Genomic DNA, 43827 nt, shown 5'->3' with positions numbered 1-43827 from the left:
GCTGACAAGCGCTAATTTAAAAAAAATTATCGTTCGCATTAATTTTCGTCAAATCGCTGTTATTCACGCCGATTTGGTGGGTAACTGAGCAAATTCCTGCGCAAAACGCGCCACCTGATGCCAGTCGGTGTACTCCACCTCTTTCGTCTTATCTGTTTCCCCGCCCGTCATGCGCATAATCAACTGAATCATTACCCGATCAAACCAGCGATAGCGTGGATAGCGCAGCGCGCCAGCGAACACGGCGCAGCAATCGGGCTGCCAGGGCGACTGCTGTAAGAACTTACGCGTATAGGCATTGGTTTGCGGAGAACGTTTCTCTGGCTTACGCGCGGTCAGGTTCACGCAGAAGAAGCCGCTCGCACGCTGCTGCAGCTCACGCAGATGCGCCTTAACGAATTTCGCGACCGCCGGATGGAAATTGCCATAGCGGATCGAGGCACCAATCAGCACGCGGTCGTATTGCAGCCAGTCAACGGAGCCGGCATGCAGAATATTGATAACGTCGCACGCCTGCTGCGCCTTTATCTCACTGGCAATATAAGAGGCGATTTCGCGCGCTTGCCCGTCGCGGCTGGAAAAGAGAATCAAGGCTTTCATCGTTACATCCTGTTTTGCTTATTCACGCCAGAAGGTCGGCGTGAAGAGGACTAATAAGGTAAACACTTCAAGACGCCCAAACAGCATGGTCGAGATCAGGATCCATTTCGCCACGTCATTCATCGACGTAAAGTTGTCCGCAACTACGCCGAGTCCAGGCCCCAGGTTATTCAGGGTCGCCGCAACGGCTGCAAACGCAGAAAAGTCATCGACGCCGGTCGCGATAATCGCCAGCATGCTGATCAGAAACACCAGCGCATAGGCGGAGAAGAATCCCCATACCGCTTCCAGAATACGTTCCGGCAGCGCGCGGTTGCCGAGCTTGATGGTGTAGACCGCATTTGGATGCACCAGACGCTTCAGCTCGCGCGAACCCTGCTTGCACAGCAGCAGGATACGGATCACCTTCAGACCGCCGCCGGTAGAACCCGCCATTCCGCCAATAAAAGCGGAGCAGAGCAACAGCACCGGTAAAAACAACGGCCAGCGCGCAATGCTGTCGGTAGTAAATCCTGCCGTGGTCGCCATCGATACCACCTGGAAAAAGGCCTGATTCAGGGTTTGCCAGCCGCTGGAATAAACGTGGTGGAACCAGAGCACCAGCGTGCAGATAATGACCAGCGTAAGCTGCACGCCAATAAAGGTGCGGAACTCTGGGTCGCGCCAGTAGACGCGCAGGTTGCGATTGCTGAGCAGCGAAAAGTGCAGGCCGTAATTACAGCCTGAAATCAGCAGAAAGATACCGATGATGGTGTTGATGGTGCCGCTATTGAAATAGCCGATACTGGCGTCGTGCGTAGAAAAGCCGCCGATGGCGATGGTCGAAAAGCTGTGCCCTATCGCGTCGAACAGCGGCATGCCCGCCAGCCAGAGCGCCACGGCGCAGGCTATCGTCAGCAATACGTAGATAAGCCACAGCGTTTTAGCGGTTTCGGCAATACGCGGCCGCATCTTATTGTCCTTCAGCGGCCCCGGCATTTCCGCGCGGTAAAGCTGCATGCCGCCTACGCCCAGAATAGGGAGAATTGCCACTGCCAGCACAATGATCCCCATTCCCCCCAGCCATTGCAGCATCTGCCGATAAAACAGAATGGCTTTAGGCATCGTATCGAGTCCTACAAGGGTGGTTGCGCCGGTTGTCGTCAGACCGGAAAAGGACTCAAAGAAAGCATCGGTCACGGAGAGATGCGGCTGCTCGGCGAAGATAAAAGGCATCGCCCCCACGCTACCCAGCACCGTCCAGAAGAGCACGACGATTAAGAAGCCTTCGCGCGGCTTCAGCTCGGTACGCTGTTTGCGGTTCGGCCACCACAGCAGCGAGCCGATCGCCAGCGCCATCAAAAAAGTCTGGCTAAACGCGCGCCCGGCGCCATCGCGATAAATTAAAGCCACCAGCCCCGGCACAATCATAGTTACGGAAAAGAGAATGACCAGCAGACCGACAATGCGAGTAATGGCGCGAAAATGCATTCAGCCGTTCCTTAGAAAAGAGTTTTCATGGTGTTAAAGGGTCGAGGCTCAGCGCGCCTCGGCTAAAGTCAGAAAGCGCCTGTTTGAAAGCGTCAATGTGCGCATAAGGCAGCGCCAGCGTCAGAGCGATACGGTCCAGGTAGACAACCTCATCAATGCGTCCGTCGAACCTGGCCAGCAGACGTTCGATATCGCCTAGCTGGGCATAATCGCACTTTAGCTCATAGCGTTTCACCGGCACTTTACGCATGCGCGCCAGCTGCTTAAGCCCTTGCTGGACGCCGCCGCCGTAGGCTTTTACCAGCCCGCCGGTGCCCAGCATAATGCCGCCATAGTAGCGCACCACCACGGCGGTGATCTCACCGATATCCGCGCCCATCAGCTGCGCCAGCATCGGTTTACCCGCCGTACCGGAGGGTTCGCCGTCATCTGAAAAGCCCAGCTGCTGCGAATCCTGCGGCGCGCCCGCAACCCAGGCCCAGCAGTGATGACGCGCGTCGGGATGTTCGCCTTTCACCTGCTGAACAAAGGCGCGCGCCGCCTCCACGCCGTCGGTATGGGCCAGCAGCGTGATAAAGCGGCTTTTCTTAATCGTCTCCTCGCTGATGCTGACGGCATCAGCGGGAATATCGTAAGCGTCCATCAGGCAAGGTGCAGATCGCGCGTCATGTTCTCAATACGGTTCGCATGGATCACGACGTTGTCTTCAATACGAATGCCGCCGTAGGGCTTCAGCGCATCGATCGCCTGCCAGTTAAGATATTGACTGAACGGGCCTTCCCGCAGCGGCGCCAGCAGCGACTCGATAATATAGAAGCCCGGTTCGATGGTCAGCACCATGCCTGGCTCCAGCACGCGCGTGCAGCGCAGATAAGGATACTGCGCCGGGGCCGCCAGATGCGTGCCCGCCTCATCCTGCATAAAGCCTGCGACATCATGCACCTGCAAACCGAGCGGATGCCCCAACCCGTGTGGCATAAAGGGGCCGGTGATGTTTTCCGCCACCAGCGCCTCTTCGCTTATCCCTTGCGCCAGCTCGAACTTCAGCAGCAGCTTAGCGATGCGCTGATGCATCTGCAGATGATAGTCGGTGTAGCGGACGCCCGCTTTCAGCGTGCCAATCAGCGCCAGCTCCTCGCTGTTCATCGCCGTGACCAGGCTGGCGTAAAGCGAGTTCTTTTGCGCCGCATAGCTGCGCGTTAAATCGGCGGCATAGCCGAGATATTCCGCGCCCGCGTCAATCAGAAAGCTGTGGCGTTTCGACGGTGGCTGGTGATCGAGGCGAGTGTAGTGCAGTACAGCGGCGTGCTCGTTAAGCGCAATAATATTGCCGTAGGGCACATCAATATCGCGATGGCCAGTCGCCGTCAGGTAAGCCTGGTTGATATCGAACTCGCTCAGACCAGAGAAAAACGCCTCTTTTGCGGCGCGATGTCCGGCGACAGCCAGCTTTTGCGCCTCGCGCATGCAGGCCAGCTCATAATCGGTTTTGATGCTGCGATGGTAGTGCAGAAAATCGATCACCGCTTTTGGGTTAATGTTGTCAGCGCTGATGCCCAGCTGCGCGGCGCGCTGCACAACTGGACCGATATAGGCAACCTTATCGCGCTGGGTGGGCAGCAGTTGAGCAATCTCATCGGCGCTTTTCAGACCGATTACCTCAACGGCCTCAGTCCAGAAGCTGTTCGGCAACGGCTCAACGTTATGCCAGTAATCGACCGGCGAGTAGAACCAGAGTTTGGGCTTATTGACCCCGTCGATCCAGAGCCAGCAGTTCGGCACCTGCGTGACCGGCACCCAGGCTTTGAACTGAGGATTCACCTTAAAGGGATAGTCATGATCGTCGAGAAAAACCGTCAGTAATTCGCCGGAGTGAATCAACATCGCATCCAGTTTGTTACGTGCCAGCACCTGCTGCGCCCGCTGTTGCAGCGTAGCGATATGCGTCTGATACAGCGTTTTCATTGAATCCATTGCTCGCTCTCCCGTGTCGCGAAAATCGCCGCAGTGTAGCACAGCCGCAGCCTGAACGCCGCGTTGCAGAGGCTGTGATCCTGTTAGCAAATAAGCAAACTTTGGTTTGCAAAAAATTAACACGAATCCCACACTCCTGATCATCTGGTACGACCAGATCCCCTTTCGCGATCAGGAGACGCACATGCTCTACCAAGGCGATACCCTTTCACTGCGCTGGCTTGAAGACGGCGTCGCTGAGCTGCAATTCAACGCCCCCGGCTCAGTCAATAAACTCGACACCAGAACCGTCGCCAGTTTTGGCGAAGCGATTAGCGTACTGGAGCAACAGACCGCGCTGCGCGGCGTGCTGCTGAGTTCGGCTAAACCTGCCTTTATCGTCGGGGCCGATATTACTGAATTTCTCTCGCTGTTCGACGCGCCGACGGAAAAGCTCAGCCAGTGGCTGGCCTTCGCTAACAGCATTTTTAACCGGCTGGAAGATCTGCCGGTGCCGACTATCGCCGCTATAGATGGCTACGCGCTGGGCGGCGGGTGTGAATGCATCCTGGCGACCGATCTCCGCGTCGCCACTCCCGGCGCGCGTATCGGGCTGCCGGAAACCCGACTGGGCATCATGCCTGGCTTCGGCGGCAGCGTACGGCTGCCGCGCCTGCTGGGCGCGGATGCCGCGCTGGAGATCATCGCCGCCGGAAAAGAGGTCGACGGCGTTAGCGCGCTGAAGCTCGGACTGGTCGATGCGGTGGTAAGCAGCGACAAGCTGCATGACGCCGCGCTCGCCATGCTGAAAGACGCCATCGAACAGGGCGGCTGGCAGATGCGCCGTGCGCCAAAACTGGCGCCGCTGCGTCTGAGCCCCATCGAGGCGGCCATGAGCTTTACCGTTGCCAAAAGCGTCGTGCTGCAGACCGCAGGCAAACACTACCCTGCGCCGCTCGCCGCGGTAAAAACCATTGAGGCCGCCGCCGCGCTGGGACGAGACGATGCGCTGAAGCTGGAAACCGCCGCTTTCGTGCCGCTGGCGCAGAGCGATGAGGCACGCGCGCTGGTCGGCATTTTCCTTAACGATCAGTACGTCAAAGGGCTGGCGAAAAAATACGCCAGCGCCAGCAGCGCGCCTGAGCAGGCGGCGGTACTGGGCGCGGGCATTATGGGCGGCGGCATCAGCTATCAGTCGGCGTGGAAAGGCGTTCCGGTGAAGATGAAAGATATTCAACCGCAGGCGCTGGCGCTGGGCATGAGCGAAGCGGGCAAGCTGCTGAATAAACAGCTGGAACGCGGCAAGATCGACGGCGCCAGGCTGGCCAGCACCATTGCGATGATTCAGCCCACGCTCGATTATGCCGGTTTTGAACGCGCCGATATCGTGGTCGAAGCGGTGGTGGAAAATCCGCAGATCAAAGCAAAAGTGCTGGCAGAAACCGAGCAGCATCTGCGCGCGGATGCGGTACTCGCTTCTAATACCTCCACGATTCCCATCAGCCAGCTGGCGCAGGCGCTAACACGCCCTGAGAATTTCTGCGGCATGCACTTCTTCAACCCGGTGCCGCGTATGCCGCTGGTGGAGGTGGTGCGCGGCGAGAAGAGCAGCGACGCCACCATCGGCAAAGTGGTGGCCTGGGCGAGCAAAATGGGCAAAACGCCGATCGTCGTCAATGACTGTCCCGGCTTCTTCGTCAACCGCGTGCTCTTCCCCTATTTCGCCGCGTTCGGCCTGCTGCTGCGCGACGGCGCCGACTTCCGCCAGATCGACAAAGTGATGGAGAAGCAGTTCGGCTGGCCGATGGGCCCGGCCTGGCTGCTGGACGTGGTCGGCATCGATACCGCGCATCACGCGCAGCGCGTGATGGCGGAGGGTTTTCCGACCCGCATGCAGAAAGAGTACCGCGACGCTATCGACGTGCTGTTCGACGCCGAACGCTATGGACAGAAGAACGGCAAAGGCTTCTACCGCTGGGAGACGGATCGCAAAGGCAAAGCGAAAAAAACGAACGATGCCGAGGTGGACGCGCTGCTTAATCCGGTATGCGCCGCTACGCGCGTCTTCAGCGACGAAGAGATCCTCAACCGCATGATGATTCCGATGCTTAATGAAGTCGTACGCTGCCTGGAAGAGAGCATCATTGCCTCGCCTGCCGAAGCCGATATGGCGCTGGTCTACGGACTCGGCTTCCCGCCCTTACGCGGCGGCGCGCTGCGCTATCTCGACACGCTCGGCAACAGCAACGTCGTAGATCAGGCGAGACGCTACAGCGATCTGGGCGCGCTTTATCAGCTGCCCGAACTGCTGCTGCAGAAAGCGCATCGACGCGAAAACTGGTATCCGGCGGTTAAACCCATCGACGAAGCGGCGCTGCAAAGCGCCTGAGGAAAGAGAATGGAAAATGTGGTGATTATTGATGCGCTCCGCACGCCGATGGGCCGCTCCAAAGGCGGTGCCTTCCGTCAGGTACGGGCGGAAGACCTCTCCGCGCACCTGATGCGCGAACTGTTAAACCGCTATCCGGCACTCAATCCCGCCAGCCTGGATGATGTGGTATGGGGCTGCGTGCAGCAGACGCTGGAACAGGGGTTTAATATTGCGCGCAACGCCGCGCTGCTGGCGGAAATTCCCCATCGCGTTCCGGCGACTACCGTCAATCGCCTGTGCGGCTCGTCAATGCAGGCGCTGCATGATGCGGCGCGTGCCATCATGGTAGGCGACGCGCACGCCTGCTTAGTCGGCGGCGTCGAACATATGGGACATGTGCCAATGAGCCACGGCGTCGATTTTCATCCCGGACTGGGCCGGACGGTGGCTAAAGCGGCGGGCATGATGGGTCTGACCGCGGAAATGCTGGCGCATATGCATCATATCAGCCGCGAGCAGCAGGACGCCTTCGCGCTGCGCTCTCACCAGCGCGCCTGGGCCGCAACGCAGCGCGGCGACTTTCTGCGGGAGATTGTGCCAACCTACGGACACGACGCCGACGGCGTGCTGAAACGCTACGACTATGACGAAGTGATCCGCGAGGAGACCAGCCTCGAAGGGCTGGCGGCGCTGAAGCCGGCGTTCGACCCGGTCAACGGCACAGTCACAGCGGGCAGCTCATCGGCGCTCTCCGACGGGGCATCCGCGATGCTGGTAATGAGCGAGAGCCGCGCGCGCGAACTGGGCCTGACGCCGCGCGCGCGCATTAAAAGCATGGCGGTCATCGGCTGCGACCCGTCAATTATGGGCTACGGCCCGGTGCCCGCCAGCAAGCTGGCGCTGAAGCGCGCCGGACTGAGCGTGGAGGATATTGAGGTATTCGAGTTGAATGAAGCCTTCGCCGCGCAGACGCTGCCCTGCATTAAAGATCTCGGTTTGCTGGAAAGGCTGGACGACAAGGTAAACCTGAACGGCGGCGCGATTGCGCTCGGGCATCCGCTCGGCTGCTCCGGCACGCGCATCAGCACCACGCTGCTGAACATTATGGAACGACGCGATGCCCAGTTCGGCCTTGCCAGCATGTGCATTGGCTTAGGTCAGGGCATCGCAACCGTATTTGAACGTCTGTAATACGTTGATCGCACTGGAAGTCTGTTCCCGCCTGTCAGGGGCGGGTTTTTTCTGCCTGTGGCGCCTTAAATAAAGGCAAACGCGTCACCAAACATTTGCGTCTCTTTTGCGCCGCGCTCGGCGCAGAAGCGGTCGCGCGCGATCTTCGCCATCTCAAAGCGTCCGGCGATATAGATATCATGCTCCGCCAGGGTGGCGTAATCCTGCATAACAGCAGTCAGCACCGTACCAGAACGTCCCTGCCACTCCTCTGCCGGCTGCTCGACTACCGGCACCACGCGTAAATTAGGGTGCTTCACCGCCAGCGCGTTGAGCTCATCCAGATCGTAAAGGTGGTGCAGTTCGCGGCCGCCCCAGTAAATGGCGATATCGCGATCCGGCTGCTGCGCCAGCGCGGTCAGCAGGATTGAGCGCGCATAGGAAAAACCGGTGCCGCCAGCGATCAGGACAATCGGGCGCGAGCTATCTTCCCGCAGCCAGGCGTCGCCGTGTGGAATATCCACGGTGATCTGGCGATCGTCGCGGATGCGATCCATTACCGCCATGGCGTAGAGATTAAGATCGGATGCACCGATATGCAGCTCGATAATATCCTTTTCCATCGGCGTCGAGGCGAGCGAGAACGGGCGCTTGTCGCGTTCGTCCATTACCACCATCAAATACTGCCCGGCGCGAAAGGTAAAATCCGCTTCGGGGATCAGGCGAACGCGATATACGGTATCGGTAATCGCTTCAACCGAGGTTACTTTACAGCTTAAGGTTGTCATGCGTTCCCTCTGTCGGGTCGTCATTAGGGTTATGCTCGCCGTCAGCGCTGCGGCGGCGGGTTAAAGATGCCTAAGTCATCCCAGATCGCGTCGATGCGCGCCGTCACGGCGGGATCTTTCACGATCGGACGTCCCCACTCGCGCTGGGTCTCACCCGGCCATTTATTGGTCGCGTCCAGGCCCATCTTGGAACCCAGACCGGAAACCGGCGAGGCGAAATCCAGATAGTCGATAGGCGTGTTCTCTACCAGTACCGTATCGCGTGCCGGATCCATACGCGTGGTAATGGCCCAGATCACGTCGTTCCAGTCGCGTGCGTTAACATCGTCATCACACACAATAACAAATTTGGTGTACATGAACTGCCGCAGGAATGACCAGACGCCGAACATGACGCGTTTGGCATGACCTGCATACTGTTTCTTCATCGTCACTACGGCCAGGCGGTAAGAGCACCCCTCCGGCGGCAGATAGAAATCCACGATCTCCGGAAACTGCTTAATCAGGATCGGCACCAGCACTTCGTTCAGCGCGACGCCCAGCACCGCCGGTTCATCTGGCGGACGGCCGGTATAGGTAGAGTGATAGATGGCGTTCTGCCGCTGCGTGACGTGCGTGACGGTGAAAACGGGAAAGTTATCAACTTCATTGTAGTAGCCAGTATGATCGCCATACGGCCCTTCCGGCGCCATATCGCCCGGCTCAATATAGCCTTCCAGCACGATCTCCGCGCTGGCGGGCACTTCCAGATCGTTGGAGAGACACTTCACCACTTCGGTTTTGTTGCCGCGCAGCAGGCCGGCGAAAGCATACTCCGACAGCGTGTCCGGCACCGGCGTCACCGCGCCGAGAATAGTGGCGGGATCGGCGCCGAGCGCCACCGACACCGGGAAGCGTTCGCCCGGATGCGTCTGGCACCACTCCTGAAAGTCGAGCGCGCCGCCGCGGTGGGAAAGCCAGCGCATAATCAGGCGGTTTTTGCCAATCACCTGCTGACGATAGATGCCCAGATTTTGCCGCTCCTTGTGCGGGCCACGCGTGACGGTCAGCCCCCAGGTAATCAGCGGCGCGGCGTCGTCCGGCCAGCACTTCATAACCGGAATGCGTGACAGATCAACCTCATCGCCGCTGAACACCACTTCCTGACAGGGCGCGTTGCGCAGCCGTTTGGTCGGCATGTTCAGCACCTGTTTAAACTGCGGCATCTTGTCGAACAGATCGCGAAAGCCCTTCGGCGGCTCCGGCTCTTTCAGAAACGCCAGCAGCTTGCCAACTTCGCGCAGGGCGCTGACCTCTTCCTGGCCCATGCCCATCGCCACGCGTTTCGGCGTGCCGAACAGGTTGCATAGCACCGGCATGTCATAGCCTTTAGGATTTTCAAACAACAGCGCCGGTCCGCCAGCGCGCAGCGTGCGGTCGGCGATTTCCGTCATTTCCAGTTCAGGATCGATAGACTGGCTAATACGCTTCAACTCGCCGCGCTGTTCCAGCAGGGTGAGGAAGTCTCGTAAATCGTGATATTTCATGCGGCCTTCGCTTCCAGCCAAAGTGAATCGGCCATTATAGGGCCGATTCTTAAGCCGTGTTGGATTTTATGCGGCAACCTCAGTCGCAGCGAAAAGGAACCAGCGCCTGTAGCGCCGAGACGTCGCGATAAGCCTGGATCGGCTGCCCGTGGCGAAACACTTTAAAGTCTTCGTCGCGCACGCTGAAGTAAGAGAGCTGGTTTTCATGCACATGCAGAAAACTCCCTTCGCGCAGCGCAATGACCGACTCCTCAGGATTGACGGCGCAAAACTCCGCCAGACGTTCGTCGCGCGTTTCGCCCATATGCCCGCTGGCATGCGCATCAAGATAGTGTGGATTGATCTGGATCGGAAACAGGCCCAGCGCAGGCAAGACCACGCTACTGCGCACCGGCATATCATTGGTGGTGCGAATCGACGGCGTCGCCACGTTGCAGCCGGCGCTCCAGCCGACATAAGGCACCGCCCGCTCGCGCACAGCACGCTGGATCGCTACGATCAGGCCGGTCTCGTGCAGCATCTGATTGAGCAGCCAGGTATTGCCGCCGCTGACCAGAATCAGTTCAGCCTGCTCAATGGCCGCTACCGGCGTAGCGAAATCCTGCACGCAGCGAACCGTCACGCCCAGCGACGCGCTCAGCTCGGCGGCGCGCTGTTGATGGTCGCCGCGAATAATGGCGTACGGCACTAACACCGCAGAACGGATGCCGCGCTGGGCGATCATCGCATGCAGCTGCGGCTGCGCATAACCAAGCAAAGGCGCATCGTCAGCCAGTTTGCCGTTGCTCAATAAAAACAGTTCCATCAGCATATCCTTTTCGCAAACGTGATAAGCACCGAGTCTGACCCAGCGCACCGCCGCTCGTCAATTCTCCTTCTTGCGCCGGGCAGTTTGCGGAAACCTCAGCCAGTTTGTCCGCCCCGACATCTTTCCACGCTGCGATGCGCTATAACTCTGGCAGCAGGTTTGCTATTCTTAGCGTCCATTCAATGGGAGCATTTATGGAATCCTGGTACTTACTCTATTGCAAACGTGGACAGCTGTTGCGCGCGAAAGAGCATCTTGAGCGGCAAGAGGTGCATTGCCTCAGCCCAATGATCGCTCTGGAAAAAGTGGTGCGCGGCAAACGGACCACCGTGAGTGAGCCCCTGTTTCCTAACTACCTGTTTATCGAATTCGATCCGGAAGCGATTCATACCACCACCATCAGCAGCACGCGCGGCGTCAGCCACTTCGTGCGCTTTGGCACGCTGCCCGCGACGGTGCCTTCAGCAGTTATCGAAGCGCTGCAAACCGACGCGCCGCAAACGCTGATCGATGCGGAAACGCCGCAGGTCGGCGATGAGGTCATCATCACCGAAGGAACCTTTGAAGGCCTGCGCGCCATCTTCGCCGAACCAGACGGCGAAACCCGCTCTATGCTGCTGCTTAACCTGCTGAATAAACAGGTGATGCGCAGCGTAGACAACAAGCAGTTCCGCAAACTTTAAGCCAGGCGGAACAGCGCACGCGCGTTGCGATCGACCTGCGCCGCCAGCGCATCCTGCTCTTCCCCGCGCCACTTCGCCACCTGCTGCACGATATGCGGCAGAAAACAGGGCTCATTACGACGTGACGCAGGCCGTGGATGCATATCGCGCGGCAGCAGATAAGGCGCGTCCGTCTCCAGCAGCAGACGATCCGCTGGAATCAGCGGCAGCATTTCGCGCAGCGCCATGCCGCGGCGTTCATCGCACACCCAGCCGGTAATGCCCACCGACAGCCCCATTGCCAGACAGGCCTCCAGCTCCTCGCACGTGCCGGTAAAACAGTGCACCACCGCACCCGGCAGCTTCGGCAGCCAGGGTGCCAGCACCGCGGCAAAGCGATCGTGCGCCTCGCGGCAGTGGAGAAACACCGGCATATTCAGTTCGGCGGCCAGCGCCAGCTGCGCGTCAAAAGCGTACTCCTGCTGATCGTGCGCGGCGAGGTTGCGGTTGAAATCGAGCCCGCATTCGCCAATCGCCACCACCTGCGGCCGCTCCGCCAGACGACGCAGCGTATTGGCCGTCTCATTCGACCACTCGCTGGCGTGATGCGGGTGCACGCCCGCCGTAGACCAGCAAAAGTCGGGCTGGCGCTCCGCCAGCCGCTGCGCCTGCTGGCTCTCCAGCGCATTGGTCCCGGTTATTAATATGCCGGTGACGCCCGCTTCGCGCGCGCGCTTTACCACCTTGTCGCGGTCGGCGGCGAATTGCGTGCTGGTCAGGTTTACACCGATATCAAACATAATTTTTCCCATAGCTTATTAAACAAAAACCGCCCAGATGGGCGGTTCGGTAACAGGGTCTACCCGCCAGGCGCGGGAACCATAATCAGAACGGATCAGGAATCGGTATGCTGTTCCTCTTCTTCCTGCGACCGCCGTCCCTTCCCGACGTAGTAACGGGAAAAGAATACGCCGACTTCAAACAGGCAGTACATCGGAATAGCGAGCAAAGTTTGCGAGAAAACGTCCGGCGGTGTGAGCAGCATCCCAACAACGAACGCGCCGACCAGGATGTAAGGACGTTTCTTTTTCAAATCTTCCGGCGTGGTAATGCCGGTCCAGCAGAGCAGCACAATCGCCACCGGCACTTCAAACGCAACGCCGAACGCCATAAACAGCGTCATCACGAAGTCGAGGTAGTTGGTGATATCGGTTGCGATAGTCACGCCCTGCGGCGCGGTTTTAGCAAAGAAGCCAAACGCCAGCGGGAAGACGATAAAGTAGGCAAAGGCCACGCCGACGTAAAACAGCAGGGTGCTGGAGAAGAGCAGCGGCATCACCAGCTTACGTTCGTGACGATAGAGCGCCGGGGCGACGAAAGCCCACACCTGATAGAGAATGACCGGCACCGCAAGAAAAACCGACACGATGATGGTGAGCTTAATCGGTGTAAAAAAGGGCGACGCAACATCGGTAGCGATCATGCTGGCGCCTGCCGGCATCTGGCTGATCAGCGGCGAGGCGACCAGATGATAGATGTCATTGGCGAAAGAGATCAGCGCCAGGAAAATCACAAACACCGCGATAATGCAGTACAGCAGACGCTTACGCAGCTCAATCAGATGGCTGATAAGCGGTTGGGTATCTTCAACGGCCATGGTTATCGTTCATCATTTGCAGAAGAGGTTGTTGCCGGACTGCGCGACGCGGCCGGTTGCGGATTAACAACCGGCGCTTGCGGGTTCGCATCAGTTTTAGCGGTGTCAGCGACATCCGGCGTCTGCGCCGGGGCGCTGGCCTGCGTTTGGGCCGTCGCTGGCGTCACGGATTCAGCCGCGCGCTGCTGCGGCGCATGAATGGTATTGGCTTCGTCCTCGGCTTTCTCGATGTCGATGCTCTGCTGAACCGAACGCTTCATTGAATCGGCGGTTTTACGCAGCTCTTCCATTGACTCTTTCAGCTCCGGCGACATGGTGCCGCGGCTCGCCTCTTCCACTTTTTTCAGGCTGTCCTGCAGCTCCTGCAGTTTCAGCTCCTGCGCCAGCTCGTGCTGCACGTTGGCGGCCAGCGAGCGCATCGCCCGAATCCAGCCGACTACGGTTTTTACCGCAACCGGTAATCGTTGCGGGCCAAGCACAATCAGCCCGATCACGAACACCAATACCAGTTCACTAAAACCAATGTCGAACACGGTTTATACCTGCTTGTCGTTTTTGGCTTCTTCTTTGTTAGCCGGAGTTTGCTGTTTGTCCGCCAGCGTTTTAGCGCTAAAGTCAGCGTCCTGCGGCGGGTTTGGTTCGTTCTTTTTCTCGTCTTCATCACTCATGGCCTTTTTAAAGCCCTTGATAGAAGAACCAAGATCGGAACCCAGGTTTTTTAACTTATTGGTTCCAAACAGAAGAACAACGATGACGGCAATGATTAACAATTGCCAGATACTGATACCGCCCATGAGATATAGCCTCTGATGTTGCGAGATATTGAGAAGAATAATGTCAGCCAAAAGCCCTGATGACGCCGGGCTTAAGGCTGCGACATTACCGCGATTCAGGCGTGGCTGACAATTAGTTTGTCTTACGCCAGCCAATGAGCCAGGTGACGAAACCCGCCGCCATTAACAGGGCCGGGAAGAAATCCCAGTCCGGGCGGCTCAGCAATACGGCAGTGCCGCTTAACAGCAAGGTTGCGCCGACGCCGAACAGATAGCGCGCTTTATGATGGCGCGTCCGCTGGGCGTGCATATCGTGGGTCAGCTTATCGACGCTGTGCTGCAAAAGTTTATGGTGACGCATGCTTTCATAGAAAAGCTCCGGCAGCTCCGGCAGCTTCTCCGCCCAGAATGGCGCCTTCTCTTTTACGGCGCGCAGTATCGCAGGCAGACCAATCTGATCTTTAATCCAGTCCTCAAGGAATGGCTTTGCGGTTTTCCACAAATCGAGCTGCGGATAGAGCTGACGACCGATGCCTTCAATATAGAGCAGCGTTTTTTGCAGCAGCACCAGCTGCGGCTGGACTTCCATATTGAAACGGCGCGCGGTGCTGAACAGGTTCAACAGCACATGGCCGAAAGAGATCTCCGCCAGCGGCTTTTCAAAGATAGGTTCGCAGACGGTACGAATAGCGAACTCAAAATCTTCTACGTTGGTGTCGGGCGGTACCCAACCTGAATCAACGTGCAGCTCTGCCACTTTGCGGTAGTCGCGGTTAAAGAAGGCGATAAAGTTTTCCGCCAGGTAGCGCTTATCCTCTTTATTCAGCGAACCGACAATGCCGCAGTCGATGCCGATATATTGCGGATCTTCCGGATGGTCATAGCTGACGAAAATATTGCCGGGGTGCATATCAGCGTGGAAGAAGCTGTCCCGGAAAACCTGGGTAAAGAAGACCTGCACGCCGCGCTCGGCCAGCAGCTTCATATTGACGCCGTGCTGCTCCAGCGTCGCCACGTCGGAGATGGGAATGCCGTAGATGCGCTCCATTACCAGCATCGTCTCGCTGCAGTAGTCCGAATAGACCTCCGGCACGTAGAGCATGCGGCTGTCTTCGAAATTACGGCGCAGCTGAATGGCGTTGGCCGCTTCGCGCAGCAGGTTCAGCTCGTCAATTAACGTCTTCTCATAGTCGCGCACCACTTCCATCGGACGCAGACGACGCCCATCTGGCAGCAGACGCGGTACCCAGCGCGCCAGGCGGTAGATCAGCTTCATATCCGCCTTGATCACCGGCAGGATGTCCGGGCGAATCACCTTGATCACCACTTTTTTGCCGGTGGCTTTCAGGGTAGCGGTATGCACCTGAGCGATTGAAGCCGACGCCAGCGGTTTGATATCGAAATCGTCAAACCAGGTTTCAACCGGACCGCCGATCGACTTTTCAATTTGCTCTTTGGCTTTCACGCCGTCAAAAGGCGCGACGCGATCCTGCAGGATGGCGAGCTGATCGGCGATAACGGGCGGAAAAAGGTCGCGACGCGTTGAAAGCATCTGACCGAATTTAATCCAGACCGGGCCCAGCTGCTCCATTGCCAGTCGCATACGAACGCCAATCTCTTCATCTTTATGACGATTGGGGATCCAGAAAATAGTGCGACGCCAGAGGCGCAGCGGGATGGTAAGGCGCATGCGGGGGATCAGTTCATCAAGACCGTAGGTCAAAAAGATCCTGATGATGAAATACAAACGGCGAATCTCTCCAAATGTCATTTCGCCTCCAGCTGCGCTAAACGCGCATTCAGCGCATCAAGCGAACGTTCCATCGCGTCTACCTCCTCAGAAAACCACGCCAGTTCCAGCGCGCCCGGCGCGACGCGCCACTCTTCGGTTAATGCCTGCCCCAGATAATCCTGACGACGTGAGACCTCGCCGCGTAGCCGCCGCACAACGCGCTGCGCCGCCTGGCTGACGCCCTGCGCGGCGATATCGCCGATCCAGGGCGCGAGATATTCGGCCGGATCCAGCTCTGCCAGATCGATCAGCGCGGAAAAGCGCTGCACAACCTGCAGATCGCCTTCGACCTGCAGCTCGCCGCTGCGGATCAGGCTGGTCAGCTGCTGGCGGTCGCGCAGCTTTGGCAGGGTCTTCAGCTGCGTAATCACGGTGCAATCGCTGCTGTCCTGCCAGTCGCTCAACACATCGAGCTGCTGTTCGCTAAAGACCAGCACCAGCGGATGGGAAAGCTCCTCAAGACGCAGCGTCAGCACCTGTCCCACCAGTCGCTGGCGAGCGGCTTTCAGGCTGCGATCGCGATAGAGCATGCGGTTTAGCGCGGTCTCAAGACCGGCGGTAATCAAGGGCGTCAAGCGCATCACCATATCCGGTTAAAACTTAAATCCACGATGCAACGCGACGATGCCGCCGGTCATGTTGTAATACGTGGTGTTCTCGAATCCGGCGTCGTTCATCATCGCCTTCAGGGTTTCCTGATCGGGATGCATGCGGATCGACTCCGCCAGATAGCGGTAGCTTTCCGCGTCCTGCGCCACCAGCTGACCGACGCGCGGCAGAATATGGAACGAGTAGGCGTCGTACGCCTTGCTGAGCGGATCGAGCACCGGTTTGGAGAACTCCAGCACCAGCAGACGTCCGCCTGGCTTGAGCACGCGGAACATCGACGCCAGCGCCTTCTCTTTGTCGGTCACGTTACGCAGCCCGAAAGAGATGGTGATGCAGTCGAAATAGTTATCCGGGAAGGGCAGCGCTTCGGCGTTGGCCTGCACATAGCTGACGTTGCCGACTACGCCGAGATTGCGCAGCTTGTCGCGGCCCATTTTCAGCATCGAGCTGTTGATGTCCGCCAGCACGACCTGGCCGTTATCGCCGACCAGACGGGAAAACTTCGCCGTCAAATCGCCGGTGCCGCCCGCCAGATCCAGCACGCGCTGTCCGCGGCGCACGCCGCTGCTGTCGATGGTAAAACGCTTCCAGATGCGATGGATGCCAAACGACATCAGATCGTTCATCAGGTCATATTTCGCCGCTACGGAGTGAAACACGTCCGCGACTTTGTCAGCTTTTTCGCTTTTGGCGACCGTCTGAAAGCCAAAATGGGTAGTTTCCTGCTGTGATTCATCTGCCATCGGTTTTACCTGTTCCACAAACAATACTTCCCGAAGTGTATCAGAGTCAGGGTAGTCAGGCACGCGACGACCCGCTTATTCGTGGAGCCGCCTTACGCGCGCCTCCATTGTTGCGACGTCGTCGTCGGGCGTCTCCTCGTCGTCCCATGCCTTTTCCGGCATAGCCTGCTCGACTAACTGCGGATTAATTGAACGTTTAACTTCAACGCCCAGGGATTTAAACGCCTCGCTCTGCGCGATCAGGTTGCCGCGCCCTTCCGCCAGCTTTTTCATCGCCTCGCGGTAGCTGTTGTGCGCCTTGTCCAGATTATGGCCGATGCCGGTCATATCATCGACGAATAGCCGCATTTTGTCGTACAGGCGCGCCGCGCGTTCGGCGATACGCTGAGCGTTGCGGCTCTGATGCTCGTAGCGCCAGAGGTTATTAATAGTACGCAGCGCTACCAGCAGCGTAGTCGGACTGACCAGCATTATGTTCTGCTGCAGCGCCTCGCTGATCAGCTCCGGCTGACGGTCGATCGCCAGCAAAAACGCCGGCTCTACCGGGATAAACATCAACACATAATCGAGGGAGCGTAAACCGGCAAGTTGTTGATAATCTTTACGACTCAGCAGGCGAATATGACTGCGTACCGCGGCGACGTGCTCCTGCAGCGCCTGTTCGCGCGTCACCTCATCTTCCGCGTTGAAGTAGCGCTCATAGGCCACCAGGGTCATTTTGGCGTCGACCACTACATCTTTGCCCTGCGGCAAACGCACGATCACATCCGGTTGCATTCTCCCCTGCTGTTCCGACTGTAAACTCACCTGCGTCTGATATTCATGACCTTCGCGCAGTCCTGAAGCCTCCAGTACGCGGCTCAGTACTACCTCGCCCCAGTTGCCCTGAATTTTGTTGTCGCCCTTCAGCGCCTTGGTCAGGTTGATCGCCTCCTGCGCCATCTGCGCGTTCAGCTGCTGCAGTTGACGGATCTCATGCGCCAGCGTGTGACGCTCGCGCGCTTCCTGACCAAAGCTGTCGTGTACCTGACGACGAAAGCCGTCCAGCTGTTCACGCAGCGGGCCGATCAGGCTGTTCAGGCTCTGGCGGTTCTGTTCGTCGACGCGGCGACCGCTGTTTTCAAAGATGCGGTTGGCGAGATTCTCAAACTGCGCGCTGAGGCGCTGTTCGCTGTTGGTGAGCAAACGCTGCTTCTCCTCGGCGGCGAAGCGCGTCTCTTCAAGGCGGATGGTTACTTCGCGCAGTTCAGCTTCCTGCGCGCTGTTGACCTCCAGCTGGTTGCGCAGCTCGCGGTTAAGCTGTTCGCATTCGCCGCGCCAGTAATCAAGCTGTTGCAGCCGCTCCTGCGCGCCGCTCAGGGAACCGTGTAGCTGGCGCAGCTCTTGTTCGCGCTGCTGAAGCTGCTGCTGGAGCTGTTCAAACTGCTGCTGTTGACGCTGCTGCGCCTCCTGCTGCAGGCGACGCTCGGTGGCGAAGCTGGCCGCCTGATGGCTGGCGCGCAGCTGCGCCAGCATCCAGCCGATACCCAGTCCGGCGAGCGCCAGACAGGCGCTGATAATAATCTGCTGATCCATAATTCCCTCGCGACGCGCGTTGCTGGGAAGAAAGTAGAGTCGCACTGTATGAATGTCCAGACTATTTTCAGTCCGGAAAAGGAATTACAGCGCTTTTACCTGCAGGTCGCCCGCTTTCCAGGCGTCAGTTAAAAAGAACGGCATCGCCATTATCCATTCATCGCCTTTAACCCGCGCCGGATAAACAAAGGCGCTGCCGCCGTAGGTCAGTTCTACAGGCTGCGTCTCGCCCTCTTTCACCGTCGCCTTGCCCGCCATGCTGGCGAAACCGGCGTTGCTGCCGACGTGGAAGTTGTCCATTCGCCAGCGCACCGGCGCGTGCGGCGGCCAGGGCTGCGCCTGATGAAAATGAAAAATCTCGTCGTGGCTGAGCAGGCTCTCCCGCACCGTCGGCCACAGCGCCACCTTCAGAAAATATTGATCGGTAAAGCGCTCGCTGCCGCTATAGCGGGAGATAAAGTCGCGCATCGCCTGCGCCATATTGCTGAAGACGCCGTTGCAGCCGCCCCACATGCCCGCCAGCAGCAGCTCGGTATGAGAAAAATAGTCGCGCATATGGTGGAACCAGTATGGCGAAGCGAGCCAGGCGTTTACCGCCGCTGCTTCACGCTCCGACAGCAGCGAGTCGGCATCACGAATAATAAAGCGTCTGACGCCAGGGTCGTCCATTACCAGAAAACGCCACAGCGTTGGGTAAATTGCCTTTTCCTGCGACATATCGATCAGCGTGACGTGCGGCTGCCTGAGACGCTGCCACACATGCTGCGGCACGCTCTCATCCAGATAGATGCGACAGGTCCAGCCGGGATAAAGCGCCTGCGCGACCTCAACGTTTTTAATCAGGGTTTCGCAATAGCGCGGGTGGCTGCCATAAAGGCTGAAGGCGATTACGTTCTGTTCGGGCCGGGTGAGATCGACAGGTTCAGGCCGCGCCGCCGGAAAGGCGAAACGCTGGCCCTGGCGGAAACGGGCGTCTGCGCCATTGAGCGATTCCAGGCCATATTTTGCCAGCTCATCCTTTTTACCCATCCAGCCGCACAGCTCCGCCAGACCATCCAGCCAGGTTTCCGATGCGGTTGCGCGCACCGCGGGCGGTGCCTGATATATTTTCTGATAGATCTTGTAAGACTTGTTGTACTGGCCAAGCCGCAGCAGGCAGAGCGCATAGTCGCTCAGCACCTGCATCTGGCTGGGCATCGCGCGCAGCACCTCTTCACAGCACCGGGCGGCGGCGGCGTAATCCTGCTGTGCCATATGCTGGCGGAAGCGCGCGGCAGCATGTTCAAGACGCGCCTGCATGGCGGCGGGGGAAGCGGTTAAGGCCGGTTTTTGTCGGGGCGGAGTCTGGCGCATCGGGCGGTCCTCGCTTTTGCTGTAAAGAGCAGAGGCAGCGCGCGCGGGCGCGCTGCCTGAAAAGCGTTATAACAAACGGCGCGCCGCTTCGACCACTATTTTTACCGCATCGCTCTCGGTCTGCTTCATGGTGGCCGCATCCGGGATCTCTTTCTGGGTACGGTTGACGATAACGCCCGCCACCATGCCCGCGCGCAGTCCCTGGCTGGCGCACATCGTCAGCAGCGTAGCGGACTCCATCTCATAATTGAGCACGCCCATCTGCTGCCACTCTTTCATTGAGCCCTGAAAGCGGCTGACTACGCGGCCAGAGAAGGTATCGTAACGTTCCTGGCCCGGATAGAAGGTATCGGACGACGCGGTGACGCCAATATGGGTCGTGGCGCCGCTCGCCTCCGCCGCCGCGACCAGCGCGGTAGTACAGGCGAAATCGGCTACAGCTGGAAACTCCAGCGGCGCGAAGTGCTGGCTGGCACCGTCGAGACGCACCGCGCCGGTGGTGACCAGCACGTCGCCGACGTTAATGTGCGGCTGAATCGCGCCGGTGGTGCCGACACGCAGGAAAGTGCGTACGCCAAGCTGCGCCAGTTCTTCCACTGCAATAGAGGTCGAAGGCCCGCCGATGCCGGTCGAGCAGACGACAACGGGTTTGCCGTCCAGCTTCGCCAGCCAGGAGGTGAATTCACGGTGCGAAGCCAGCGGCTGGGCATCCGCCATCAGTCCGGCAATTTTTTTTACGCGCTCCGGATCGCCGGGAACGATAGCCAGGGTCGCGCCCTGCAGATCGGCTTTGGTCAGGCCAAGATGGAAAACGTCAGACATAGCAAACTCCTGAACAGGGAAGTGAAGCGCGCCACTCTACGTGAGCGCAGCGCAAATTTATGTGATAACAATCACTATCAAAAATGAATGTTACATTTTATCAGCCTACAAACGAGACCTTTGTCACATAACCAATCCATTCAGAGCGCCATTGCTACAAGCTGTATGCGTCAGGGTTGGCAGCAATGTTAAAGAGAAGAGTGTTTTTACTCGCTTCCTGCTCTGTTCCCAACCTCTGGCTCAGACGTAATCTGGCCAGGCTATAGTTACGTGATTGCGCTACTGCCAGTACGGAGAGAAAAATGAAAACCGAAGACAATATGGCACAAAAATCATCGACGGGCGGTTTTGCACCCGCAGTACAGCCGACCGCCTCAACCACTATTCACACCGACAGCCCCACTATTCAGTCTGGCGAAACCTCGGTGCCGAGCCAGGGCGAAAATATGCCTGCCTGGTACGCCATGCCCAAAGAGGCCAGCGGGCCGCTGCCGGTAGTGCTGGTGGTGCAGGAGATCTTTGGCGTACACGAGCATATTCGCGATATCTGTCGCCGACTGGCGCTGGAAGGCTATCTGGCTGTTGCGCCGGAGCTTTACTTCCGTGAAGGCGATCCGAATGATTATCACGATATTCCGACGCTGTTCAGTGAGCTGGTAAGCAAAGTGCCGGATACGCAGGTGCTCTCCGATCTCGACCATGCCGCTAACTGGGCGGCGCGCAACGGCGGCGATATTCGCCGCATGGGCATTACCGGCTTCTGCTGGGGTGGCCGCATCAGCTGGCTTTACGCCGCGCACAATCCGCAGCTGCGCGCCGCCGTCGCCTGGTATGGGCGCCTGATCGGCGAAAAGACCATGAAGCAGCAGAAGCATCCGATTGATATCGCGGTAGATTTAGGCGCGCCGGTGCTGGGCCTCTACGGCGGCCAGGATGAGGGCATTCCGCTGGAGAGCGTAGAGCAGATGCGCCAGGCGCTGCATGCCGCTAACGCTAAAGCGGAGATTGTCGTTTATCCCGACGCGGGCCATGCGTTCAACGCCGACTACCGTCCGAGTTATCACGCCGAGTCGGCGCAGGATGGCTGGGCGCGTATGCTGACGTGGTTTAAGCAGTTCGGCGTTGTCTGATTTCGCCATACAAAAAGGGGGCGCACAGCGCCCCAATATCAACAACACACAGCAAAATCAGGCGGTTTCGCCGCGCAGTTTCCTCGCCGCTTCCACCATGTTCGCCAGCGCCTGACGGGTTTCCGTCCAGCCGCGCGTTTTCAACCCGCAGTCCGGATTAACCCACAGACGCTCACGCGGAATGCTCTGCGCCGCTTTACGCAGCAGGTTTTCCATCCACTCAACGCTCGGCACGTTGGGCGAATGAATATCGTAAACGCCGGGGCCGATTTCGTTCGGATACTCAAAGGCTTTAAAGGACTCCAGCAAATCCATATCGGAGCGCGAGGTTTCGATGGTGATAACGTCCGCATCCAGCGCCGCGATAGCATCCATGATGTCGTTAAACTCGCAGTAGCACATATGGGTGTGGATCTGCGTGTCATCTTTCGCCACGGCGGCGTTAAGACGGAAGGCGTCTACCGCCCACTTCAGATAGGCGGCCCAGTCAGACTGGTGCAGCGGCAGACCCTCGCGCAGCGCCGGTTCATCAATCTGGATAATGCCGATGCCCGCCGCTTCGAGATCTGCCACCTCGTCGCGCAGCGCCAGTGCGATCTGCTTCGCAATGGTTTCTCGCGATACGTCTTCGCGCGGGAAAGACCAGCAGAGAATAGTCACCGGGCCAGTCAGCATCCCTTTTACCGGCTTGTCAGTAAGCGACTGCGCGTACTTCGCCCACTCCACGGTAATCGGCTGCGGACGGCTAACGTCGCCGATAATGACCGGCGGCTTGACGCAGCGCGAGCCGTAGCTCTGTACCCAGCCGTTTTGCGTGAACACAAAGCCGTCGAGGTTTTCGCCGAAGTACTCCACCATGTCGTTACGCTCGGCTTCGCCGTGAACCAGCACGTCAAGACCCAGACGCTCCTGCTCGAGGATCGCCTGCCTGATATGTTCCGCGATGCCGGTGCGGTAGTTGCCGCCGTCGATGTTGCCTTTCTTGAAGTCGAGACGCAGACCGCGAATTTCAGGAGTCTGCGGGAAGGAGCCGATGGTGGTGGTCGGCCAGGCGGGCAGATTAAAGCGGTTGCGCTGCTTGCTGGCGCGTTCGGCATAGGGGCTTTGACGCTCGGTATCCTGTGCGGAGATCGCCGCCAGACGCTTACCGACCGCGGCATTGTGCACGCGGCTGGAGTGAGCGCGGTTGCGGATCGGCGCGCTCCAGGACTCCAGCGAGGCCGCATCGTTGTGGTTGAGCGCATCGCTCAGCAGCTTCAGCTCGCCGCATTTTTGCAGCGCGAAGGCGAACCAGCTTTTCACTTCGTCATCAAGGCGCGTCTCAACGCTCAGATCGATTGGACTGTGCAGCAGCGAACAAGAGGAGCCGATCCACAACCGGTTGCGCTTGCCGACCAGCGGCTGCAGACGCTCGAACCAGCGGCTCAGATCGGCGCGCCATACGTTGCGGCCGTTGATGACGCCAAGCGACAGCAGCCACTCCGCGGGCAGCTGCTGATTGAGCTGGTCGATATCGTCGTGACCATGCACCAGATCTACATGCAGCCCCTGCACCGGCAGGTCGCGGATCACGTCAAGATTCTGGCCGATGCTGTCGAAATAGGTGGTCAGCAGCAGCTTCACGTTGCCCTGCAGCGCGTTATAAGCGGGTTTGAACGCGTCGCGCCACGCCTGCGGCAGTTCCAGCGCCAGCGCAGGCTCATCAATCTGTACCCACTCAATATCGCGTTTTTTCAGCTCGGCCAGTACCTGCTGATAAACCGGCAGAACGGCATTCAGCAGCGACAGACGATCGAACGGCTCGCCTTTGACTTTGCCTAACCAGAGCCAGGTCACCGGGCCGAGCAGGACGGGTTTCACCTTATGGCCCAGCGCCAGCGCTTCGTCCACTTCGTCCAGCAGCTGCGTCCAGGTCAGTTTGAACTGCTGGCCTTTAGTGAACTCCGGCACGATGTAGTGATAGTTGGTGTTGAACCATTTGGTCATCTCGCCGGCGGCGGCCGGTTCGCCGGTTGGCGCGCGGCCGCGCCCAATGCGGAACAGGGTATCGAGATCGACGGAGCCGTCTCTATTCTGATGGCGCGCCGGTACGTTGCCCAGCATCAGGCTGGTGGTCAGCACATGATCGTACCAGGCGAAATCGCCGACCGGCACCAGGTCAACGCCCGCCTCCTTCTGCTGCTGCCAGTGACGGGCGCGCAGCTCGCGGCCCACGGCCAGCAGCTCTTGCTGAGTGGCGTTGCCCGCCCAGTAGCTCTCCTGCGCTTTTTTCAGTTCACGACGCAGACCGACGCGGGGAAAGCCAAGGGTATGGTTCAGAATAGTCATTTGCTCTTCTCCAGTAGTCTCTCTCTTAGGCTTCGCCTGGAAGCCAAAGGATGTTTAGCCGTCCAGATGTTTACACCGCTATATTCTGCGGGTAGTGTATGTTCCTCAAGCGCAAATTGTTCAATCTCGATGTGAAGGACTCTCATGATCGAACTCAAGCACCTGCGGACGCTTCAGGCTCTGCGTAATACTGGCTCGCTGGCCGCCGCCGCCGCGCAGCTTCATCAGACGCAATCCGCGTTGTCTCATCAGTTCAGCGATCTCGAACAGCGGCTGGGATACCGCCTGTTCGTGCGTAAAAGTCAGCCGCTGCGCTTCACGCCGCAGGGCGAGATCCTGCTACAGCTGGCGGAGCAGGTGCTGCCGCAGATTCAGCAGGCGCTGCAGGCGTGTCACGAGCCGCACCAGGCGACGCTGCGCATCGCGATTGAGTGCCACAGCTGCATACAGTGGCTGACGCCCGCGCTGGATAATTTCCGCAAGAGCTGGCCGCAGGTGGTGATGGATTTCAAATCGGGCGTTACTTTCGACCCGCAGCCTGCGCTGCAGCAGGGCGAACTGGACGTGGTGCTCACCTCGGATATCCTGCCGCGCAGCGGCCTGCACTACACGCCGATGTTCGATTTCGAAGTGCGGCTGGTGCTGGCGCCGGATCATCCGCTGGCGCAGGTCGAACACATTACGCCGGAGGAGCTGGCGCAAGAGGTGTTGCTCATCTATCCGGTACAGCGCCAGCGGCTGGATATCTGGCGGCATTTTCTTCAGCCGGCGGGCGTCAGCCCGGCGCTGAAAAGCGTCGACAACACGCTGCTGCTGATTCAGATGGTCTCGGCGCGCATGGGTATCGCCGCGCTGCCGCACTGGGTCGTAGAGAGCTTTGAAAAGCAAGGATTGATCGTGACGAAAACGCTGGGCGAAGGTTTGTGGAGCCGTCTCTATGCCGCCGTTCGTGACGGCGAGCAGCGTCAGCCGGTGCTGGAAGCCTTTATCCGCTTTGCGCGCCAGCACGCCTGCGAACATCTGCCGTTCGTGCGCGATGCCGCGCATCCCGGCGCGATTTTGCAACGCTGAGCCGCAATTTCCCCTATAATGCGCAGCCTGTTAAACGACCATGAGAAAATCTCACCATGACCAATAACGATATTTTGCGCAGCGTGCGCTTTATGCTGGATTTAAGCGATACAAAAGTGGTGGAGATTTTCGCACTGACCGACTGTGAGGTCGCGCTGAGCGACGTACAGGCCTGGCTGAAAAAAGAGGATGACGTCGCCTATAAGGCGCTGCCGGACGTGCTGATGGGCTACTTTCTCAACGGCCTGATTTTCTTCCGCCGCGGCAAAAGCGAAGATGCGCCCGCGCCCTCAATCGAGCGTCGGATGAACAACAATATCTTTATGAAAAAACTGCGTATCGCTTTCGATCTGAAGACCAGCGATATTCCGGCGGTGCTGGCTAAAGCCAACTTCTCGGTTTCCCAGGCTGAAATAGGCGCGATTTTCCGCAAGCCGGATCACAAAAACTATCGCGAATGCGGCGACCAGATTATGCGGAATTTTTTGAAGGGTCTGACGCTGACGCTGCGCCCAACGCAGGCGGCGAAATCAAAATAATCCCAACCTCAGTCAGGGCGTGAAGCCTGTCTGGCCCCTGCCCTGACTGCCGGCGCTAGTTATTGCGTACTACCCAGCGCTTATGCACATACAGCGAGGCGAAAATCACCAGCGCCCCGGCGATAAAACTGGGCCAGTGCGGCTTCTGCTGCCAGATAGCCAGGTTGACCAGCAGCCCCGCCGGAACGTGCATATTGTTCATAATGCCCAGCGTGCCCGCATCCACCTGCGTGGCGCCGTAGTTCCACATAAAGTAGCCCAGCCCTGACGCCGCCACGCCCAGCCAGACCAGAATGCCCCACTGTAGCGAGGTGGTCGGCAACTTCGCGGCGTTGCCCCAGAGACACCAGGCGATAATCGCAATCAGCACCGCGCCGAGATAAAACCAGGAAAAGGCGGTGTGCTGCGGCATTGGCCGGGTTTCCTGAAGACGCTTGTAACCCACCATGCCTACGGCAAAGCAGATATTCGCCAGCTGCACCAGCAGCAGACCCAGCCAGAAATGATCGCTGACCTTGTCATAGCGAATAATCGCCGCGCCCGCGACCGCCAGCAGCGCGCTGAAGGCGTAGCCGATACGCAGCGGCCGCTTGCTGATCAGATCATAAATCAGGGTGACATAGAGCGGCGTCATGACGGTAAACAGCAGGAACTCCGATACGCTGAGGTAAAGGTAAGCCTCGAAGCTGATCAGATACATGATGCCAAGCTGAAGCATGCCCACCAGCATATAGAGCAGCAGCGTGGACGGACGGTAGCCGCGCCAGCGCAGAAAGGGTAAAAACACCAGCGCCGCCAGCGCCAGGCGCATCAGGACAGAGAACCAGGTATCTACCTGCCCCGCCAGATATTCTCCGATCAGGCTAAACGAAAAAGCCCAAAGAATGGTGGTAACGATCAGTAACAGCACAGCGTCAATCCTGAAAAAAGAGAGAGGCGGCTAGTGTAATCAATGTCCTCTGCGCACGCGGCGCTTTCTGGTTGACAACTGTTCACAAATAAGACGCTTAGCGTACATTGCACCCGGTCGTTTTATCAGCCAGGCGCGTTTAACACCTTTGTGTGAATTTAACTCAGCGTGATTGTCATAAAAGTGTAACAAATGTGTCAACTGTCACAGCCAGCATGCGCGAAAAACGCCACAATTAACGCGAAAAAGAACATGACGGCGCAACCTCTGGGCATATCCGCTCATTTCCAATTCTTATAACGACAATACCGCCTGGGAGGGCAGCTATGCTGAGTATCTTTAAACCCGCGCCTCATCGACCGCAGGTAGCGGACGATCAGGTTGATCCTTTATATCGCCGCCTGCGCTGGCAGATCTTCTTCGGGATCTTCTTTGGCTACGCCGCCTACTATCTGGTACGCAAAAACTTCGCGCTGGCGATGCCCTATCTGGTAGAGCAAGGCTTCTCGCGCGGCGATCTCGGCTTTGCGCTTTCCGGCATTTCGATTGCGTACGGCTTCTCGAAATTCATTATGGGTTCGGTCTCGGATCGCTCTAATCCGCGCGTCTTCTTGCCTGCCGGGCTGATCCTCGCCGCCGCGGTAATGCTGATAATGGGCTTCGTGCCCTGGGCGACCTCCAGCATTATGGTGATGTTCGCCCTGCTGTTTATTTGCGGCTGGTTCCAGGGTATGGGCTGGCCCCCCTGCGGACGCACGATGGTGCACTGGTGGTCGCAGAAAGAGCGCGGTGGCATCGTCTCGGTGTGGAACTGCGCCCATAACGTCGGCGGCGGCCTTCCGCCGCTGCTGTTCCTGCTTGGTATGGCCTGGTTCAGCGACTGGAAAGCGGCGCTTTATATGCCCGCTTTCGCCGCCATCGCCGTGGCGCTGATCGCCTTTGCGCTGATGCGCGACACGCCGCAGTCCTGCGGGTTGCCGCCCATTGAGGCGTACAAAAATGACTACCCGCCGGACTACAGCGCCACACATGAAGAGGAGCTGACGGCGAAGCAGATTTTCACCCAGTATGTGCTGCCCAATAAGCTGCTGTGGTATATCGCGCTGGCCAACGTCTTTGTCTATCTGCTGCGCTACGGCATTCTCGACTGGTCGCCGACCTATCTGAAAGAGGTGAAGCACTTCACGCTGGATAAGTCTTCCTGGGCCTACTTCTTTTACGAGTACGCCGGGATCCCCGGCACGCTGCTGTGCGGCTGGATGTCGGATAAAGTGTTCAAGGGGAACCGCGGCGCGACCGGCGTCTTCTTTATGACGCTGGTGACCATCGCCACGGTAGTCTACTGGTTTAATCCGGCGGGCAATCCCGGCGTGGATATGGCCTGTATGATCGTGATCGGCTTTTTGATTTACGGCCCGGTGATGCTGATCGGTCTGCATGCGCTGGAGCTGGCGCCGAAAAAAGCGGCGGGCACCGCAGCAGGCTTTACCGGCCTGTTCGGCTATCTCGGCGGATCGGTCGTGGCCAGCGCCATTGTGGGCTATACCGTTGACTTTTTCGGCTGGAACGGCGGCTTTCTGGTGATGGTGGTGGGCTGCGTACTGGCGGTGATCCTGCTGCTGTTAACCATGATTAACGAACGCAAACACAAGCAGCAACTGGCGTCATAGCTAAAGGGGCCGGCATCGCGCCGGCCCTTTGCCGTCAGGATAAAAACAGCGTGCGCAGCGTATGCGGCACAGCGTCTTCCGCATTGCTGCCAATCACTTCCAGTTCAGGCAGCGTATCTTTCAGCCGCTGATGGGCGTTGCGCATAATGCAGCCTTTGCCTGCCATGCTCAGCATCTCTACATCATTCATGCCGTCGCCGAAGGCGATACACCCTTTTAGCGAGTGCCCAAGCTGTTTCGCCACCGCTTCCAGCGCGTGCCCTTTCGACACGCCACCCGCCATCACCTCCAGGCAGGTAGGCAGCGAAAAGCTGACGTTGACGCGATCGCCCCAGCGCGCCTGCAGCGCCAGCTCAAGCGGAATGAGCGCGTCGGGATCGTCGCTGGTGAAAAAGACCTTACTGATATTATCGCCGGGCAGCATGCCTGGCTCATAAACCTGATAAGTGAATACGGACTCACGAAAATAGTCCTGTTCCGCCGGATGGGCGCGGCTCATAAACCACTCATCGTCGCGGTAGACGTGCGTCAGGATCGCGGGACTGGCGTAGTGCAGCTCGTAAAGCTCCAGCGCGATATCTTCGTCAAGATTGTGGCTGAACACCAGCTCGCCCTCGGCATTGTGCACGCGCGCGCCGTTAGAGGTAATCATATAAGCGGGAATGCCCAGCTTGTCGCGCATCTGCCCCACGTCGATGTAATGACGTCCGGTAGCGAAAACAAAGTGGATATCGCGCGCCACCAGCTGTTGCAGAATATCGTGGGCGTAAGGCGTCAGGCGATGTTCAGGAGAGAGCAGCGTGCCATCCAGATCGGATGCGACGATTTGAAACATGAAAACCTCAGGTATTGTTTTAGGCCGTAGCCGGTAAGGTAGCGATTCGAATTACGGGTGCGCCTCGAAAAAATCGACCAGCGCGTTGAGCGCCTCAGCGCGCATGGCATCTTTTTCAAACAGGATTTCATGGCGCGCTTCTTTAATCAGGCGCGTCTCGCATCGATGACCCGCCTGCGCCATCGCCGCGCAGAAGAGATCCTGCGAACGGTTATCCACTACGCGGTCGTCGCCTGCCTGCAGCAGCAGGATCGGCGTAGTGATAGTGTTTGCCACGCTCAGGATATTGCGCCCGGCATGGATGCCTTCGCGCACCCAGTGATAGGTCGGGCCGCCCACGCGGATAGCGGGATCGTCAGCGTAAAAGCGCAGGCTGCGGCGGTAGCGCTCCGCGCTGTGCGTCAGGCGATTGATGCCGAACGGATGAGCGCGCCAGCGCCCGGTGCCGAGCGCATACCCATCGCGGATCGCCGGTCGCTTTTCCGCCCAGTCGAGGATGCGGTTCGCCAGGAACGAGGGCATCGGCAGCGCGATGCCGAACATCGGCGCCACCAGCGTTACGGCGTGAAACGCCTGCGGCTGACGCGCCAGAAACAGTGCCAGGATCGCGCCGCCCATCGAATGCGCCAGCGCGTAACGGCGCTGGTAATGTCCGCCGACGATCTCTTTCAGGTAGAGAGTCTCTAAATCATCCACGTAGTGCGTGAACTCTACAACATGGCCGCGATGGGTATCCTGCAGCAAACGATCGGAACGTCCCTGCCCGCGATGATCGAGGATCACCACGTCAAAGCCGCAGTGAAACAGGTCATATGCGAGTTCAGGATATTTGACGTAGCTTTCAATACGTCCAGGTACGATAAGGATAACGCGCTTATGTTGCGGTGCAGTGAAACGCACATAGCGCAGCGTGACGTTTTCCACGCCGATAAATTCACGCTCTTCGCGGCGGTGCCAGAAGTCGAGCAGCGGACCGTGTGCGAAGGCAGCAAAGGCTTTTTCGCGATTGAGCCAGCTCGCTTTATGTCGTTCCATCCAACCCCCTGCAGATGCGCGATTAAAGAGTAACAGGCCGCGCATGCAGCCCGTAGCGCCGCGCTTGTTTCTGGCGTATTGTGTCACATTTCCGCCCAGACAGGGAGCGCAACCCATGACCACTGAATGGTGGCTGACCTACCTTCTTACCACCACTATCCTCAGCCTTTCGCCTGGCTCCGGCGCGATTAATACCATGAGCACCGGCATCAGCCACGGCTATCGCGGCGCGGCGGCCTCTATTAGCGGTCTGCAGCTTGGGCTGGCGATTCATATTGTGCTGGTGGGGATCGGTCTGGGGGCGCTCTTTTCGCAGTCGCTGCTGGCGTTCGAAATCCTTAAGTGGGCGGGCGCGGCCTATCTGGTGTGGCTCGGCATTCAGCAGTGGCGCTCTGCAGGCGCGATCGATCTGGATGCGGTAGCCAAAGCGATGCCGCGCCGTCGTCTGTTTAAGCGGGCGGTGCTGGTGAACCTCACCAACCCGAAAAGTATCGTGTTTCTCGCCGCGCTGTTTCCGCAGTTTATCCTGCCGCACCAGCCGCAGGCGATGCAGTATCTGGTGCTCGGCGCGACCACCATTGTCGTCGATATTATCGTGATGATTGGCTATGCCACTTTAGCCACACGCATTGCCGCCTGGATTAAGGGGCCGAAGCAGATGAAGCTCTTGAACCGTATTTTCGGCGGATTGTTCATGGCGGTCGGCGTGCTGTTAGCCAGCGCCAGAAAAATCGCATAAAGATGTAACGAGAGCACCAGGAATAACAGCCGTCGGCGGCGCAGTCAGATTTCGGGCGGACAGCGCGCAGTCACCGCAGCGTACTTTGAGTACGTGAGGATGACGAGCACTGCCCAACCGCAAGCTGGCCAGTAAGCCAGGCTCTAGCGTGAAAGGATAAGGTGAATGCCGAAACCGGCGAATAACACGCCCGCCACGCCATCAACCCATTTCGCCGCGCGCTGATACTTGTCGCGCATCCACGGCAGAGCGAAAATCGCTGCCACCAGCGTAAACCATGCAAAGGTTTCGCCAACGATCAGCAGAAACAAGCCCCAGCGCTCCAGCGAGCCGACGTCGTTGCCGACGAACAGCGAGAATACGCTGCCGAAGTAGATAATCGCTTTTGGATTGGAGAGGTTAGTAAGAAAGCCTTTCAGAAAGCTTCTGCCCTTTTTCGGCAACTCTACCACCGGGGCATTCTGTACCGGCTGTTTATGGCGCTGACGCGCCGAGCTGAGCAGCTGCCAGCCCATCCACAGCAGATAGAGACCGCCGCCGATCATTATAATCTGATGCAGCCACGCCATTTTCTCCAGGATCAGGTGCAGACCCATCAGCGCGACGCCCGCCCAGATAACGATCCCCAGCGTAATGCCCAGTACGCCCATCATCGCCTCTTTGCGCGAGCGGCTGGCAGCGGTTTGCGAAACGAAAAAGAAGTCCGGGCCAGGGCTCATCAGCGCAACCAGATGCACCAGCGCGACCGTAGCAAATAACATCAGCATGGGTAGTATCCTTTACTCTTCATCAAGATGCTCTTTGATCATTACCAGGAAGGGTTTGCCAAAGCGCTCCAGTTTGCGGTGGCCGACGCCGTTGACGCTCAGCATCTCCGACGCAGTGACCGGCATCTGCTCTGCCATCTCAATCAGCGTGGCGTCGTTAAACACCACGTAGGGCGGAATGTTCTCCTCGTCGGCAATGGCTTTACGCAGCTTGCGCAACTTGGCGAACAGTTTACGATCGTAATTGCCGCCGTAAATTTTCGGCGAGCTGCTGCTCTTCGGCTTCGCCGCGTTCAGACGCGGCACCGCCAGCATCAGCGGCACTTCGCCGCGCAGCACCGGGCGCGCTGCTTCCGTCAGCTGCAGCGCGGAGTGCATGGCGATATTCTGCGTCACCAGCCCAAGATGGATTAGCTGGCGCAGCACGCTGATCCAGTGTTCATGGCTCTGCTCGCGGCCGATGCCGTACACCGGCAGCTTGTCATGGCCCTGCTCGCGGATGCGCTGGTTGTTAGCGCCGCGCAGCACTTCCACTATATAGCCCATGCCGAAACGCTGCCCGACGCGATAGATGCTGGAGAGCGCTTTCTGCGCCTCGACCAGGCCATCGTAACGCTTTGGCGGATCCAGACAGATATCGCAGTTGTCACACGGCTGCTGGCGCCCTTCACCGAAATAGTTAAGCAACACCAGACGGCGGCAGGTTTGCGCTTCGGCGAACGCGCCCATAGCGTTGAGCTTATGGCGTTCAATATCCTGCAGCGGGCCTGGCGCTTTCTCTTCCAGGCATTTGCGCAGCCACGCCATATCCGCCGGATCGTAAAGCATCATCGCTTCGGCCGGCAGCCCGTCGCGTCCGGCGCGACCGGTTTCCTGATAGTAGGATTCGATATTGCGTGGAATATCGAAGTGCACCACGAAGCGCACGTTGGGCTTGTTGATGCCCATACCGAACGCGACCGTCGCCACCACGATCTGCAGATCGTCGCGCTGAAACGCCTCCTGCACGCGCGCGCGCTGCGCGCTGTCGATACCCGCATGATAGGCGCCAACGCTCAGCCCGCGGCTTTGTAGACGCGCGGCGGTGTCTTCCACTTTGGCGCGGCTGTTGCAGTAGATAATGCCGCTCTTGCCGCGCTGATCCTGAACGTAGCGCAGCAGCTGCTCGGTGGGCTTGAACTTTTCCACCAGCGTGTAGCGAATATTGGGACGATCAAAACTGCTGATCTGAATCAGCGGGTCCTGCATATGCAGCAGGTGCACAATGTCGTTGCGCGTGGTTTCGTCGGCGGTGGCGGTCAGCGCCATGACCGGCAGCTGCGGGAAACGCTGGCGCAGCTGGCCCAGCGCGCCATATTCGGGACGGAAATCGTGACCCCACTGCGAAATACAGTGCGCCTCGTCGACCGCCAGCATCGCAGGCTGCCAGTGCGCCAGGCTCTCAAGGAAGTTGTCCATCATCAGACGCTCAGGCGCGATATAGAGCAGCTTGACGCGGCCGGTGCGGCAATCCGCCATTACCTGCTGCTGCTGCTCGCGCGTCATGGTGGAGTTGAGGCACGCCGCCGCCACGCCGTTCGCCAGCAGCTGATCCACCTGATCTTTCATCAGCGAGATCAGCGGCGACACCACCAGCGTCAGCCCGTCTTGCACCAGCGCGGGGATCTGATAGCAGAGCGATTTACCGCCGCCGGTGGGCATAACGACCAGACAATCCCGACCGCTCAGCGCCGCATTGATAATGGTTTGCTGACCGGGACGAAAATGCTGATAGCCGAAGGTATCCTGCAATACCTGCTGCGCCAGCGACTCCTGATTATGTACTACCGAGATTGCCACTGTATTCCTGTTGTTTTCCGGAGAGTCAGAACAGATCGTTTAGCATGACGCCGACGCCGACACGCGTCTGGCGATGGTTGTAGTCGATAAGCGACTCGCCATAACCGCTAAACACCTGGGTATAGAAACGAACGTGTTCGCTGATGGGATAGCTCCAGCCCAGCGTCGCGCCGCCAAAACCGGTGTTCCAGTTGTAGTTGCCTTCCACGCTGAAGATATTGTCGCCGGCGATATAGCCCAGTTTAAGACGGTAGTAGCCCATATATTTAGTAATATCCGGGTTATCGTCTTCACTGTCCGGTATGCGATACCAGGGTTTTACTTCGGCGAGGAAGTTACCGTTCTGCGCCATCAGGCGCGCGTAGACGCGGTTCCAGCTGCGCGAAGTTGGATCGCTGCGGCCGTTGGACTGGTGATTGAAGCCCATTTCAACATCGCGCAGCGTCCAGCCGGCGAAGTCATAATCCGTAGCCCAGCCGAGGAAAATCTGCGGCTCGTAGTTGGTTTCGCGAAACGGCGACGATTCGCCGCGGTTCGACAGCTGCCACCAGGAGCGCTGCGTATAGGAAGCCGCCAGTACGGAGTTATCCCCCAGAATACCGCGCCACAGCGGAAACGCCAGACTGAGCTGAAATTTCACTTCATCTTTACGCGCATTATCTGCCCAGTTATATGAGGAGATCGCCTCTTTATTCAAGTCGCTGGTGTAGGTGTAGAGCAGATAGTTGCTCTCATACGGGTAGAGCACAAACGGATTGTCGTGCTTCTCCAGCAGGTTGGCGATAATGCTGCCGCGCACCTGAGGGGTGTCGTGGACATCTTTAACGGTGGCTTCCTCAGCCAGCGCCAGCGCAGGAAATAACAGGGCGGCTGCTAACGAGGCGCGATGCTTGCGCATAACTTTCTCCGATGAAGGCTGCGTGTCAAATGAATGGGGAGTCATAAAAAGGAGGCCATTCTACACGCAAAATGCGGTGAAGATGAGCGCTGATTTCTGAAACTGGAAACCCCTTCGCGCGCAGCTTAGAATACACAACTCGTTAACATTTCGCGCCCTTAACGGCGTGTTCGCAGGAATATCGTCATGTCATCAGTGCTGTTGTCTCAGCATGAAGCCCGCCGGATGGTGGGCGAAATCTTTGTTTATCATATGCCCTTCAACCAGGCGCTCGGCCTGGAGCTGGATCGGCTGGAGAGCGACTACGCTGAAATCAGCTTCGCCAGTAAAACCATGCTCATCGGCAATGCGGCGCAGCAGATCCTTCACGGCGGCGTTATCGCCTCGGTGCTGGATGTCGCCGCCGGTATGGTCTGCGTCAGCAACGCCCTGACGCGCGCGGAAACCATTAGCGAAGAGGAGCTGCGTCAACGCCTTTCGCGCATGGGCACCATCGATATGCGCGTTGACTATCTGCGCCCTGGCCGCGGCGAACGCTTTACCGCCACCAGCAGCCTGCTGCGCGCCGGAAATAAGGTGGCGGTGGCGCGCGTCGAGCTACATAACCAGCAGGGCGACTATATTGCCACGGCGACGGCGACCTATTTGATTGGTTAATCGCGGACGCCATGCGAGAATCGACCTTTTGCGGATGCTTTCTATCTATGGATACGCAACAAACTCGCCAGGGCATAGGCTTCGCGCTCGGCGCCTACTTTATCTGGGGCATCGCTCCGGCCTACTTCAAGCTGGTCAAAACCGTTCCGCCGACAGAGATCATGACGCACCGCGTGATCTGGTCAGCACTCTTTATGCTGGTGTTGATTAGCCTGAGCCGCAGCTGGGGACAGGTGCGCAGCGTGCTGGCGCAGCCGAAGAAGGTGCTGCTGCTGGCGCTGACCGCCGTAACCATCGGCGGCAACTGGCTGCTGTTTATCTGGGCGGTGAATAACCAGCATATGCTGGAAGCGAGCCTCGGCTACTTTATCAACCCGCTGATTAACGTGGTGCTCGGCATGCTGTTTCTGCGCGAGCGCTTTCGGCGATTGCAGTGGCTGGCGGTAGCGCTGGCGACCATCGGCGTGCTGGTGCAGCTGTGGAAGTTCGGCTCGGTGCCGCTGATCGCGCTGGGCCTGGCGTTGAGCTTCGCCTTTTATGGACTGGTGCGCAAAAAAATTCAGGTCGATGCGCAGAGCGGCATGCTGATTGAAACGCTGTGGCTGTTTCCGCTGGCGGCGATCTATCTGTTCGGCGTCGCCGATACGCCAACCAGCCACCTGAGCGCCAATCCGCTGAGTCTGAACCTTAAGCTGGTCGCGGCAGGCATCGTGACGACGATTCCGCTGATGCTATTTGCCGCCGCCTGTACGCGGCTGCGTCTTTCCACCGTCGGCTTTTTCCAGTACCTCGGCCCGACGCTGATGTTCCTGCTGGCGGTGCTGTTTTACGGCGAGACCATTACGCCCGACAAGATGGTGACGTTTGGCTTTATCTGGCTGGCGCTGGCGGTGTTTATTTTCGATGCGGTGGTGGCGACGCTGCGTAGCCGACGCGCGATAAAGCAGCGGGTTATTTAATCCAACCGCGCGTAAAAATGTCAAAACGCGAATGACACAGGCCCAAAAGCAAAGCGTCCCGCGCCAGGGAGGGCGCGGGACGCGCTGGCAGAAATGCCGTTTTTGCGTCTCTTGGCGAGCGGTTCTTGCTGTTCGCGTAAGCTCCGGATTCTCCGTCCGCTGATGAACGATTACAGCCAGTTCTTGCGCTTAAAGTAGAGATAAGGCGCCAGACCGGCGAGGATCATCAGGCCAATCGCCGCGGGATAACCAAAGCTCCACTTCAGCTCCGGCATAAATTCAAAGTTCATGCCGTAGCTGGAGGCCACCAGCGTCGGCGGCAGGAAGACAACCGACACCACCGAGAAGATCTTGATAATGCGGTTCTGCTCGATGTTGATAAAACCCATCGCCGCCTGCATCAGGAAGTTGACCTTCTGGAACAGCGATTCGTTATGCGGCAGCAGCGACTCGATATCGCGCAGGATCTCGCGCGCCTGCTCCAGTTGGTTGTTCGGCAGACGCGCCTTGCGCACCAGGAAATTAAGCGCGCGCTGGGTATCCATCAGACACAGCCGCACCTTCCAGCCGATATCTTCCAGCTCGGCGAGACGCGACAGCGCCTGGTCATACTCTTCGCCCTGCTGCCCTTCCATAATCACGCGGCTGAGCTTCTCCAGCGCGCTATAGATGTTCTCGATCTCATCCGCCAGCTGTTCGATTTTAGTCTCAAACAGATCCAGCAGCAGTTCGAAGGCGTTGCCGTCGATCAGCGTCTGATTGCGGGCGCGCATACGGTAAAGGCGAAACGCAGGCAGCTCGCGCTCGCGCAGCGTATAGAGTCGCCCTTCACGAATGGTGAACGCCACGGTGGAGTTGCCGGCGTGGTCTTCCGCATCTTCATAAAAGAAGAAAGAGTGGATATGCAGCCCGTCTTCATCTTCGAAGAAACGCGCCGAGGCTTCGATATCCTCCAGCTCCGGACGCGTAGCCAGGCTCTGGCCCAGCTCGCTCTGCACGCGGTCGCGCTCGCCCTCTTCCGGCTCGATCAGATCGACCCAGACCGAGGTGGTCAGTTTGTCGTTTTCGTCTTCCAGCTCCAGACGCGTCAGGCGGCTGCGATCCAGTTTAAATGCGCTCAGCATAGCAATACTCCCCATTGCAGACTTAATGGGACAAGGCCGCTGGCCAGTCGGCCACGGCAAACGCCTGAACACGGAAACGCTCGTTCAAAAGGTGAATCAGTGCTGACTCATGCGACGGGATAAAAAAGGGAGGTCGCTGATAACCGCTAAGGCTACCAGCAAAAAGAGGTAGCCTTAGATGTTATTCCTGGTAACCAGGTGACTGAGCCAGCATCGACTGGGCGTGTCCAAGGCATTGTCCTCTCTTGATAATAGTGCGCGCATGTTACGCTGAGACGAAAAAGTCGTCAACCGGTGACTAAGCAGTTTCCAGCTTCGCATAGGCGGCCACCAGCCACTTGATACCCTGGCCCTGAAACGCCACCTGAACGCGGCTGTGCTCGCCGCTGCCTTCCAGATTGATAATGGTGCCTTCGCCGAATTTCGCATGCTTCACGCGCTGTCCCAGCGAAAAGCCGCTGTCGCTTTTCGAGACCGGCGTGCCCATACGCTGATGGTTGACGGGACGGCTAACGCTGGCGCGCAGGCGTACCTCTTCAATGCACTCTTCCGGTAGCTCGCCGATAAAGCGCGACGGCCGGTGATAGACCTCTTTGCCGTAGAGGCGTCGCGTCTCGGCATAGGTCAGCGTCAGCTTCAGCATGGCGCGCGTCACGCCGACATAGGCAAGACGACGCTCCTCTTCCAGACGCCCGCCCTCATCCAGCGACATCTGGCTTGGGAACATCCCCTCTTCCATACCGACGATAAAGACCTGGCTAAACTCCAGCCCCTTGGCCGAGTGCAGCGTCATCAGCTGCACCGCGTCCTGCCACTTATCGGCCTGGCCTTCGCCCGCCTCCAGCGCAGCGTGCGACAGAAACGCCTGCAGCGGCATCAGATCTTCGTCTTCATCCTGGTAGCTGAACTGGCGCGTCGCCGTCACCAGTTCCTCAAGGTTTTCAATACGCGCCTGGCCCTTTTCGCCTTTCTCCTGCTCATACATAACCCACAAGCCGGAATCTTTAATCACGCGGTCGGTTTGCACATGCAGCGGCATTTCAGCGGTTTCGCTCGCCAGCGAATCGACCAGCTCGCAGAAGCGCTGCAGCGCCGAGGCCGCACGCCCTGCCAGCGCTTTGGTTTGCAGCAGTTCGCGCGTCGCCTGCCACAGCGTCATCTGCCGTTCGCGCGCGGTCTGGCGCACCACGTCGAGCGTGCGATCGCCTACGCCGCGCGTCGGCGTATTGACCACGCGCTCGAAGGCCGCATCGTCGTTGCGGTTGGCGATCAGGCGCAGATAGGCGAGCGCGTCTTTAATCTCCTGACGCTCGAAGAAGCGCATGCCGCCATAAATGCGGTACGGCATGCTGCTCTGCAGCAGCGCCTCTTCCAGCACGCGCGACTGGGCGTTGCTGCGGTAAAGAATGGCGCAGTCCTGCAGGGCGTTGCCGTTCTCCTGCCAGGTTTTGATACGGTTGACCACAAAGCGCGCTTCGTCCAGCTCGTTAAAGGCGCAGTAGATCGAAATGGGATCGCCGTCGGTGCCGTCGGTCCACAGCTCTTTGCCGAGACGGCCATTGTTATTGGCAATCAGGGCGTTAGCTGACTTCAGAATGTTATTGGTAGAGCGATAGTTCTGCTCAAGGCGAATGGTTTCTGCCGCCGGGAAATCCTGCAGGAAACGCTGAATGTTCTCGACCTGTGCGCCACGCCAGCCATAAATCGACTGATCGTCGTCGCCGACGATAATCACGCGGCCGCTGTCGCCCGCCAGCATGCGGATCCAGGCGTACTGAATGTTGTTGGTGTCCTGAAACTCATCCACCAGAATATTGCTGAAGCGTTCCCGATAGTGATTGAGAATATGCGGCTTATGCAGCCATAGCTCATGGGCGCGCAGCAGCAGCTCGGCGAAATCGACCAGCCCGGCGCGATCGCAGGCTTCCTGATAGGCCTGATAGATGCGCAGCCAGGTCTGCTCTACTGGATTGCCATAGCTTTCAATATGTTTCGGGCGCAGCCCTTCATCTTTTTTGCCGTTGATGTACCACATGCCCTGACGCGCGGGCCACTGCTTCTCATCCAGATTCATCGCCTTAATCAGGCGTTTCAGCAGGCGCAACTGATCTTCACTGTCGAGGATCTGAAAATCCTGCGGCAAGCCAGCGTCGAGATGGTGGGCGCGCAGCAGACGATGCGCCAGACCGTGGAAGGTGCCGATCCACATGCCGCCCTGGCTGGTGCCGATCAGCTGCTCGATACGGTGGCGCATCTCCGCTGCCGCTTTGTTGGTAAAGGTCACCGCCATAATGGAATAAGGCGAGCAGTTCTCCACCGACAGCAGCCAGGCGATGCGGTGCACTAGGACGCGTGTTTTTCCGCTGCCCGCGCCTGCCAGCACCAGCAGGTTGCCGCGCGGCGCCGCCACGGCTTCGCGCTGTTTGTCATTCAAACCGTTGAGCAGATCAGAAACGTCCATAAGCACCGTTCACTAAAGAAAACAAAAAGCGAACCCTGAATCATTCGGCTTGCAGCAAGGCGCATGACTCAGGGTACGACTGGATAAATCTACAGCCATTATAACAGTGAGGTCAGGGATGCCAATCGCGAAATTTCCACATGCGGCACCAGGCGCGCATCGGCAATGTGCATCAGGTTGCCGCCGCGCAGATTGATCCAGCACGCCTGCATACCGCAGCGCAACGCGCCAGCCACATCGGTGGTCAGATCGTCGCCTACGTGCAGGATCGCTTCCGGCGCGAGGCCGAGACGCTGCGCGGCGAGATGGTACATATCCTGATAAGGCTTCGCGCGGCCGTCCGGCCCGGCGCGCAGCGCGAACTCAAAATAGTCGGCGATACCGAGCTGTTCCGGACGCGCGTTGCCGTTGGTGATCGCCACCAGCGGGACTTTTTCGCCGAGCGCTTTGAGCGTCTGATGCGTCTCTTCCGGCATCTCTACCTGACTGCGCCAGTGATGGAATACGCTCATGATCTCTTCAGCACCGGTCGTCGCTTCCTGCGTCGAAAGACCGACGTTCAGCAGCGCCAGCTCGACCGAGCGTCGACGCCACTCTGAAACGTCGTGGTAAATATCCGGCTCGCGCGCCAGCAATTCGTCGCGCAGCTTCTGATAGTCCAGCGGCGTAAATTCGCGCAGCGACGGATGCCAGGCCTGCAGGGCGGCGTGCGCTTCAGCGGTGGTTTTGCGGATCACGGGATAGTTGTCGTAGAGCGTATCGTCGAGATCGAAAGTGATAGCCTTAATGGCGCGTAACGGACGGTAAAACTTCATTCGTTCTTTCCTCGTTTGGCGCGGGGATGCGCAGCATCATACACCGTCGCCAGATGCTGGAAATCGAGATGGGTATAGATCTGTGTCGTAGAGAGATTGGCGTGGCCCAGCAGCTCCTGCACTGCGCGCAGATCGCCGCTCGACTCCAGCAGATGGGTGGCGAAGGAGTGACGCAGCTTGTGCGGATGGATGTGGCTGGCGACGCCCTGTTTAACGCCCCATTCGGCGAAACGCTTCTGCACGTTACGCGCCGAAATCCGGCGTCCGCGGCTGGAGAGGAACAGCGCGTCATCCTCGCCGCCGAAGCTGGCGCGCAGCGGCAGCCAGCGCTCCAGCCAGGCAACGGCGGTGCGGCCGATCGGCACGCGACGCTCCTTGCTGCCTTTTCCTACGACCCAGACTTCGCCCGCCTCAAGATCGACGTGGCGGCAGTCCATATTAACCAGCTCCGACAAACGCAGCCCGCCGCCGTACATCACCTCCAGCATCGCGCGGTCGCGCACCGCCAGCGGATCGTTAAGGTCGATCTCCAGCAGCTGATTGACCTCATCGACGTCAATATTCTTCGGCAGGTGACGCGCGTTGCGCGGCGTGGTGACGCCTTTAGCGGGATTGGCGGAGAGCCGGCCCTGGCTGACCTGCCAGTCGAGAAAACTGCGCAACGCCGAAAGCCGCAGCGCGAGGCTGCTGGCGCCTAAACCGGCGCGGCGACTGCGTGATGCCATGCTGCGCACCTGTGCAGGCTCCAGCTTCGCCCAGTCGTCCAGCTTCATCTCTTCGGCCATCATCGTCAGCGCCGCCAGCTGGCGCGCGTAGTTCTCCTGCGTCAGCGGGCTGAGCTGGCGCTCAACCTTGAGGTAGCGCAGGAATTCATCGACGACGGCCAGGAGCGCGCTCATGCGCGTTCTACCCAGCGCGACAGCAGTTCCGGCATCATCTGCGCCAGATGCTGCAACAGCAGCGTGCCCATACCAGCCTGATAGTGCTGGCTGTCGCGGCTGCTGAAAATCAGCACGCCCAGTTCGCCGCGCTCGCCCATAAGCGACATCGCCACCGAACCGATCGCCTTGGCCTGCGGCAGCAAGAGCAGCAGTTCGGGACCGTTCAGGCTGCCGAGAAAATGGTGCTGCTGACCGAAACGCTGGATGCGCAGCGGTTCAAACGCCTGACGCGACAGGCTGAGCTGCACGAACTCAGAGGGGGCGCCCAGCCGCCACTGGTCGGCAAAGAGGCGCAGGTTAGCGCCGGCCAGCCCCAGCTCGCGCGCCCAGCGTTGCAGGCGATTAAGCATCTCCTGCAGCGAATCGGCCGCCGCCAGATGTCCCTGCAGCGCCAGTAGCCGATCGAACAGCTCATGGTTGGCGCTGGCCTGCTCCATCAGCAGCGTGATCTCTTCCTCCAGCCGCTGAATATGGTTGCGCTGGCGCGCCATATGCCACTCCACCAGCGACACGCTGCCGCGTACCGGATGCGGCACCGCCATCTGTTCGACCTGGCGGGCGTTGCGGATAAAGAAGTCAGGATTTTGCTGCAGATAATCGTTAACGGCCTGATCGTCCAGCAGGAGAGTATTATCAGCCTGCTCTTCGATATTTTTCATAAATGAATAAACCCATCGTATACGTGTGTGGCGGGTCCGGTCATAAACAGCGGCTGACCGGCTCCTTTCCAGGCGATATGCAGCATGCCGCCGGGCAAATCGACGCGCACCTTCGGCGACAGAATGCCCTGCTGAATGCCGCAGGCTACCGCGGCGCAAGCGCCGCTGCCGCACGCCTGGGTTTCGCCCGCGCCGCGCTCGTAGACGCGCAGGCGAATATGCTCCGACGACACCACTTCCATAAAGCCGACGTTGACGCGTTCGGGAAAGCGCTCGTGGCTTTCCAGCGCCGGGCCAAGCGTTTCGACCGCGGCGGTCTGCACGCTGTCAACCTGGATCACGCAGTGCGGATTGCCCATGGATACCGCGCCGAACATCACCGTCTGTTCGGCGACGCGCAGCAGATAGAGATTTTCCGCCTTATTGGCGCGGAACGGCACCTGCTGCGGCTCGAAGTCAGGCTCGCCCATATTGACGCGCACCAGTTCGTCCGGCGTCACGCTCAATACCATGCGGCCGGTCTGGGTGCTGACGCGGATCTCGCTTTTGTTGGTCAGGCCTTTCAGCCGCACAAAGCGGGCAAAGCAGCGCGCGCCGTTGCCGCACTGCGCCACTTCGCTGCCGTCGGCGTTGAAGATGCGGTAGTGGAAGTCGAGATCGGGATCGTAAGGTGGCTCGACGATCAGTAGCTGATCGAAACCGATCCCCAGATGGCGATCCGCCAGCCGGCGAATCAGCTCCGGCGAGAAAAAGACGTTTTGCGTCACGGCATCCACAACCATGAAATCGTTGCCGAGTCCGTGCATTTTGGAGAACTGCATTTTTTGCTCCGCCGGGTGCGCCATTACAATTATTCTGCTGTCATGCTGGCGTTGCCGCCGCTCACCAGTCCACGCGTATCCGCCTGCGCCGCTCGCTGTTGCTGCTGCTTTTTCTGCTGCTCAGCTTGCTGTGGGGTTTGCGTTTTCGGCTGGTTAGCGGGCGGGAAGTAAAGCGGTCCTTTTAGTCCACAGCCTGCCAGGCTCGTCAGCGCCAGCGCCATTGCCAACAGGCTTTTTACTCTCTTCATCTCTTCTGCTCTTTTGTCCTTAACCTGGTTGCTTATCATCGCAGTTGAAGATGGAAAAGCAACAGGAAATCCCCGCAATTCGCGTGCGCGCGGTGACAGTTCGGCAAGGAAAGGGCCGCGCGGCGAACGCGGCGTCAGTGTACCTGGTAGCGCGGCTGATAGTCGCCGTTGTCGTTATCCGGCTGCGTGGCGCAGAGCTGGGCCAGCGTCTGGCTGCGGAACGGGATAACCTGGAAGCGTTCGCCGGTATTTACGATCTGGTAGAACTGCGGCAGGTTAAAGTTGATAAAGCTGGAGCCGTAGGTAAAACGATCGTGCGAAGAGGAGTAAAAACGGCTGACGTCGCGCACCAGCTCCTCTTTGCTGCCTTCGCAGTGGTGATAGACCTCGACGCGGTTGGTTTCATCCAGAATATAGATATTGAAACCCTGCTCGTCGGTGGTGTCTTCGAAGAAGAACTGAATAATGCCTTCGCTGGCGTAGCCGTTCACCACCGGCGGCAGCGGCGTCTGGTTCGACTCCACTTTGATCGACAGGCCGTGCAGCTTGTTGTTGGAGATCGCGCCGTAAAACTCCACGGCATTTTCCAGCTTCTGTACCGAGACGCTCATGCGCTCAAAGAAGAGTCCCCACGTCTGGCCAGCCATGCGCAGCGCCTTAAAGCGGCCCGGCTCCTGACGCGTGCTGGAGAGACGCAGCTCAATGCATT

The 43827-nt window shown here is 58.7% G+C and carries 42 protein-coding genes; 10 read left to right on the top strand and 32 right to left on the bottom strand.

The window, feature by feature from the left end:
• Positions 1 to 63 precede the first annotated feature (63 nt).
• From hemG to pepQ, 4 genes are read right to left on the bottom strand one after another with little or no spacing between them, the layout of a single operon-like run.
• The gene (gene hemG, locus B3797_RS19245; RefSeq protein ID WP_311784290.1) at positions 64 to 600 is read right to left on the bottom strand and encodes a menaquinone-dependent protoporphyrinogen IX dehydrogenase; all 537 of its coding nucleotides are present in this window, start codon (positions 598 to 600) and stop codon (positions 64 to 66) included.
• A gap of 18 nt (positions 601 to 618) precedes the next feature.
• The gene (trkH, locus tag B3797_RS19240) at positions 619 to 2070 is read right to left on the bottom strand and encodes a Trk system potassium transporter TrkH (RefSeq protein WP_311784289.1); all 1452 of its coding nucleotides are present in this window, start codon (positions 2068 to 2070) and stop codon (positions 619 to 621) included.
• Between the two features lie 25 nt (positions 2071 to 2095).
• Positions 2096 to 2713, bottom strand: coding sequence for an IMPACT family protein (locus B3797_RS19235; RefSeq protein ID WP_311791912.1), 618 nt, complete (start codon positions 2711 to 2713; stop codon positions 2096 to 2098).
• Positions 2713 to 4044 carry a Xaa-Pro dipeptidase gene (pepQ, locus tag B3797_RS19230; RefSeq protein ID WP_311784287.1) on the bottom strand — a complete coding sequence of 444 codons (1332 nt, stop codon included), beginning with the start codon at positions 4042 to 4044 and terminating at the stop codon, positions 2713 to 2715. Before pepQ ends, B3797_RS19235 begins: the two co-directional genes overlap by 1 nt.
• A gap of 184 nt (positions 4045 to 4228) precedes the next feature.
• Here pepQ and fadB point away from each other — a divergent pair, with 184 nt between their 5' ends.
• Complete coding sequence (fadB, locus tag B3797_RS19225; RefSeq protein ID WP_311791911.1) at positions 4229 to 6412, top strand: fatty acid oxidation complex subunit alpha FadB; 2184 nt, start codon at positions 4229 to 4231, stop codon at positions 6410 to 6412.
• Between the two features lie 9 nt (positions 6413 to 6421).
• A complete protein-coding gene (gene fadA / locus B3797_RS19220) occupies positions 6422 to 7585 on the top strand; it encodes an acetyl-CoA C-acyltransferase FadA (RefSeq protein ID WP_311791910.1) in 1164 nt (387 codons plus the stop codon).
• A gap of 65 nt (positions 7586 to 7650) precedes the next feature.
• Here the strand turns inward: fadA and fre are convergent, their stop codons facing one another.
• The 3 genes from fre to pepE form a co-directional block, all read right to left on the bottom strand.
• On the bottom strand, positions 7651 to 8352 hold the full coding sequence (gene fre, locus B3797_RS19215) for an NAD(P)H-flavin reductase (RefSeq protein ID WP_311784284.1): 702 nt from the start codon (positions 8350 to 8352) through the stop codon (positions 7651 to 7653).
• Positions 8353 to 8393: 41 nt separating this feature from the next.
• Positions 8394 to 9878, bottom strand: coding sequence for a 4-hydroxy-3-polyprenylbenzoate decarboxylase (gene ubiD, locus B3797_RS19210; RefSeq protein ID WP_120457872.1), 1485 nt, complete (start codon positions 9876 to 9878; stop codon positions 8394 to 8396).
• Between the two features lie 79 nt (positions 9879 to 9957).
• Positions 9958 to 10683 (bottom strand): dipeptidase PepE, encoded by a 726-nt coding sequence (gene pepE, locus B3797_RS19205; RefSeq protein WP_311784283.1) that lies wholly within the window; start codon positions 10681 to 10683, stop codon positions 9958 to 9960.
• Positions 10684 to 10880: 197 nt separating this feature from the next.
• On the opposite strand from pepE, the gene rfaH reads away from it, so the two are divergent.
• A complete protein-coding gene (gene rfaH, locus B3797_RS19200) occupies positions 10881 to 11369 on the top strand; it encodes a transcription/translation regulatory transformer protein RfaH (RefSeq protein ID WP_311784282.1) in 489 nt (162 codons plus the stop codon).
• Here rfaH and tatD read toward each other — a convergent pair.
• The 10 genes from tatD to udp form a co-directional block, all read right to left on the bottom strand.
• Complete coding sequence (gene tatD, locus B3797_RS19195; RefSeq protein WP_311791909.1) at positions 11366 to 12148, bottom strand: 3'-5' ssDNA/RNA exonuclease TatD; 783 nt, start codon at positions 12146 to 12148, stop codon at positions 11366 to 11368. The two genes, rfaH and tatD, sit on opposite strands and share 4 nt — an antisense overlap.
• Before the next feature lie 95 nt (positions 12149 to 12243).
• Positions 12244 to 13005, bottom strand: coding sequence for a Sec-independent protein translocase subunit TatC (gene tatC, locus B3797_RS19190; RefSeq protein ID WP_120457877.1), 762 nt, complete (start codon positions 13003 to 13005; stop codon positions 12244 to 12246).
• A gap of 2 nt (positions 13006 to 13007) precedes the next feature.
• On the bottom strand, positions 13008 to 13538 hold the full coding sequence (tatB, locus tag B3797_RS19185; RefSeq protein WP_311791908.1) for a Sec-independent protein translocase protein TatB: 531 nt from the start codon (positions 13536 to 13538) through the stop codon (positions 13008 to 13010).
• 3 nt (positions 13539 to 13541) lie between these two features.
• On the bottom strand, positions 13542 to 13799 hold the full coding sequence (gene tatA, locus B3797_RS19180; RefSeq protein WP_311784279.1) for a Sec-independent protein translocase subunit TatA: 258 nt from the start codon (positions 13797 to 13799) through the stop codon (positions 13542 to 13544).
• A gap of 112 nt (positions 13800 to 13911) precedes the next feature.
• Positions 13912 to 15549: a ubiquinone biosynthesis regulatory protein kinase UbiB gene (gene ubiB / locus B3797_RS19175; RefSeq protein WP_120457882.1), complete on the bottom strand. Its 1638-nt coding sequence runs from the start codon at positions 15547 to 15549 to the stop codon at positions 13912 to 13914.
• A complete protein-coding gene (gene ubiJ / locus B3797_RS19170) occupies positions 15546 to 16151 on the bottom strand; it encodes a ubiquinone biosynthesis protein UbiJ (protein ID WP_120457884.1) in 606 nt (201 codons plus the stop codon). The genes ubiB and ubiJ overlap by 4 nt, the downstream gene beginning before the upstream one ends.
• Before the next feature lie 12 nt (positions 16152 to 16163).
• Positions 16164 to 16922: a bifunctional demethylmenaquinone methyltransferase/2-methoxy-6-polyprenyl-1,4-benzoquinol methylase UbiE gene (gene ubiE / locus B3797_RS19165; protein WP_120457886.1), complete on the bottom strand. Its 759-nt coding sequence runs from the start codon at positions 16920 to 16922 to the stop codon at positions 16164 to 16166.
• Between the two features lie 75 nt (positions 16923 to 16997).
• Positions 16998 to 18497, bottom strand: a complete 1500-nt coding sequence (gene rmuC / locus B3797_RS19160) for a DNA recombination protein RmuC (RefSeq protein ID WP_311791907.1) — start codon at positions 18495 to 18497, stop codon at positions 16998 to 17000.
• Between the two features lie 84 nt (positions 18498 to 18581).
• Complete coding sequence (locus B3797_RS19155; protein WP_311791906.1) at positions 18582 to 19850, bottom strand: tetratricopeptide repeat protein; 1269 nt, start codon at positions 19848 to 19850, stop codon at positions 18582 to 18584.
• A gap of 66 nt (positions 19851 to 19916) precedes the next feature.
• Complete coding sequence (gene udp / locus B3797_RS19150) at positions 19917 to 20672, bottom strand: uridine phosphorylase (protein WP_081137960.1); 756 nt, start codon at positions 20670 to 20672, stop codon at positions 19917 to 19919.
• Between the two features lie 302 nt (positions 20673 to 20974).
• Here udp and B3797_RS19145 point away from each other — a divergent pair, with 302 nt between their 5' ends.
• Positions 20975 to 21802 carry a dienelactone hydrolase family protein gene (locus tag B3797_RS19145; protein WP_311791905.1) on the top strand — a complete coding sequence of 276 codons (828 nt, stop codon included), beginning with the start codon at positions 20975 to 20977 and terminating at the stop codon, positions 21800 to 21802.
• A gap of 57 nt (positions 21803 to 21859) precedes the next feature.
• Here B3797_RS19145 and metE read toward each other — a convergent pair whose 3' ends face one another.
• Positions 21860 to 24130, bottom strand: coding sequence for a 5-methyltetrahydropteroyltriglutamate--homocysteine S-methyltransferase (gene metE, locus B3797_RS19140; protein WP_311791904.1), 2271 nt, complete (start codon positions 24128 to 24130; stop codon positions 21860 to 21862).
• Positions 24131 to 24274: 144 nt separating this feature from the next.
• Between metE and metR the strand changes: the two genes are divergently transcribed.
• Positions 24275 to 25201 carry an HTH-type transcriptional regulator MetR gene (metR, locus tag B3797_RS19135; RefSeq protein ID WP_311791903.1) on the top strand — a complete coding sequence of 309 codons (927 nt, stop codon included), beginning with the start codon at positions 24275 to 24277 and terminating at the stop codon, positions 25199 to 25201.
• Between the two features lie 56 nt (positions 25202 to 25257).
• Positions 25258 to 25740, top strand: coding sequence for a DUF1456 family protein (locus tag B3797_RS19130; RefSeq protein WP_311791902.1), 483 nt, complete (start codon positions 25258 to 25260; stop codon positions 25738 to 25740).
• 55 nt (positions 25741 to 25795) lie between these two features.
• Here B3797_RS19130 and B3797_RS19125 read toward each other — a convergent pair whose 3' ends face one another.
• Complete coding sequence (locus tag B3797_RS19125) at positions 25796 to 26650, bottom strand: carboxylate/amino acid/amine transporter (protein WP_120457902.1); 855 nt, start codon at positions 26648 to 26650, stop codon at positions 25796 to 25798.
• Between the two features lie 326 nt (positions 26651 to 26976).
• On the opposite strand from B3797_RS19125, the gene glpT reads away from it, so the two are divergent.
• The gene (gene glpT / locus B3797_RS19120; protein ID WP_311791901.1) at positions 26977 to 28320 is read left to right on the top strand and encodes a glycerol-3-phosphate transporter; all 1344 of its coding nucleotides are present in this window, start codon (positions 26977 to 26979) and stop codon (positions 28318 to 28320) included.
• A 34-nt stretch (positions 28321 to 28354) separates the two neighbouring features.
• On the opposite strand, the gene yigL is transcribed toward glpT, so the two are convergent.
• Complete coding sequence (gene yigL, locus B3797_RS19115; RefSeq protein WP_311791900.1) at positions 28355 to 29155, bottom strand: sugar/pyridoxal phosphate phosphatase YigL; 801 nt, start codon at positions 29153 to 29155, stop codon at positions 28355 to 28357.
• Positions 29156 to 29206: 51 nt separating this feature from the next.
• Positions 29207 to 30190: a lysophospholipase L2 gene (gene pldB, locus B3797_RS19110; RefSeq protein ID WP_311791899.1), complete on the bottom strand. Its 984-nt coding sequence runs from the start codon at positions 30188 to 30190 to the stop codon at positions 29207 to 29209.
• A gap of 115 nt (positions 30191 to 30305) precedes the next feature.
• On the opposite strand from pldB, the gene rhtB reads away from it, so the two are divergent.
• Positions 30306 to 30929, top strand: a complete 624-nt coding sequence (rhtB, locus tag B3797_RS19105) for a homoserine/homoserine lactone efflux protein (protein ID WP_120457911.1) — start codon at positions 30306 to 30308, stop codon at positions 30927 to 30929.
• A gap of 143 nt (positions 30930 to 31072) precedes the next feature.
• Here rhtB and rhtC read toward each other — a convergent pair whose 3' ends face one another.
• The 3 genes from rhtC to pldA are packed head-to-tail and all read right to left on the bottom strand — an operon-like array spanning position 31073 to position 34433.
• Positions 31073 to 31696, bottom strand: coding sequence for a threonine export protein RhtC (gene rhtC / locus B3797_RS19100; RefSeq protein WP_311791898.1), 624 nt, complete (start codon positions 31694 to 31696; stop codon positions 31073 to 31075).
• A gap of 12 nt (positions 31697 to 31708) precedes the next feature.
• On the bottom strand, positions 31709 to 33535 hold the full coding sequence (gene recQ, locus B3797_RS19095) for an ATP-dependent DNA helicase RecQ (RefSeq protein WP_311791897.1): 1827 nt from the start codon (positions 33533 to 33535) through the stop codon (positions 31709 to 31711).
• Positions 33536 to 33560: 25 nt separating this feature from the next.
• Entirely contained in the window at positions 33561 to 34433 is an 873-nt protein-coding gene (gene pldA, locus B3797_RS19090; protein ID WP_311791896.1) for a phospholipase A, read from the bottom strand.
• A 186-nt stretch (positions 34434 to 34619) separates the two neighbouring features.
• Between pldA and B3797_RS19085 the strand changes: the two genes are divergently transcribed.
• Both B3797_RS19085 and rarD read left to right on the top strand, forming a co-directional pair.
• Positions 34620 to 35090, top strand: coding sequence for a thioesterase family protein (locus B3797_RS19085; RefSeq protein WP_120457922.1), 471 nt, complete (start codon positions 34620 to 34622; stop codon positions 35088 to 35090).
• A 47-nt stretch (positions 35091 to 35137) separates the two neighbouring features.
• Positions 35138 to 36049: an EamA family transporter RarD gene (gene rarD / locus B3797_RS19080; RefSeq protein WP_311784268.1), complete on the top strand. Its 912-nt coding sequence runs from the start codon at positions 35138 to 35140 to the stop codon at positions 36047 to 36049.
• A gap of 170 nt (positions 36050 to 36219) precedes the next feature.
• On the opposite strand, the gene corA is transcribed toward rarD, so the two are convergent.
• The 8 genes from corA to B3797_RS19040 form a co-directional block, all read right to left on the bottom strand.
• Positions 36220 to 37173: a magnesium/cobalt transporter CorA gene (corA, locus tag B3797_RS19075; protein ID WP_033754593.1), complete on the bottom strand. Its 954-nt coding sequence runs from the start codon at positions 37171 to 37173 to the stop codon at positions 36220 to 36222.
• 298 nt (positions 37174 to 37471) lie between these two features.
• The gene (gene uvrD, locus B3797_RS19070) at positions 37472 to 39634 is read right to left on the bottom strand and encodes a DNA helicase II (protein WP_311784267.1); all 2163 of its coding nucleotides are present in this window, start codon (positions 39632 to 39634) and stop codon (positions 37472 to 37474) included.
• Positions 39635 to 39732: 98 nt separating this feature from the next.
• A complete protein-coding gene (gene yigB / locus B3797_RS19065; RefSeq protein ID WP_311791895.1) occupies positions 39733 to 40449 on the bottom strand; it encodes a 5-amino-6-(5-phospho-D-ribitylamino)uracil phosphatase YigB in 717 nt (238 codons plus the stop codon).
• Complete coding sequence (gene xerC / locus B3797_RS19060; protein ID WP_311791894.1) at positions 40446 to 41348, bottom strand: tyrosine recombinase XerC; 903 nt, start codon at positions 41346 to 41348, stop codon at positions 40446 to 40448. Before xerC ends, yigB begins: the two co-directional genes overlap by 4 nt.
• On the bottom strand, positions 41345 to 42049 hold the full coding sequence (locus tag B3797_RS19055) for a DUF484 domain-containing protein (protein ID WP_126690476.1): 705 nt from the start codon (positions 42047 to 42049) through the stop codon (positions 41345 to 41347). The genes xerC and B3797_RS19055 overlap by 4 nt, the downstream gene beginning before the upstream one ends.
• Positions 42046 to 42870: a diaminopimelate epimerase gene (gene dapF / locus B3797_RS19050; protein ID WP_311791893.1), complete on the bottom strand. Its 825-nt coding sequence runs from the start codon at positions 42868 to 42870 to the stop codon at positions 42046 to 42048. The genes B3797_RS19055 and dapF overlap by 4 nt, the downstream gene beginning before the upstream one ends.
• A 29-nt stretch (positions 42871 to 42899) precedes the next feature.
• The gene (gene lptM, locus B3797_RS19045; protein ID WP_311784263.1) at positions 42900 to 43118 is read right to left on the bottom strand and encodes an LPS translocon maturation chaperone LptM; all 219 of its coding nucleotides are present in this window, start codon (positions 43116 to 43118) and stop codon (positions 42900 to 42902) included.
• Positions 43119 to 43252: 134 nt separating this feature from the next.
• Positions 43253 to 43827: class I adenylate cyclase (locus tag B3797_RS19040; RefSeq protein WP_311791892.1), on the bottom strand; the 575-nt coding region annotated here is incomplete at its 5' end.

Origin of the sequence: Pantoea sp. UBA5923 (assembly GCF_002431095.1) — a bacterium.
GTDB lineage: Bacteria > Pseudomonadota > Gammaproteobacteria > Enterobacterales > Enterobacteriaceae > Pantoea > Pantoea piersonii.
Note: the sequence above shows the minus strand (reverse complement) of the source record. Positions and strands in the feature narration are given on the sequence as shown.

Bases quoted from the DNA above. Each gene is read 5' to 3' on its own strand.
- hemG (WP_311784290.1), bottom strand. From the start codon at position 600: ATGAAAGCCTTGATTCTCTTTTCCAGCCGCGACGGGCAAGCGCGCGAA.
- trkH (WP_311784289.1), bottom strand. From the start codon at position 2,070: ATGCATTTTCGCGCCATTACTCGCATTGTCGGTCTGCTGGTCATTCTC.
- B3797_RS19235 (WP_311791912.1), bottom strand. From the start codon at position 2,713: ATGGACGCTTACGATATTCCCGCTGATGCCGTCAGCATCAGCGAGGAG.
- pepQ (WP_311784287.1), bottom strand. From the start codon at position 4,044: ATGGATTCAATGAAAACGCTGTATCAGACGCATATCGCTACGCTGCAA.
- fadB (WP_311791911.1), top strand. From the start codon at position 4,229: ATGCTCTACCAAGGCGATACCCTTTCACTGCGCTGGCTTGAAGACGGC.
- fadA (WP_311791910.1), top strand. From the start codon at position 6,422: ATGGAAAATGTGGTGATTATTGATGCGCTCCGCACGCCGATGGGCCGC.
- fre (WP_311784284.1), bottom strand. From the start codon at position 8,352: ATGACAACCTTAAGCTGTAAAGTAACCTCGGTTGAAGCGATTACCGAT.
- ubiD (WP_120457872.1), bottom strand. From the start codon at position 9,878: ATGAAATATCACGATTTACGAGACTTCCTCACCCTGCTGGAACAGCGC.
- pepE (WP_311784283.1), bottom strand. From the start codon at position 10,683: ATGGAACTGTTTTTATTGAGCAACGGCAAACTGGCTGACGATGCGCCT.
- rfaH (WP_311784282.1), top strand. From the start codon at position 10,881: ATGGAATCCTGGTACTTACTCTATTGCAAACGTGGACAGCTGTTGCGC.
- tatD (WP_311791909.1), bottom strand. From the start codon at position 12,148: ATGTTTGATATCGGTGTAAACCTGACCAGCACGCAATTCGCCGCCGAC.
- tatC (WP_120457877.1), bottom strand. From the start codon at position 13,005: ATGGCCGTTGAAGATACCCAACCGCTTATCAGCCATCTGATTGAGCTG.
- tatA (WP_311784279.1), bottom strand. From the start codon at position 13,799: ATGGGCGGTATCAGTATCTGGCAATTGTTAATCATTGCCGTCATCGTT.
- ubiB (WP_120457882.1), bottom strand. From the start codon at position 15,549: ATGACATTTGGAGAGATTCGCCGTTTGTATTTCATCATCAGGATCTTT.
- ubiJ (WP_120457884.1), bottom strand. From the start codon at position 16,151: ATGCGCTTGACGCCCTTGATTACCGCCGGTCTTGAGACCGCGCTAAAC.
- ubiE (WP_120457886.1), bottom strand. From the start codon at position 16,922: ATGGCAGATGAATCACAGCAGGAAACTACCCATTTTGGCTTTCAGACG.
- rmuC (WP_311791907.1), bottom strand. From the start codon at position 18,497: ATGGATCAGCAGATTATTATCAGCGCCTGTCTGGCGCTCGCCGGACTG.
- B3797_RS19155 (WP_311791906.1), bottom strand. From the start codon at position 19,850: ATGCGCCAGACTCCGCCCCGACAAAAACCGGCCTTAACCGCTTCCCCC.
- udp (WP_081137960.1), bottom strand. From the start codon at position 20,672: ATGTCTGACGTTTTCCATCTTGGCCTGACCAAAGCCGATCTGCAGGGC.
- B3797_RS19145 (WP_311791905.1), top strand. From the start codon at position 20,975: ATGAAAACCGAAGACAATATGGCACAAAAATCATCGACGGGCGGTTTT.
- metE (WP_311791904.1), bottom strand. From the start codon at position 24,130: ATGACTATTCTGAACCATACCCTTGGCTTTCCCCGCGTCGGTCTGCGT.
- metR (WP_311791903.1), top strand. From the start codon at position 24,275: ATGATCGAACTCAAGCACCTGCGGACGCTTCAGGCTCTGCGTAATACT.
- B3797_RS19130 (WP_311791902.1), top strand. From the start codon at position 25,258: ATGACCAATAACGATATTTTGCGCAGCGTGCGCTTTATGCTGGATTTA.
- glpT (WP_311791901.1), top strand. From the start codon at position 26,977: ATGCTGAGTATCTTTAAACCCGCGCCTCATCGACCGCAGGTAGCGGAC.
- yigL (WP_311791900.1), bottom strand. From the start codon at position 29,155: ATGTTTCAAATCGTCGCATCCGATCTGGATGGCACGCTGCTCTCTCCT.
- pldB (WP_311791899.1), bottom strand. From the start codon at position 30,190: ATGGAACGACATAAAGCGAGCTGGCTCAATCGCGAAAAAGCCTTTGCT.
- rhtB (WP_120457911.1), top strand. From the start codon at position 30,306: ATGACCACTGAATGGTGGCTGACCTACCTTCTTACCACCACTATCCTC.
- rhtC (WP_311791898.1), bottom strand. From the start codon at position 31,696: ATGCTGATGTTATTTGCTACGGTCGCGCTGGTGCATCTGGTTGCGCTG.
- pldA (WP_311791896.1), bottom strand. From the start codon at position 34,433: ATGCGCAAGCATCGCGCCTCGTTAGCAGCCGCCCTGTTATTTCCTGCG.
- B3797_RS19085 (WP_120457922.1), top strand. From the start codon at position 34,620: ATGTCATCAGTGCTGTTGTCTCAGCATGAAGCCCGCCGGATGGTGGGC.
- rarD (WP_311784268.1), top strand. From the start codon at position 35,138: ATGGATACGCAACAAACTCGCCAGGGCATAGGCTTCGCGCTCGGCGCC.
- corA (WP_033754593.1), bottom strand. From the start codon at position 37,173: ATGCTGAGCGCATTTAAACTGGATCGCAGCCGCCTGACGCGTCTGGAG.
- uvrD (WP_311784267.1), bottom strand. From the start codon at position 39,634: ATGGACGTTTCTGATCTGCTCAACGGTTTGAATGACAAACAGCGCGAA.
- yigB (WP_311791895.1), bottom strand. From the start codon at position 40,449: ATGAAGTTTTACCGTCCGTTACGCGCCATTAAGGCTATCACTTTCGAT.
- xerC (WP_311791894.1), bottom strand. From the start codon at position 41,348: ATGAGCGCGCTCCTGGCCGTCGTCGATGAATTCCTGCGCTACCTCAAG.
- B3797_RS19055 (WP_126690476.1), bottom strand. From the start codon at position 42,049: ATGAAAAATATCGAAGAGCAGGCTGATAATACTCTCCTGCTGGACGAT.
- dapF (WP_311791893.1), bottom strand. From the start codon at position 42,870: ATGCAGTTCTCCAAAATGCACGGACTCGGCAACGATTTCATGGTTGTG.
- lptM (WP_311784263.1), bottom strand. From the start codon at position 43,118: ATGAAGAGAGTAAAAAGCCTGTTGGCAATGGCGCTGGCGCTGACGAGC.